Genomic DNA, 56,968 nt, shown 5'->3' with positions numbered 1-56,968 from the left:
CGACCGCTACGTGATGCAGCGCCCCGCCCAGGAGCGGCTCCGCGCCGACCAGCGCATCGTCGTCGCCGAGCTGGCCCAGGAGCTGACGGCACGCGCCCCCGAGGGACTCGACCCGCAGTTCCGGGCGCTCTACGACACGGCACCCGACGACCGCGCGGCCCTGCGCGTGGTCGTCGACCAGATCGCCTCGCTCACGGACGCCGCCGCGCGGTCGCTGCACGCGCGGCTCACGGCACGGCGGACCTGAAGCGAGCGGAACGCGGCGACCGACCACGGGGCGTGACGAAAACTGGCCGGATCGGGCCGCAACCCCTTCCCCCATCACGCTCCGTGCGGGACGCTCCCCCCTGACGGCAAGGCTTTGAGGAGGCATCAAGTGGTCGACGCGGATCAGACGTTCGTCATTGTCGGAGGAGGTCTCGCGGGCGCGAAAGCGGCCGAGACACTCCGGTCCGAGGGCTTCACCGGCCGGGTGATCCTCATCGGCGACGAACGCGACCACCCGTACGAGCGCCCACCCCTGTCGAAGGGGTATCTGCTGGGCAAGGAGGAGCGCGACAGCGTCTTCGTCCACGAACCCGCCTGGTACGCACAGGCGGACGTGGAGTTGCATCTCGGCCAGACCGTCGTCGCGATCGACCGCACCGCCAAGGCCGTCCACCTCGGTGACCGCGCCGTCATCCACTACGACAAACTCCTCCTCGCCACCGGCGCCGAGCCGCGCCGCCTGGACGTCCCCGGCACCGACCTGGCGGGCGTGCACCACCTGCGCCGCCTCGCCCACGCCGACCGGCTGCGGCACGTCCTCGCGGCCCTCGGCAGGGACAACGGCCACCTGGTGATCGCGGGGGCCGGCTGGATCGGCCTGGAGATCGCCGCCGCCGCACGGGAGTACGGCGCGGAGGTCACCGTCGTCGAGCCCGAGCCCACCCCGCTGCACGCGGCCATCGGCCCCGAGGTCGGCCAGATGTTCGCCGACCTGCACGCCGAGCACGGAGTGCGCTTCCACTTCGGCGCCCGGCTCACCGAGATCACCGGCCAGGACGGCATGGTCCTCGCCGCCCGCACCGACGACGGCGAGGAGCACCCGGCGCACGACGTGCTCGCCGCGATCGGCGCCGCCCCGCGCACCGGGCTCGCCGAGGCCGCCGGGCTCACCCTCGCCGACCGCGCGCACGGCGGAGGGATCGCGGTCGACGCCTCTCTGCGCACGTCCGACCCGGACATCTTCGCGGCGGGCGACGTGTCCTCCGTCCAGCACGGACTCTTCGACGCCCGGCTGCGCGTGGAGCACTGGGCGAACGCCCTCAACGGCGGCCCGGCGGCGGCTCGCGCGATGCTCGGCCGGGACGTGACCTACGACCGGGTGCCCTACTTCTTCTCCGACCAGTACGACGTGGGCCTGGAGTACTCCGGGTGGGCGCCCCCGGGGACGTACGACCAGGTGGTGATCCGAGGTGACGCGGGGAAGCGGGAGTTCATCGCCTTCTGGCTGAGCGAGGGACGGGTCCTCGCGGGGATGAACGTGAATGTGTGGGACGTCACGGATCCCATCCAGCAGCTGATCCGCACGGGCGCCCGCCCGAGCGTGGACGCCCTCGCGGACCCGGGCACGCCGCTTGCTTCGCTGGTCTCGTGACGGGAGTGTCGTAGCCGGGCCGTAGTATTCCTACGTGGCAGGCAGGATCAATGACGAGGACGTGAAGGCGGTTCGGGACGCGGTCCCGATCGACGCCGTGGTCTCCGACTACCTCCAGCTGCGGAATGCGGGCGGCGGCAACCTCAAGGGTCTGTGCCCCTTCCACGACGAGAAGTCACCGTCCTTCCAGGTCAGCCCGAGCAAGGGTCTCTTCCACTGCTTCGGCTGCCAGGAAGGCGGCGACACGATCGCCTTCGTGATGAAGATCGACCACCTCACCTTCTCGGAGACGGTCGAGCGCCTCGCCGCCCAGGCGGGCATCACGCTGCGCTACGAGGAGGGCGGGTACAACCCCTCCAACCAGCGCGGCGAGCGCATCCGCCTCGTCGAGGCGCACAAGATCGCCGCGCAGTTCTACGTCGAGCAGTTGGAGAGCCCCGAGGCGGAGATCGGCCGCAAGTTCCTGGCCGAGCGCGGCTTCGACCAGGCCGCCGCCGCGCACTTCGGCGTCGGCTACAGCCCGGCGGGCTGGGACCACCTCACGCGGTATCTGCGCGGCAAGGGCTTCACCGACAAGGAGCTGACCCTCTCCGGCATCTCCCAGGAGGGCCGCCGCGGCCCCATCGACCGCTTCCGCGGGCGCCTGATGTGGCCGATCCGCGACATCAGCGGCGAGGTCGTCGGCTTCGGCGCGCGCAAGCTCCGCGAGGACGACAACGGCCCGAAGTATCTGAACACCCCCGAGACGGCGATCTACAAGAAGTCCCAGGTCCTTTACGGGATCGACCTGGCCAAGAAGGAGATCGCCAAGACCAGCAGCGCGGTCGTGGTCGAGGGGTACACGGACGTGATGGCCTGCCACCTGGCCGGCATCACCACCGCCATCGCGACCTGCGGCACGGCCTTCGGCGGCGACCACATCAAGATCCTCCGCCGCCTCCTCATGGACAACGCGACGGCCGAGGTGATCTTCACCTTCGACGGCGACGCGGCCGGCCAGAAGGCCGCCCTGCGCGCCTTCGAGGACGACCAGAAGTTCGCCGCCGAGACGTCCATCGCGATCACTCCGGGCGGCATGGACCCCTGCGAGCTGCGCCTCGCGGAGGGCGACGTCGCCGTGAAGAGCCTGGTCGAATCCCGCACCCCGCTCTTCGAGTTCGCGATCCGGCAGATGGTCGTGCGGCACAATCTGGACACCCCGGCCGGGCGCGCGGCGGCCCTGGACGAGGCCGCGCCGATCGTCGCCGGCATCAAGAACATCTCCATCCAGCACGAATCGGCCGTCCAGCTCGCCGGGATTCTCGGCATCATGGACACCCAGTTCGTGGTCAAGCGCGTGGCCCAGCTGGCGCGTTGGGCCCGCGACCGGGGCGGCAGAGGCCCGGCCCCGCAGCAGCGCACGTACCAGAACCAGCAGTACGCGGCCTCGGCGCCGAGCGCGCACTCCGGGCCCGCGCTCACCCTGCGCAGCCCCGCCCACCGCACCGAGCGCGAGCTGCTCAAACTGGCTCTGCAGCGCCCGGAGCTGGTCTCCCCGGCCTTCGACGCGTACGGGGCGGACGAGTTCACCGCCCCGCCGTACGCCGCGGTGCGCCAGTGTGTCGAGGAGGCGGGCGGCGCCGAGGCGGGCATCCCGGAGTCGCAGAGCTATCTCGCCCGCGTCCTGGACGCGGCCCCGGACGACACGGTCCGCGCCATGGTCACCGAGCTGGCAGTCGAGGCGATCCTGCGCAAGCAGGTGGACGAGATCTACGCGGGCATGCAGCTCGTCCAGGTCAGGCTGCGCGCGGTCGACCGCCGCATCCGTGACGTCCAGGGCAGCCTGACCCGTCTCAGCGCCCAGGGCGACCCCGCGCAACTGGCGGCCGTGCAGAACGAGTTGTGGGTCCTCCAGCAGTACGCGCGAGCGCTGCGCGAGCGGGGCGCGGACGCCCTCTGAGGCGGCGCGCGGCCGGGGGCGCACTCAGGTCGGCCACGGCCCGGTATGCACCCGCGGGTTCGGGGTACCCGGGCGAGGTGTTCCCGGCGGTTCGCGGTCAGCGGATCCGCCGGTGCCGGGCTTGCCCCGGCGGCTCAGGGCGCACCTGAATCATGAACCGGGCACGGCCCCAGGGAAGTTGGGCCGACCGCGCTGACGGCGAACGGCCGGGCGCGGTGTAACCACGCGGTCACGGACCGGACTCAAAAAGTCCCCGCACGCCCCTCGTGGCGGCCGTGTGTCGTACCCCACACTGGGTTGCGGTGCCTGAGTCCTCGGAGCGCGGCCGGCCCGCGGACAGCGGATCCGACACACCCGCGATTCCACACATCGTGTTCGGGACGGACAGCGGCGAGGCCGTCGAAGCCGATCCCGCTGTACCGCTGCCGCACGCCTCAGCAGCGATCATCATGGAGGTCGCCCCCGTGCAGACCCAGACCCTCACCCAGACCGAGACCGCCGTGGCCGCGGAAGCGGAAGCAGCGGCGGTGAAGACGGAGACGGATGCGGACGTCATAGCGGCCGTACCGCCGCAGAGTCGCGCCGCACGGCACCCCGAGACGGTCCCAGAGGCAGTCCCCGAGAGCCCCGAAGCGGTCCCGGAGGCCACCGAGGCCCCGGAAGCGCTCGCACCCGACAGCGGCGAGCTGCTGCCCCTGCCCCCCGCGCCCCGCAGCCGCGCCGACACCGGCGGCCCCTCGTCCGACCTGTTCCGGCAGTATCTGCGCGAGATCGGCCGGATCCCCCTGCTCACGGCGGCGGAGGAGGTGGAGCTGGCGCGCGGGGTCGAGGCCGGGCTCTTCGCCGAGGAGAAGCTGCGCCTCGCCAGCGACCTGGACTCCCAACTCGCCCTTGACCTGGACAAGTTGGTCGTCGTGGGCCGGATGGCCAAGCGCCGTCTGATCGAGGCCAACCTGCGTCTGGTCGTCTCCGTCGCCAAGCGGTACGTGGGGCGGGGCCTGACCATGCTCGACCTCGTCCAGGAGGGAAACCTGGGCCTGATCAGGGCAGTCGAGAAGTTCGACTACGCACGCGGCTACAAGTTCTCCACGTACGCCACCTGGTGGATCCGCCAGGCCATGTCGCGGGCCCTCGCCGACCAGGCCCGCACCATCCGCGTACCCGTGCACGTCGTGGAGCTGATCAACCGCGTCGTCCGCGTCCAGCGCCGCATGCTCCAGGAGCGGGGCTACGAACCGACCCCCGAAGAGGTCGCCGCCCAGCTGGACCTGGCGCCCGAGCGGGTCAGCGAAGTCCTGCGCCTGGCCCAGGAACCGGTGTCGCTGCACGCCCCCGTGGGCGAGGAGGACGACGTCGCGCTCGGCGACCTCATCGAGGACGGCGACGCGACGAGCCCCGTCGAATCGGCGGCGTTCCTGCTGCTGCGCGAGCACCTGGAGGCGGTGCTCTCCACGCTCGGCGAGCGCGAACGCAAGGTCGTCCAGCTGCGCTACGGCCTGGCGGACGGCAGGCCCCGCACCCTGGAGGAGATAGGCCGGATCTTCGGCGTGACACGCGAACGCATCCGCCAGATCGAGTCCAAGACCCTCAACAAGCTGCGGGACCACGCCTTCGCGGACCAGCTGCGCGGCTACCTGGATTAGTCGACCTCGGCCACCGCCTGCGCGAACTGGGCGGCGTACAACCGGGCGTAAGCCCCCTGCGCCGCCAACAGGGCGTCATGCGTGCCCTGTTCGACGATGGACCCGTCCTCCATCACCAGGATGGTGTCCGCGTCCCGGATCGTGGAGAGCCGGTGCGCGATGACGAACGACGTCCGCCCGTGGGCGAGGCGCGCCATCGCCTTCTGGATGAGCACCTCGGTGCGGGTGTCCACGGAGCTCGTCGCCTCGTCGAGGACGAGGATCACCGGGTCGGACAGGAACGCCCGCGCGATCGTGATCAGCTGCTTCTCGCCCGCGCTGACCCCCGTGCCCTCGTCGTCGATCACCGTGTCGTAGCCGTCGGGCAGCGTGCGGCAGAAGCGGTCGGCGTGGGCCGCCCGCGCCGCCTCCTCGATCTCCTCACGGGTGACGTCCTTGGTCGCTCCGTACGCGATGTTCTCCGCGATGGTCCCGCCGAACAGCCAGGTGTCCTGGAGCACCATGCCGATGCCGGAGCGCAGTTCGTCGCGCGACATCCTCGCTATGTCGACCCCGTCGAGCGTGATGTGGCCGCCGGTGACTTCATAGAACCGCATAAGCAGGTTGACCAGCGTGGTCTTGCCCGCGCCGGTCGGCCCGACGATCGCCACCGTGTGACCGGGCTCCACCTTCAGGGACAAGTCCTCGATGAGCGGCTTGTCCTTCTCGTAGCGGAAGGACACGTGCTCCATCTCGACCCGGCCGCGCAGCTGCTCGGGGCGCTCGCCCGGCACCGGGTCGGCCTCCTGCTCGTCCGCGTCGAGCAGTTCGAAGACCCGCTCGGCGGACGCGACACCGGACTGCACCAGGTTGGCCATCGAGGCGACCTGCGTGAGCGGCATCGAGAACTGCCGCGAGTACTGGATGAAGGCCTGCACGTCACCGATCGACAGCGAACCCGACGCGACCCGCAGACCACCGACGACGGCCACGAGCACGTAGTTGAGGTTGGAGATGAAGAACATCAGCGGCTGCATGGCCCCGCTGTTGAACTGCGCCTTGAACCCGGCCTCGTACAGCGCGTCGTTCTGCTCGGCGAAGGCCTTCGCCGACTCCTCCTGACGCCCGAAGACCTTCACCAGGTTGTGCCCGGTGTACATCTCCTCGATGTGCGCGTTCAGCTTGCCGGTGGTCTTCCACTGCTGCACGAACTGCGGCTGCGAGCGCTTGCCGACCTTCGTCGCCACGAAGAACGACAGCGGCACGGTGACAAGCGCCACCAGGGCGAGCAGCGGCGAGACGTAGAACATCATCACCAGTACGCCGACGATGGTGAGCAGCGAGTTCACCAGCTGGCCCATGGTCTGCTGCAGGGTCTGGCCGATGTTGTCGAGGTCGTTCGTCGCCCGGCTGAGCACCTCGCCGCGCTGCCGCTTGTCGAAGTACGACAGGGGGAGGCGCGACAGCTTCTCCTGCACGTCGCCGCGCATCTTGAAGACGGTCTTGTTGATGGCGCGGTTCGAGAGCCGCGTCGAGACCATCATCAGCAGGCCCGCGATCAGGAACGTGCAGAGCGCGAGAAGCAGCACCTCGCCCACCGCGTCGAAGTCGATGCCCTTGCCCGGCGTGAAGTCGACCCCGGAGAGCATGTCGGCCATGCCGCCGTCGCCCTTGTCCCGCAGGCGCTCGATGGCCTGGTCCTTGGTGACCCCGGCCGGCATGTCACGGCCGACGATGCCCGCGAAGAGCAGGTCGGTCGCCTTGCCGAGGATCTTGGGGCCGAGCACGCTGAGCGCCACGCTGAGCACTCCGGCGCCGATCATCCCGTACATCGTGGTGCGTTCCGGCTTGAACTGCGCGAGGAGCCGCTTGCCGGACCCCTTGAAGTCCATGGACCGGGAGTCCGGTCCTGCCATCATCATCCGTCCGCCCGGACCGGCCATTACGCGGCCTCCGCTTCCGTCAGCTGGGAGAGCACGATCTCCCGGTAGGTCTCATTGCTCTCCATCAACTCGTGATGGCGTCCCGTCCCCACGACCCGGCCCTCGTCGAGGACGATGATGCGGTCGGCGTCCCGGATCGTCGACACGCGCTGGGCGACGATCACGACGGTCGCCTCGGCGGTCTCCTGGGACAGGGCGCGCCGCAGGGCCGCGTCCGTGGCGTAGTCGAGCGCGGAGAACGAGTCGTCGAAGAGGTAGATCTCCGGGCGCTGCACCAGCGTGCGCGCGATGGACAGGCGCTGGCGCTGACCGCCGGAGACGTTGGTGCCGCCCTGCGAGATGGGCGCGTTCAGGCCTTCCTCCAGGCCCTCGACGAAGCCCTTGGCCTGGGCGACCTCAAGGGCGTGCCAGAGCTCGTCGTCCGTCGCGTCGGGGTTGCCGTACCGCAGGTTGCTCGCGACGGTGCCGGCGAAGAGGTACGGCTTCTGGGGTACGAGGCTCACGGACCTCGTGAGCAGCGTGGGCTCGATCGTGCTCACGTCGACGCCCCCGACGAGGACTTGCCCCTCGGTGGTGTCGATCAGCCGCGGCACGAGGCTCAGGAGCGTCGACTTGCCGGCCCCGGTCGACCCGATCACGGCGGTCGTCTCACCGGGGCGCGCCTCCAGGTCGATGGACTTGAGGACGGGCTCCTCGGCGCCGGGGTAGCGGAAGCCGGCCGCCCGGATCTCCAGGTGGCCGTGGCTGCGCAGTTCGCGCACCGGGGAGGCCGGGGGCACCACGCTGCTCTCGGTGTCCAGGACCTCCTCGATGCGCTCGGCACAGACCTCGGCGCGCGGCACCATCATGAACATGAAGGTGGCCATCATCACGGACATCACGATCTGCATCAGATACGCGAGGAACGCGGTGAGCGCCCCGATCTTCATGCCGCCGCTGTCGATGCGGTGCGCGCCGAACCACACGACGGCGATCGACGAGATGTTCACGACCGTCATGACGATGGGGAACATCAGCGCGAGCAGCTTGCCGGTGCCGAGGGACACCTCGGTCAGTTCGGCGTTGGCCTGCCGGAAGCGGTCCTTCTCGTAGGTGTCGCGCACGAAGGCGCGGATGACGCGGTTGCCGGTGATCTGCTCGCGCAGCACGCGGTTCACCGTGTCCAGGCGCACCTGCATGGTGCGGAAGAGCGGCCTCAGGCGCCGCACGATCAGGCTCACGCAGATCGCGAGGACGGGCACGACCGCGATCAGGACGCCCGAGAGCGGTACGTCGAGGCCGAGCGCCATGACGATGCCGCCGACGCACATGATCGGCGCCGACACCATGAGGGTGAACGTCATCAGGACCAGCATCTGCACCTGCTGGACGTCGTTCGTGGTCCGGGTGATCAGGGAGGGGGCGCCGAACTGCCCCAACTCCCGTGCGGAGAAGGACTGCACGCGGTCGAAGACGGCCGCGCGTACGTCACGTCCGAGAGCGGAGGCGGTACGGGCGCCGTAGAAGACGGCGCCCACGTTGCAGATCACCTGGGCGACGGTGACGGCGATCATGATGCCGCCGAACGACAGGATGTAGCCCGTGTCCCCCTTCACGACACCCTCGTCGATGATGTCGGCGTTGAGCGTCGGCAGATAGAGCGAGGCGCAGGTCTGCAGGAACTGCAGCAGGACCAGCAACGCGATGGGCTTTTTGTACGGGCCGAGGTGGGCCCGCAGGAGTCGTATGAGCACGGGGTCTCTCGAGAGGCGTGGGCGGGGTTTCTGGCGGAGTCGCCCCCATACTCCGATACCGCCCCCGCCCATGTGCAACCGATTAAGCCATGACCCGGTAAAAAAATTGTCTGGGTCAAGAACTGGCCACAGTGAAAACTCGGCCGTCGAGTGGGCCGGGGTCAGCCGTCGAGTGCCCTGTGGTCAGTTGTCGAGCGCCCCGGGGTGCGCCTGTTCCCGCACGGTTCGGTACTGCTGGCGTACCGCCTGGCCCACCGCGAGCTCCTCGCCCGGCTCGAAGACCTGCGCCGACGCCCCCTGCCAGTGCGGCAGTTGACCGCTCAGCGCCCATGCGGCCTGCCGCGCCGCACCGATCGCCGCGTAGTCGGCGGGCTGCGGCACCACGACCTGCGTACCGAACAGCATCGGCGCCGCGGCCTGCACCGCGGGAAGCTCCGCCGCCGCGCCGAGCAGGAAGACCCGGCGCACCTCCACACCCCGCGACCGCAGCACGTCGAGCGCGTCCCCGAGCCCGCACAGCATGCCCTCGAAGGCGGCCCGCGCCAGATGCTCGGGCCGCATCGACTCACGCCGCAGCCCGGTCAGGGTGCCCGCGGCGTGCGGAAGATTCGGCGTTTTCTCGCCCTCCAGATACGGCAGCAGCACGAGTCCGTGCGCGCCGGGCGTCGACTTCATGGCCAGCTCCGAGAGCGCCTCCAGATCGGCCACCCCCAGCATCTCGGCGGCGCCCCGCAGCACCCGCACGGCGTTCAGCGTGTGCACCACCGGCAGATGCATCCCGGTGGCGTCCGCGAGCGAGGTGATCGTCCCGCTCGCGTCGACCAGCGCCTCGTGGTGCACGGCCATCACGGATCCCGAGGCCCCCAGCGAGACGACCGCGTCGCCCTGCTGCACCCCGAGCCCGAACGCCGCCGCCATCGTCTCGCCGGTACCCGCCGAGATCAGCAGCCCCTCGGGCGTCGTCCCCGCGGCCTCGGCGGGCCCGATCACCTCGGGCAGCATCGCCTGGTGCCCGAGCGCGAGTTCGACCAGATCGGGGCGGTACGAACCCGTCGCCGCCGACCAGTAACCGGTCCCGGAGGCGCCGCCGCGGTCGGTCGTGCGCCGCGATGGCCGGCCAAGGAGCTGCCACACCAGCCAGTCATGAGCCTGCAGAAGAGCGGCGACATGCTGTGCCGCCTCGGGCTCGGCCCTCGCGAGCCAGCGCAGCTTCGTCACGGGCTGCCCGGCCTGCGGCACGCACCCCACGGCCTGCGCCCAGGCCTCACGGCTGCCGAGCCCGTCGATCAGATCGGCGGCGGCGACCTGCGCCCGCCGGTCGTTGCCGACGAGCGCGGGCCGCACGGTGTTGCCGTGCCGGTCCAGGGGGACGAGCGCGTTCTGCTGCGCGGAGACGCCGATGGCCTGCACGCCTTCGAGCAGCCCGCCACCCGCCGCCTCACCGAGCGAGAGCAGCCAGGCCTGCGGATCCACGTCGGACGGCCGGCCGCCATCGGGGCTCTCCGTCGGATGCGGGGCGTACCCCTGCTTGAGTACGGCGCCCGTGTCCGTGTCACAGACCACGATGCGCGTGAAATCGGGCGAACTGTCCAACCCTGCGACTATCCCCATGCCTGGAATTCTGCCGCACCGCGTGACGTATCCCGTACCTCAGCTCCCAGGAACCGCTCCAGCTACGTATACGTGGGGCCTCAGCTACGTATTGGTGGTGCCCCAGTCGTCCGCACCACTGCCCTGCCCGCGCTCACGCAGCGACCGCACCCGGTCGGCCACCGAGTCGGGAACCCGGTCCCCGACCTTCTCGGACACCGAGTGGTAGGCCTTGCCCGCCACGTCGCGGCCCTGCTGGGTCGCGGACTCGACGGTGTTGCGCACGGCCGGGTTCTGCGAGAACTCGCGGGCGGACTTCTTCAGCTGCTCGTAGCGCTCGCGTCCGGCCCGGGTACCGAGCACGTACCCGAGAGCCAGTCCCACCATGAATGTGAGCCGGTAGCGCATGGCTGCCACCCTTCCCTTGCGTCGGAGTCGCACGTCTGTCGCCTGTCTGCTGCTCTGTGCCGGCGGTGAGGGATACCGATTGGCGGAGCACCCCCCTGCTTGCGCTAATGTATGTGTCGCAGCGACCGCCCGCCGCCTGGAGAGTTCCCAGGTAGGTGCGTTCGATGCAACGAGACGATCCCCTGTAGCTCAATTGGCAGAGCAGCCGGCTGTTAACCGGCAGGTTACTGGTTCGAGTCCAGTCGGGGGAGCTCGGTCTCCTGTAGCTCAATTGGCAGAGCAGCCGGCTGTTAACCGGCAGGTTACTGGTTCGAGTCCAGTCGGGAGAGCAGTGAGAAGGACCCTTGAGATTTCCTCAGGGGTCCCTTTTCATGCCTGGTGGAACCATGTGGGCAGCCGTGCGGTCCTCATGGTTGAGCGATGCCGACCATCCGAAGCAGGAGATCGTATGAGCGGCTATGCTGCGGCAGACGGCGCGCACAAATGTGCGCGACGCGCCGTTAGGGGCGGTAGCTCAGCCGGTTAGAGCAGCGGACTCATAATCCGTCGGCCGTGGGTTCGAGTCCCACCCGCCCCACGTAGCAGGAACGTTCTGACCTGCAGAAACGTAATTTCCGCCCGATTTGGTACCCCGAATCGGTGCAGCGAACGGGCGTCATCGTGCGTCTCCGCGAACCTTCAGAGGGCTGTGACCTGGGGTTTCGGGCAGTCCCTCGGTGGGATGGGTGGTTCGCGGTCCCACGGCCGTTGAGAAGAGGCCGCATTCCGCCCAGCCTCACCGCACCGACGGATATCGCCCCTCCGTGCGTGATCTGCCTCGTGCGCGATGAGCTGCCCCCGCGAATGTTGGTGACGTATTCTAGTTATGGACATCATGGACTGTCGACGGTGAGGGGTCGCTGGTATGTCTGTTACGCAGGTTGATCTCGATGACGAGGCGCTGGCCGAGGCGATGCGGCTCATGGGTGTCTCGACCAAGAAAGAGACGGTCAACGGGGCTCTGCGGGACTACGTGGCGCGCATCAAGCGGCTGGAGGCCGCCGAGAAGCTGGCCGCGCGGGGTGAGCGGGGCGAGTTCGAGACTGCGGCTGCGGCGCATGCGGCTGCGAAGCGCGCCCGGCGGGGCGCCTTCGAGTGATCACGTACCTCCTCGACGCTTCCGCTCTGTGGCATCTCTTCCGTACGCCGGGGGCGTTGCGGCCCTGGGAAGGGCACATCGCCGCCGGCGTGTTCCATATCTGCGAGCCCACGAGGGCGGAGTTCCTCTACTCGGCCACCAGCCCGGCCCACCGCGACGAGTTGGCCGAGGAGCTGGATGACCTCTGCCATTTCTCACCGGTTCCCAAGAACGCGTGGCGCTGGGTGGAGACCGCGCAGTACAAGCTCACTCAGCAAGGACAGCACCGTGCCGCCGGTGCCATCGATCTCTTGGTGTGTGCGACGGCGGTTCATCACGGTCACACGGTGCTGCACGTGGACAACGACTTCGCCACGGTGGCGGCGCTCCTCAAGGAAGTGCAGCAGCGGGACGTACGCGCCTGACTGCTGGCGGACGCATTCGGGGCCATCCCCGTACCCGCGGGGATCCTCCGCCTCTCTCTGGTGACCCCGGTGCCCCAACGGTCGACCCCGCGCCTGCGGGGATTGCCCGAAGCGGCATACGCACCGACCTGTTCCCGGTGGTGGGTGAGAAGACGCTGCGTGAGCTGGTGGCTGAGGCGAAGGTGAACGAGAAGGTGTTCAAAGCCAAGGTCCGCACCACTCTGCGCTCCTCCTGCAGCTCGTGCTACCGGCAGATGCTGTCGCCGCTGCTGAACACATTGGGCTTCAGGTGTGACAACACTGCCTACCGGCCGGTGATGGACGCGATGAAACTGCTGAAGCAGTACGCCGACGTCGACGGCAAGACCCGCCTCTACGACGCCACGGACGTCGTGCCGATGGACGGCGTGGTCCGCAAGGACTGGCGTGAGGCGGTCGTCGAACGACCAGATGGTCAAGTACGCCACCGCGCTCCGGCTCGGCACCGCCGAGGCGGAACAGTGCTGCGGCGCTTTACCCGCGGCGGGCCCAAGCACCCCACCTACCAGGCCCTCGAAGAACTCGGCCGCGGGGTACGCACGACCTTCGCCTGCGGCTACCTCGCCAGCCCCGGCCTGCGTCGGGAGATCCACGGGGGGCAGGTCGTGGAGAACTGGAACAGCGCGAGCACCGTGCTCCACTACGGCAGGGACGGTGCTCTGACCGGCCAGGACAAGGAGCACGCCGAGACGTCGATGTTCGCCCTGCACCTGCTCCAGTCCGCGCTCGTGCACGTCAACACCCTGCTGCTCCAGCAGATCCTGGCCGAGCCGAAATGGGCGAAGAAGCTGACCGCCGAGGACCGGCGCGGCCTGACCGCGCTGTTCTGGTCCAACATCAACCCGTACGGCACCTTCCGACTGGACATGGCCAAGCGCCTCGACCTGGGGCATGTCGCTGCCGTACCACGGCCACGCACACCGGCGGACGCCGCTCACCGATCCGGCGTGCGCCTGGCCTGACGCGGTCCTGCGCAGCGCGGGATCGTTTCGTCGGCGGCGCGGTCTGCTGAAGCGACAGACTGGTCGGGCTGTGCCGACCGTACGTCGTGGCTACCTGTGACCGGCTGTCGTCGCACATGTCCATGGTTGCCGTGGTTGCCGTGGTTGCCGTGGTTGCCAGGGCGGGCGATGACGAAGACGAACAGAATTCATCAACGCTGGGCGGCACCCAGATGCGACGGACCAGTCCTCAGGCTGGGTTCGACGTACTTGTGACGACGTCCACCGCGTGGCGGCGGTGGGCGGCGAAGAGGGGGAGGGCGGCCTGGGGGTCGCGGGCGCGCAGGGCGGCGGCCAGTGCATGGTGCTCTTGGGGGATGCAGCCGAGGTAGCCCTCGGTGCTGAGGCCGATGCGGGTCAGCAGGAACAGGTGGACCTGGCAGCGGATGGACTCCCAGGCCGCGGCGAGACGCTGGTGGCCGGTGGCGGCGAAGACGGCGTCGTGGAAGGCGATGTCCAGGCGGACCATGTCGTGCGGGTCCGTCGTGTGCTCCATTACGCCGGCCGCCTTCTCGATGGCGGCGAGGTCCTCCTCGGAGGCCTGCGTGATGACCTGCTGGACAGCCAGGTCCTCCAGCGCGCCCCGCAGACTGTCGAGCTCGGCGACATCCTCGGCGGACAGTGCGGTGACGACGCTGCCGCGGTGCCAGGCGCAGTGCACGAGTCCCTCGCGCTCCAGTACGCGCAGAGCCTCACGCACCGGACCCCTGCTGACCTGCAGGACGCCGGAGAGTTCGACCTCACGCAGCGGTGCCCCGGGGGCGTATGCGCCGCTGAAGATCGCCTCCCGGATCCGGTCGGCGACTTCGTCGGCCAGTCCGCGACGGCGGGCGGGGGCCACCGCGTCTATGACTTGCATCTTCTCCATGTCGTGATGTTAACATTCCCGTGTTGTCGCAATGTCAACATTAGGACAAGTGGAGTGGCCGGTCATCCGGCCAGGAAAGAGGTGATTTCCATGAAGGTGTTCCAGATCGGTGCCGCCGGAAGTGTCGGCAGGAGGCTCGCCGGCCTGCTGTCCGAGCGCGGTGACGAGGTGACCGGCATGCACCGCAGCCCGGCCCAGGCCGACACGATTCGCGCGACCGGTGCGACGCCGGTGACCGGCGACCTGATCGCCGACTCTGTGGAGGAGCTCGCGGGAAAACTCGCCGGGCACGACGCAGTGGTGTTCTCGGCCGGTGCCCACGGAACCGGCATGGACAAGACCACGCTGATCGACGGCAAGGGCCTGGAGAAGGCAGCCGACGCGGCTGCCGCTGCCGGGGTGACACGGTTCGTCCTGGTCTCGGTCTTCCCCGATGCGCTGCGCGGCGGCGAGGGCGGTGAGGGCTTCGAGCACTACATCAAGGTCAAGAAGAGCGCCGACGTGTACCTGACGCGCACCGATCTCGACTGGCTGATCGTCCGTCCCGGAACTCTCCTGGACACCCCCGGCAGCGGCCGGGTCACCGTCGGGCCTGCCGTCGAGTACGGCGACGTGCACCGCGACGATGTCGCCGCGTTCATCGACGCGGCTCTGCACGAGCCCGCCCTCAGTCGCGTCGTCGTCGAGCTGACCTCCGGCGACACCCCCGTCGCGGACGCGGTCGCCCGCCTGGCCGCCTGAGCCCCACGCATCCCCCGCATTCCCCACCAGAGAAGGACCACCACCATGACTGCGATCGATTCCTACAGCCACGGCGTCTCGGGCGAGCGCGAGTTCGGCTTCGCCCAGGCCATCAAGGTCGAGCACACGATCTATGTCTCGGGCCAGCTCTCCCACGACGACGAGGGCAACTTCCTCTACGCGGACGACTTCGAGGCCCAGACCGAGCAGGTCTTCGCCAACTTTGAGAAGGTCCTCGCCCACTACGGCGCCACCCGCAACCAGGTCGTCTCCGAGACCCAGTACATCGTGGACCTGCCGAAGTACAACAACGCGATGGCGGCCGCCAACCTGGCCTACTTCGGCGACCACCGCCCCACCAGCAGCACCATCGGCGTGGCCCACCTGTTCTTCCCCGGCCAGCTCATCGAGACCAACTTCGTCCTCGACACCCGTCTGCCCGCCTGATGGCACAGGCGTACTGGAGCTCCGTCTTCACCAGCTCCGCAGACGAGACATGGGCGGTCGTCCGGCAGTTCAACGGCCTGCCCGACTGGCACCCGGCCATCCGGGCGAGCGAGATCATCGGGGGCGGCAACGGGCTCACCCCCGGTGCGGTCCGCCTTCTCACCGGGGTGGACGGCAGCGTCTACCGGGAACGGCTCGTGGGCCTGGACGAGGTCGACCGGAAGCTGAGTTACGAGATCGTCGAGGCACCGCTGCCAGTCCGCGGCTACCGCTCGACGCTGCACGTCCAGCCCGTCGCCGACACCGGCGGCGCCTTCCTCAGCTGGCACGCCACCTTCGACCCGGCCGGCGGCACCACCGCCCAGGAAGCCGCCACGGTCCTCGAAGCGGCCTACGCCCCCGCCCTCGCAGGCCTCCACACGCTCCTCGCCTGACACCGGCCGGCAGCTGCCCCGTCCGACGACACCGATCACCGATCACCGATCACGAAAGAAGCGCCCCCGCATGAGCTCCATGTTCGCCCCTCTCACCCTGCGATCCCTTCAGATACCCAACCGGGTCTGGATGTCCCCGATGTGCATGTACTCCGCCGCCCCCGAGGGCCCGGAAACCGGTGCGCCCACCGACTTCCACCTCACCCACCTGGCCTCCCGCGCCGCAGGCGGCGCGGGCCTGGTCATGGCCGAGGCCACCGGCGTCCGGCCCGACGGGCGCATCAGCCCCTGGGACCTGGGCCTGTGGAACGACCGCCAGCAGGAGGCGTTCACCCGCATCACCGAGGCCATCAAGGCCCACGGTGCCGTCCCGGCCATCCAGCTCGCGCACGCTGGCCGCAAGGCATCGGTGGACAAGCCCTGGCTGTCCGACCGCTACCTGAGCGAGTCCGAGGGCGGCTGGCAGCCCATCGCCCCCAGCGCGGTCGCCTACGACGGCCTTGCTGTCCCGCACGAGCTGACCGTGGAGGAGATCCAGCAGCTCGTACGCGACTTCGCCGACTCCGCGCGGCGCGCGCTGGCCGCCGGGTTCCAGGTGGTCGAGGTGCACGGCGCCCACGGCTACCTGATCAACTCCTTCCTCTCCCCGGCCTCCAACCACCGCACCGACGCCTACGGCGGCAGCTTCGAGAACCGGATCCGCTTCGCCCTGGAGGTCGTCGACGCCGTCCGCGCGGTGTGGCCCGAGGACCTGCCGGTGTTCTTCCGTACCTCGGCCACCGACTGGCTGACCGAGAACCCCGAGGACACCCGCGAGGGCTGGACCGGGGACGACACCGTGCGCCTGGCCAAGGAACTCCACGCCCGCGGCGTCGACCTGCTCGACGTGTCCACCGGCGGCATGGTCCGCGACGCCAAGATCGTCGCCGGGCCCAGCTACCAGGTGCCCTTCGCCACCCAGGCCCGCCAGGCCACCGGCATCCCCACCGCAGCCGTCGGCATCATCACCGAGCCGCGGCAGGCGGAGGAGATCCTCACCAGCGGGCAGGCCGACGCCGTCTTCCTCGGCCGCGAACTGCTCCGCAACCCTTACTGGGCCCAGCACGCCGCGCTCGCACTGGACGCCGAGCCGACCTGGCCGGACCAGTACGCCTACGCCGTCAAGCGCCGCAAGCACTGACCCCCCACCCCTTACAGCCTCCGCCGCGCCGCCCTCACCAGGGGAGGCGCGCTGAACCACCGCACTGGGAGACCCCCATGAACCACCTTCAGGACAAGGTCGTCGTCATCACCGGCGCCTCCTCCGGCATCGGCGCCGTCAGCGCCAGGGCTCTCGCCGCCCGCGGCGCCAAGATCGTCGCCGCCGCCCGCGGCCAGGAAGACCTCGACCAGCTGGTCGCCGACATCAAGAAGGCCGGCGGCACCGCTACCGCCCGGCTCACCGACGTCACCGACGCCGCGGACATGCAGGCGCTGGCCGACTTCGCCATCGACACCTACGGACGCATCGACGTCCTCGTCAACAACGCCGGCCTGATGCTCTTCTCGTACTGGAAGGACCTCGCGCTCGACGACTGGAACCGGATGCTGGACGTGAACATCCGCGGCTACCTCAACGGTGTCCACGCCGTCCTGCCCGTGATGCTCCGCCAGAAGTCCGGCCACATCCTGAACATGGACTCGGTGGCCGGGCACCAGGTCGGCGACGGCGCCGGTGTCTACAGCGCGACGAAGTTCTTCGTGCAGGCCATGACCGAGTCCATGCGCAAGGAACTCGGCGTCCACGAGGGCATCAAGGCGTCCACGATCAGCCCCGGCGTCATCGACACCGGCTGGGCCGACAAGGTCACCGACCCCGCCGGACGCAGAGCCGCCCAAGAACTCAACACCATCGCCATCAGCCCCGAGTCCATCGCCGACGCCGTCGTCTACGCCCTCGACCAGCCCGCCGACGTCACCGTCAACGACCTCGTCATCTCCCCCACCCGCCAGAACTGGTAAGCGCCAGGCATTCCACGCCGCACGGAAGGAACCCCACCCATGTCCGGTTTTGCCTCCCCCATTCCCCGCTTCCACCTCGCTATCCCGGTCGACGACCTGGATGCTGCCCGCCGCTTCTACGGCGGGACCCTCGGCCTGGAGCAGGGCCGCAGCGCCAACACCTGGGTGGACTGGAACCTGCACGGCCACCAGTTCGTCACCCACCTCGCCCCCGTCCGCGCCGAACGGATACACAACCCGGTTGACGGCCACAACGTCCCGGTACCGCACTTCGGGCTGATCCTGACCGTCGACGCCTTCCACCGGCTCGCCGACCGTCTGCGCGCCGCGGATACCGACTTCGTCATCGAGCCCCACGTGCGCTTCGCGGGCGAGGCCGGCGAGCAGTGGACGATGTTCCTCCTCGACCCGGCCGGCAACGCCCTGGAGTTCAAGGCGTTCGCCGATGACTCCCAAGTGTTCGCCGCCTGACATCCTCTGTGGACGGTGGAGGGATTTCAGAGGGGCTGCCCATCTGTCGATCCCGCGCCTGCGGGGATTGCCCGAAGCGGCATACGCACCGACACCGTGCTGGTATCCCGCTCAGGGGCTCGGCATCTTGGTCGGCGCCGCTGGTGGCAGAGTGTGACTGTGGTTGCTGAGGCTTCCCGCCGTGCCCGCCCGCCTTTCGGCGGCGCCGTCCTGAGCGAGCTACTGCTGCTTCGGCGAGGTCAGGCCGGGGGAGTGCTCGGAGACGTGAACCCTGGGGGCGCTGGAAAGGTGGTGCAGCGTTCGCTGCACCCTCCCCGATCGAGCGGGACCGAGTAGGACGCAACCGGATCGAAGTCGGGGTATGAAACGGGCTCTTTGGTAAAGCTGCAGGTGAGAGGCGTCACCGTTTTGGTTCGAGTCCCACCCGCCCCACCAAGGCGCTGGGGCGCAGGAACGATTCCACCTGCGTCAACAGCCCAAACCTTCTGGGTCGCCCCTTTGCGGCGACACGCGGCGGGCACTGTCCGCCCCGTGCGCTTCCCCCGCTGCGTGGGGCCCTCACATGGCACCGTCACCTCGTCACCCCGACGGCTCCTCCGGTGTCGGCTTCTCCTCGAGTTGTTCCGGGGGGCCGGCGGTCTCGCCGTTCTCGTTCTCCTCCAGGTCCCAGCGGTCCTCCTCGCCGTTCGCCTGCTGGTCCGGCAGGTCCCTGGGTACGGGTGTGCTGCCGTCCTCGCCGGGGGAGGCCGGTATCTGATCACTCACGGTGGGTCCTCCTTGAGCGCTCTTCGGATGCGGGCGCAAGTACCCCCGAAGGGCGGGGCGACACCTCCCGTGCTGTGGCACAGCACGTGTTTCCGCTGTTCAGCAGCGGGCACCTGACGGTTGACAGGCCGTGCGGAAACGTACGGCGACCGCCTGCGGCCAGGCGGAGCAGCACACGTCCTGCCGCATGTTCAGGAGGTTCGTCATGCTGAAGGCCATCGCAGATGTACTCCGCGCGATCGGCGGAGCCATCGCCACCGTGGTCACCCTGCCCTTCCGGGCCGTCGCCCGGCTGTTCGGCGGAGCGTCGGACACCGCGCACGGCCGCCACTGAGCCCCGGGCCGCCGACAGATTTACGGTGGGGAAGCGGGGCACCCGGCCACCGCGGGGACGTATGAGTGAGCCCCCGAGATCCTTGGACCACCGGACAGGAAGCGAGTGCCCTATGGCGATCGCGACGTACAGCCTTGTTGCCCTGGACTGCCGGGAGCCGGAGTCCCTGGCCCGGTTCTACGCGGATGTCCTGGGAGGCGAGGTCAAGCAGTACAACGAGGACTGGTACGACCTGTACGCCCCCGGCGGGCACCGCATCTCCTTCCAGCGCGCCGAAGGGCACCAGCCGCCCAAGTGGCCGCAGGCGTCGGCCGATTCGCAGCAGCTGCACCTCGACTTCACCGTCCCCGACATGGACCGCGCCCAGGAAGAGGTCCTCGCGCTCGGCGCGACCGCGCTCGACCTCGACGACCAGGGCGGTGAGCGCGGCTTCCGGGTCTTCGCCGACCCGGCAGGGCATCCCTTCTGCCTCTGCCGGGAGTGAGCGCCCGGTAAGTGCCCGCTCAGAGCGGCGCCTGCCAGGTGGCCGTCGTGCCCGCTCCGACGCCGTCCGTCGTTCCGTCGTCGTACACCGTCAGGCGCACCCCCTCCCGGCCGTCCGGCAGCACCGCCCTGGCGTCCACCGCGACCTCGATGCGGGTGACGTCGGGGCGGCGCGACGTGGTCGCGAGGGCGCGGCGCAGGGCGGCGAGCAGGTGGCCCGCCGTCGGGTCCGGTACGCGGGCGTCCACCGCGCCGGTGAAGTGCACCGACGGCTGTACGCCCACCACCGCCGCCGCGCCCGCCGTCTCGCGCAGGACCTTGCCGCGGAACGTGGTGGGGGCGTCGGCGGGCGGCTGCTGGAGCGCGAAGATCGCCGTGCGGACCTCCTGGATGGTGGACTCCAGTTCGTCCACGGCCTGGTCGAGCGTCGACTCGACCTGGGGCGAGCTGTCCCTGCGCCGCGTCGACTCCAGCATCATTCCGGTGGCGAAGAGCCGCTGGACGACGAGGTCGTGCAGGTCGCGCGCGATGCGGTCGCGGTCCTCGAACACCGCGAGGCGTTCCCTGCTCTGCTGGGCGTCCGCCAGGACGAGGGCGAGCGCCGCCTGTGAGGCGAACTGGGTCGCGAGCAGCCGCTCCACGGAGGTATAGGCGCGCTCGCCGCGGCGGCGGGGCAGGGCGAGCGTCCCGATGAGCCGTCCACCCGCCTGCAGCGGCAGCATCAGGCTGGGGCCGAAATTGGTCCGTACGTGGGTGGTCATCCGGGGGTCCGTGGCGGAGTCCTCGATGAACACCGGCTCGCCGCCGAGGAGTTGTTCAAGGACCGCGCTGCCGGGCTCGATGGTGGTGCCGATGAGGGTGTTCTGGAGGTCGTGGGGGGCGGGGGCCGGGACAGGGGTGCCGTCCGGTCGCGCGCCGTCGTCCTCGTGTGACGCGCCGTCGCCCTCCTGCGACGTAGCCGCCGCGACGATGCGCATGCCGCCCTGGTCCGTGGGCTGCAGGATCACCCCCGCGGAGGCGTTCGCCAGGATGCGGGCCTGCTCGGCGACCGTCATCAGCGCGTCGGCCGCCGGTTCGCCGGTGAGCAGCGCCGTGGTGACCGCGGCCGCGCCGTCGATCCACCGCTCACGCTGCCTGGCCGCCTCGTACAGGCGGGCGTTGCCGATCGCGATGCCCGCCTGGCTGGCGAGGACGCGGAGCAGCTGGAGGTCCTCCTCCGTGAAGGGGCCGCCGCGCTTCTCGGTGAGGTAGAGGTTGCCGAACGCCTCCTCGTGGACGTGTACCGGCACCCCCAGGAAGCTGTGCATCTCCGGGTGCCCCGGCGGTACGCCGCAGGAGCGGGGGTCGGCCGTCAGGTCGTCCAGGAGGAGCGGCTTCGGCTCGCGGATCAGGGTGCCGAGGAGGCCCGCGTGGCCGTCGGGGAGGCGCCCGATGCGGTCCCGCTCGGCCTCGGTCAGGCCCGCGGTGAACAGGTCGGTCAGCTTGCCGTGCCCCGGGTCGATGACGCCGAGCGCGCCGTAGCGGGCGCCGGTCAGCTCGGCCGCGCTCTCCACGATGTGCTGGAGCGTGGCGTTCAGTTCGAGGTCCGTGCCGACGCCGAGCACCGCGTCCAGGAGCGGCACGAGGGGGAGGGGCAGCTCGTCTCGGGTCATCGGACGCCGCCGCCTGTGTCCGCGGCGGCGCCGATGCCTGAGCCTGGCCTTGGCCTGCCCTCCCGCGCCTTCCTGACCAGGCTCAGCAACGAGACCACCATCCGCGCCCCTCCAGAAGCAGGAACCCCCACTGCCGTGCGTGGAGAGCATCGGCCGCCGTGAGCCCCGACCCGACGAAGTTCAGCCGGACACCGAGTTGAGCGCCAGCGGCTGGATCTTGCCCTCCAGCATCGCCCCGAGTCCCAGCACGGCACACACGTCGGGCCGTTCGGCGATCTGCACCGGCATCCCCGTCGCGTCCCGCAGCATCTGGTCGAGGCCGGGAAGCAGCGCGCTGCCGCCCACCATCATGATCCCGCGATCGGCGAGGTCGGCCACCAGGTCCGGCGGGCAGTCCCGAAGGACCTTGCCGATGCCGTCGAGTACGGCGGTCAGCGGGGTGTGGATCGCGTCGCGGACGGCGGCGGTGTCGACGTGCACCGAGCGGGCGAGCCCGGTGGCGACGTCGCGGCCGTGGATCTCGGTGGACTCGGGCCCGTTCGGGGTGAGGCCGTTGCCGCGCAGGGCGAGCTGAAGGGGACGTACCGACTGGCTGGGCAGCACCAGCTCGTGGTGCTGGCGCAGGTGCTGGACGATCGCGCGGTCGATGGCCTCACCGCCGACCGGGATCCGCTGGGCGGTGACGATCGCCCCCAGCGACAACACCGCGACCTGCGTGGTCGCGGCGCCGCACACCAGGATCATCGTCGCTTCCGGCCGCTCGACGGGCAGCCCGCAGCCGACCGCGGCGGCGATCAGCGTGTCGACCAGCTCGACCTTGCGTGCCCCGAGCCCGACCATCGTCTCGATGGCGGCGCGCTGGGCCAGCGGGTCCGCGTCGTGCGGGGTGCAGGCGGCTGCGCGGAGGCGCGGCTTGCGGCGCAGGTTGCGGCGGAGCTTCTCGCCGATCAGGTGCCGCAGCATGCGCTGGGCCATCTCGATGTCGACGACGGTGCCGCCGGAGACCGGTCGGACCACCCGGATGTATCCGGGCGTGCGGCCCGTCATCTGTTCGGCGAGGTGGCCGACCGCGATGAGCGCGCCCGTCCGGGTGTTCACGGCGGCGGCGCTCGGTTCGTCGACGACGAGACCCGCGCCCTTCACGAATACCCGGGTCCTCGCGGCCCCAAGGTCGACGGCGATGTGGCAGCGGCGCAACTGCTCCAGACTGACGGTCATGGCAGATCCTCCCGAGAGCGCGGACCGTTCGGGCCGTCGGACGACGGTCCTGTCTCGCATCGTGCGATGGGCGGGGGTGGCGCGCGCGCTGGGATGAGCCGGGCGGGGTGCGGCCGTACGGGTGGTCTTGATCGCTTCGTGGGCGGCGGGGGCGCGGTTAGCATCCCGTGTGACGCATACGCCCCCAGAAGAAGACGAGGCCGACGGCCCCCGGATAGCCGACGACCCCCCGATATCCGCGCTCCCGGTGGAGCCCCAGGGACCCCAGGGGGCCCAGGAGCCCCGGGGGTCGGTCACGAAAAGGCGGATACTCGCCGATCTGACGCCTTTGCGCACGTCGGTCGACTACCGCCGCCTCTGGGTCGGCAACACGATCTCCTGGGTGGGCCAGGCGATGACCTCGCTGGCGGTCTCGCTCCAGGTCTACGACCTCACGCACTCCAGCTTCTCGGTCGGTCTGGTGGGGCTCTGCTCGCTGCTGCCGCTTGTCGTCTTCGGCCTGTACGGGGGCGCGATCGCGGACACGGTGGACCGGCGGAAGCTGGGCCTCTTCTCGTCGCTTGGTTCCTGCGGCCTCTCGCTCGCTCTCGCCTCGGCGGCGTATCTGGGCTTCCACCACGTGTGGTTCCTGTACTCCGTGGTCGCGCTGCAGGCGGTCTGCGGGGCGCTGAACTCGCCGGCGCGCTCGTCGATGATCCCGCGGCTCCTGCCGCCGGAGCAGTTGCCGGCCGCCAACGCGCTGTCGTCGATCACGACGACGTCGGGGATGATGCTCGGCCCCATGCTGGGCGGCCTCATCGTCGGACTGTGGGGCTACCAGGCGGCGTACACGGTGGACGCGGTGGCCTTCAGCGCGTCGCTGTACGCGATGTGGAAGCTGCCGTCGATGCGGCCCGAGGGAGCGGGCGCGGGCGCGAAGCGGGCGTCCGTCTTCGACGGGCTGCGGTTCCTCGCCACGCGCCCGAACCTGCGGATGACGTTCTTCACGGACCTGTGCGCGATGGTTCTGGCGCATCCGCGGGCGCTGTTCCCCGCGGTGGCGGTGGTGTGGTTCGGGGGCGACGCGAAGACGGTGGGCCTGCTGGTGGCGGCGCCCGCGGTGGGGGCGCTGCTGGGGAGCGTCTTCTCCGGGTGGCTGGGACGGATCCGGCGGCACGGGCTCGCGATTCTGCTGTCCGTGGCGGGATGGGGAACGGCCGTCGCCGTCTTCGGCCTGACGCGCAATCTCTGGCTCGGTCTGTTCTTCCTCGCGGTGGCGGGATGCGCGGACACCATTTCGATGGTCTTCCGCAGCACGATGCTCCAGGCGGCGGTGCCGGACGAGATGCGGGGGCGCTTGCAGGGGGTCTTCATCGTGGTGGTGGCGGGCGGCCCCCGGCTCGGAGACTTCCTCGCGGGGTCGGTGGGGGACGCGGCGTCGCCGACGGTTGCGGTCACCGGGGGCGGGGCGGCTTGCGTGGTGGCCGTGGCGCTGCTCGCGGCGAAGTGGCGGGCGTTCGCCCGGTACGACGCGAGGGTGCCGGAGGCGTAAGGGGCGGTTCAGCGGGTGTGGAGGGGGCCGGGCGGGTGCGCCGGGGTTCGGCCGCTAAGGGGGTGAGGGTGCCTGAGACGTAGGGGCGTGGGGCCTCGAAGGTGTGGATCGCCCGGGCGGGGCCGTCGCCGTGGGAGATGAGGTGGGAGCCGTGCAGGTCCTCCACGTCGGCCATGACGACCCGCGCGCCGTCATCCGTCGTGAACTCCACCAGGTCGTCCATCGATGCCCCCGTCGATCCCTCCGTGCGCCTGCCAACCGCATTGTTACGGAAGGCGCTGGTGGCTGTCATCCATGCCACGGACAGCGAACCCGCACGGGTGGTCCTGGCGGGAAGGTGCCCTGGCGGCTTCCCGCCAGCACCCGTCAACATCCCCGCAACACAAGCCACCCGAGACTCTTCGCAGCACCCGGGAACCACCCCCGCCCGGGTCCGACGAAGAGAGGGCACCCATGACCCGATCACCCGCGTGGCGAAGAGCGAGGCTGCTGCCGGCCGTCGGCCTCGCCTTCGCCCTGCTCCCGGCAGGGCAGTCCGCGACCGCGGCCCCTTCCGGCGCGCCCGGGGGGCGGGACACCCCCGCTGCCCGCGCCGCCCACACCGTCACCCTGATAACCGGCGACAAGGTCACCGTCACCGAGCTCGGCGGCGGCAAGAAGACTGTCACCGTCGACCGGCCCGCCGGGGCCACCGGCGCCGTCCGGAGCGAGATGACGGGCGACCGCATCACCGTCGTACCGGACGAGGCGAGGCCCTATCTGAGCGCGGGCTCCCTCGACAAGCGGCTGTTCGACGTGACGGAGCTGATACGTCAGGGGCTCGCGGAGGAGAAGGGCGGCGCGCTGCCGCTCATCGTCACGTACGAGAAGAGCGCGCGCCGCGACGCGGGCCTCGCGACGCCCCGTGGCGCCGACAAGGTGCGTTCCCTGCCGAGCGTGGGCGGCGTGGCGGTGACGGCGGAGAAGCCCGGTACCTTCTGGCGGGATGTCGCGCCGGACCACACCACCAAGTCGGCCCGCAGGACGGGTGGTTCGGGCGGCGTCCTCGCCGACGGCATCGACAAGATCTGGCTCGACGGCCGCGTCGAGGCCGACATGGCGCAGAGCAACGAGCAGATCGGCACCCCCAAGGCCTGGGAGGCCGGGCTGACCGGCAAGGGTGTGAAGGTCGCCGTCCTCGACACGGGTGTCGACGTCGGCCATCCAGGGCTCAAGGGCCGCGTGGACGCCACCAAGAGCTTCATCCCGGGCGAGGAAGTCGCCGACCGCAACGGTCACGGCACCCACGTCACATCGACCGTCGGCGGCAGCGGCGCCGGGTCCGATGGCGACAAGGAGAAGGGCGTGGCGCCCGGCGCCGCCCTCTCCGTCGGCAAGGTGCTCAGCGACGAGGGCTCGGGCAGCGAGTCGCAGATCATCGCCGGGATGGAGTGGGCGGCCAAGGACGTCGGCGCCAAGGTGGTGTCGATGAGCCTCGGTTCGCAGGAGGCGAGCGACGGCACCGACCCGATGGCCGCCGCCGTCAACACCCTCTCCAAGGACACCGGCGCCCTCTTCGTCATAGCCGCGGGCAACACCGGCGCCCCCTCGTCGATCGGCTCGCCCGGCGCCGCCGACTCCGCGCTGACCATCGGCGCCGTCGACTCCGCCGACCGGGCCGCGTACTTCACGAGCCAGGGCCCGCGTTACGGCGACAACGCCCTCAAGCCCGACCTGTCGGCCCCGGGCGTGGACATCCTCGCCGCCCGCTCCCAACTCACCGAAGGTGAGGGCTATTACACCGAGATGAGCGGTACGTCGATGGCGACCCCGCACATCGCGGGCGCCGCCGCCCTGCTCGCCGAGAAGCACCCGGACTGGAGTGGCGCACAGCTCAAGGACGCGCTGATGTCGACGTCCACGAAGCTCGACGCGTCGGCCTACGAGCTGGGCGCGGGGCGTGTCAGCGTGCCCGACGCCATCGACGCCCGGATCACCGCGAGCGGCAGCGCCGACCTCGGCTTCTACTCCTGGCCGTACGAGGAGAACAAGCCCGTCACGAAGACGCTGACGTATGCCAACTCCTCAGACGCCGCTATCGAGTTGACTCTTGCCGCCGAGGGTGCGGCGGACGGCGTCGCCACCCTCGCCGACAAGTCGCTCACCGTCCCCGCGCACGGCACCGCGTCGACCACGGTGACCGGTGACGGCGCGAAGGCGCCCGTCGGCAACACCAGTGGCCGCATCGTCGCGAGCGCCGCGGGCAAGCCGGTCGCGCACACCGCGTTCGGCCTGGTCAAGGAGGAGGAGCGGTACACGCTCACCGTCCATGTGAAGGACCGTGACGGCGCGGCCACCGGAGCCGGTCTGGTGCTCCAGCGGCTGGCCGACGAGGTCGATCCGTTCCAGGCTGAGGTCGGTGACTCCGGCACCCTTCAGCTGCGCCTGAAGCCAGGAACGTACGCGCTCTCCTCCTTCCTCGACGTACGCGGCAGCAAGGGCAAGGACTCCCTCGGCATCGGCTTCCTCGCCGCTCCCGAGATCTCCCTCGACCGGGATCGCGAAGTCACCCTGGACGGGCGGAAGTTGCGCGAGATCGGTGTGGACGTCGGCCGCCGGACCCAGACCCGTCAGCTCCTGATGGAGTACGACCGGCGTGCGAACGGCGCCACACTCCAGGGCGCGGTACAGGTGCCGATCAAGTACGACAGCATCTTCGCGGCGCCCACGGCCAAGGTGTCCGACGGCAGCTTCGAGTACCGCACGGTGTGGCGCCTGGGCAAGCCGGCCCTTGACGTGAAGGGCCTCGGCGAGGTGGTCGCGCAGCCCGGCGGCACGGTGAACGACGGCCGCAGCAAGCTGCGGCTCGTGGATGTGGGCGGCGGTACGGCCGCCGAGTACGCGGGCAAGGACGTGAAGGGCAAGGCTGTCGTCGTGCGGCGGTCCGCGGGAAGCGAGTTGACGCCCGAGCAGATCGGGCAGGCGGCTCAAGAAGCGGGTGTGAAAGCCCTGTTCGTGACGGATGACGTGCCTGGGCGGCTCAACGCGTGGTTCGGTACGGACGACAACGGCGACCGGCCGCTGCAGATCGGCACGGTCGACGCGGCGGACGGCGCACGGCTGCTCGCGGCGGCGAAGGCGGGGCGGTCCGTGGAGACGCGGGCGACCTCGCGCACGCCCTTCGTCTACGACGTGTCGGAGGGCCACAAGGGGGCGGTGCCCCGCGACCTGACATACGAGCCGTCGAAGCGTGAACTGGCCGTCCTGGACACGAAGTTCCACGCGGCGGCGAAGCCGGTGGCGGGCGGCGAGTTCCGCTACTCCCTGACGGACACCTTCGACATCGGAATCGGCTTCCAGGAGAAGATCGACTACCCCGTCGAGCGGACGGACTACGCCTCCACCGGGGCCGGACAGCTGTGGCACGAGTCCGTGTCGGCCGGGCCCGGGAACCTGGAGGAACGCAGCGGCCTCGTCAGCTACCGGGGTGGCAGCCACGGAGAGCTGAACTGGTTCAAGCCCGTCTGGCATCCGTGGCTGGGGACCGGCCTCGGCTGGGGGCAGCAGCGCATCGGCAACACCCTGGAGTTCAACGTGCCCGGCTGGGGCGACTCAGGGCCCGATCACACGGGGTTCGGCGACGTGTGGAACGACGACACGATGACGCAGTTCACCGAGGTGTACGCGGACGGCGAGCTGGTCGACCGGCGCCAGAGTTCGGGCGCGTACGTCTGGGACGCGAACCCGGCGTCGACGACGTACAAGGTCGTCACCGACACGACGCTGGACGCCGGACAGTGGCGCCTTGCCACGAAGGGCCACTCGGAGTGGACCTTCAAGTCGAAGGAGACGGCGAGCGACCGCAAGAGCTTCCTGCCCCTGCTGAACCTCGGATTCGACGTGGACACGGACCTCGCGGGCAACATCAGGGGCGGGCGTTCCGTGGAGGTCGGGATCTTCTCCGAGTACGTCAAGGGCGCGGTGGACACCGGGGCCATCGGGGGCGGCAAGCTGGAGGTGTCGTACGACGACGGCGCGCACTGGAGCGGCGTCCAGCTGAAGCGTGACGGCGAAAAAGCCGCCTGGGACGGCAAGTTGAAGGTGCCAAGCTCCGCCGAGTCCATCTCGCTGCGGGCATCCGCGAGCGACGACCGGGGCGGCTCGGTCACGCAGGAGATCATCCGGGCGGTGGGGGTGAGGTAGCAGGGGGAGGCTTTCTCTCGACTCGTACGCCGGACGGCCTTGAGGTGTCCAGTCCGTCCGGCGTTCGAGAGGACGTAATGAGGGCGTTACGTCGCTGAAGGTGTGGTGTCACAGTGATCGTTGAGGCTGGTGAGGCCGATTTGCCTGTGTTCAGGGCAAGTTGGCGGTTCAACGAAAACCAAGCGGTCCTCCCCCCACAATCCGAATTGGATGGGACCACATAGATGTCCATCTCACCGCCCACAGGGCGCACTCGCGTGCGCCCGAAAACTTCTTCCCCCTTGCCCGCCCGTACTCCCGGCGGCCACATCCTGGCCGTCGGCCCACCGGGCCCCAGCCGTGAACTGCTCACCCGGACACTGAAACTCACCGGGTACGAAGTGACCCACGCCGTCCCCGGCGACGTACACCGCCAGGTCAGGCAGGCACCCCCGGACGCGATCGTCGCCCTGGACGACGGCCCGGACGGGCGCCGACAGGGCATCGACGTCATACGCGAGGTCCGCGCCGACCCCGCGGGGCAGGCGCTCCCGCTGGTCATGGTCACGGCGGGGCGCGCCCCCGCACCCGGCACCGTCGTCGACCTGCTGCGGCACGGCGCCGACGACTGCGTGCCGGAAGCCGCCGACCCGCGCGAGCTTTCGGCCCGGATAGCGGCCAAACTGCACCGCGTCCCGGTCCCGCTGGAGAACCTGCTGCGCGATCCGCGCACCGGCCTCTACTCGGGCACGCACTTCATGGACGAACTCGACCGTGAACTCGGCCGCCCGCCCGCCGCCCGGCGCGGCGGCGTCCTCGCCGTGGTCGGCGTCGCCGAGATGGCGGCCCTGGAGACGCGGCTCGGCCCGCGCGTGCGGCGCGAGGTCGCCGAGCGGCTCGCGGGGGTAGCGGGGGTCGCCGAACGGCTCGGCGGTGTCGGCGGCAGGCTCGGCTGGGACGAGGCGGGGCAGCTCCTCGTGCTCATGCCCGGCGTCGACGAGGAGACCGCCGCCCGGAGCCTGCGGGAGTTCGCCGCGTCCGTGGCCGGCACCCGCTTCGTCGTCGCCGACGAGAACGTGCGGCTCACCCCGGCCGTCGGCTGGACCCCGCTCGGCGAGTACACCGATCACAGCCGGGCGGCCGAGGACGCGCGGGACGCCGCCTCCGAAGCCGTACGCCACCGGGACCTGCGCCCCGTCCGCTACGAGCCGTGGATGCGGACGAGCGCCCCGCACCGCCACCGCCGTGCGCGCGCGGGCCTGCGCGCCCTGCTCGGCTGGGCCACCCGGCTGCTGTCCCCGGTGCTTCCGCTGGTGCTCGGCGTCGGGGTGCCCTTCGCGCTCTACCAGCAGGCGTACGAACTGGGCTGGGACGCGGCCGGGTTCGCGTACTGGGTGGTGGTGGCGGGGCTGATCCTCTCCGCCCTCCTCATCATGCTGGAGTGCCTGTTCTCGCTGGACGCGACCCCGCGGCCCGAACGGCCCGGACAGCCCTGTCCGCCCGCCAGCGCCGTCATCGCCGCGTATCTGCCGAACGAGGCCGCGACCATCGTCGACACCGTCGAGTCCTTCCTGCGGCTCGACTACCCGAGCGACCTGGAGATCGTCCTCGCGTACAACTCCCCGCACCCGCTGCCCGTCGAGGACACCCTGCGCGACATGGCGGCCCGTGACCCGCGCCTCGTGCTCCTTCCGGTGGCCGGGAGCACGTCCAAGGCGCAGAACATCAACGCGGCCGTGACGCGGGTGCGCGGTGAGTTCGTCGGCATCTTCGACGCTGACCACCACCCCGCCCCGAACGCCTTCCGGCACGCCTGGGACTGGCTGTCCAACGGTTACGACGTCGTGCAGGGCCACTGCGTGATCCGCAACGGCGACAGCTCGTGGGTCGCGAGGACGGTCGGTGTCGAGTTCGAGACGATCTACGCGGTGAGCCATCCGGGCCGGACCCGGATGTACGGCTTCGGGGTCTTCGGCGGCTCCAACGGCTTCTGGCGCACGGACCTCCTGGCCAGGACCCGCATGCACGGCTCGATGCTGACCGAGGACATCGACTCCACGATGCGCGCGCTGAACGAGGGCGCGCGCATCGCCATGGACCGGACGCTGATCTCGCGTGAGCTGGCGCCCACGCTGCTGCGCCCGCTGTGGAACCAGCGCTCGCGCTGGGCGCAGGGCTGGCTCCAGGTGTCGCTGCGGCACCTGTGGGGCGCGCTGCGTTCGCCGGTGTTCTCGCGGCGCCAGAAGACGGGCCTGTTCGTGCTGCTCGGCTGGCGTGAGGTCCAGCCGTGGCTGACGCTGCAGATCCTGCCGATCCTGCTGCACGCGGCCTGGCGCGCGGGCGGCGCCGACCGGCTCGACTGGGCGGTGCCCGTCTGCCTGATGGCGGCGGCGCTCACCATGTCTGCGGGTGTGGTGCAGGCGGCCTTCGCGTGGCGGCTGGCGGTTCCCGAACTGCGGCGCCGCAAGGCGTGGTTCTGGCGCTATCTGTTCGTGTCGACGTTCTTCTACACGCACTTCAAGAACATGGTGGCGCGGCAGGCACATCTGAAGGAGGCGCTGGGCGACCGGCAGTGGCGGGTGACGCCGCGGGCCGCCGCCGTGCCCGAGACGGAGGAACCGGCGGTGCGGGCATGAGCGCGGTGACGGCCGCGCGGCCCACAGAACCGTCGGCACCCGATCCACCCGCCTCCCGCGGGCGCGCGCTCGAACTCCAGGGCTACCGCGGCCTCGCCGCGCTGAGCACGGTCCTCTTCCACGTGTGGCAGGAGTACTACACGTACGACGCGGCAGGATCGCACCCGCCGGTCGACAGCCCCTGGCTCGGCGCGCTGCTCTCGCTGGAGGTGATCGACCTCTTCTTCGTGATGTCCGCGTACCTGCTCACGCTGTCGTACGCCCGTGCGGCCATCGACGGGGGCCCCATCCGTACGGGGAGAACGTTCCTCTTCCGGCGGGCGATCCGCATTCTGCCCCTGTACTTCCTGGCGGTGCTCGTCGTCTGGGCGAGCCGCAATCCGACGCTGCCGGGCGACTGGCGCGACCTGGTCGAGCACCTGACGTTCACGCACGTCTTCGACCAGGAGCGGATCTTCTACACCCTCGGTCCCACCTGGTCGCTCTCTCTTGAGGTCGCCTTCTATCTGGTGCTCGTCGCGCTCGGGCCGCTCGCGGTGCGGGTGTGCCGGGGGCTCGCGACGCGGCGGGCGCGGGTCGCTGTGTGTGCCTCGGGGTGCGTGGTGCTCTTCGTGCTGCCGCTGGTGTGGATCTCCGTCGCGCGGTACGTCCTCGGGGTGCCGCACACCGACTGGCCGGTGTACTTCGGTCCGCAGGCCCGCTTCGGGGGCTTCGCCGCGGGCATGGCGCTCGCGGTGCTGCTCGTGGCGCTGCGGGGGCGGGGCGGGCTGGGCGCGCGGGGGACGGTGCCGCTCTCGGTGGGGGCGGCGGCGGGGCTGTACGCCCTGTCGTACTTCTCGGGTGCTTCGGGCGCTTCCGCTGCTTCGGGGGCTTCCGGCGCGGAGAGCTTCGCGCACACCTTCTACCACCCGATCGCGTCCCTGCTGTGGTTCACGCTTCTCTACGCCACGCTGCACGTGAGGCCGCGTGAACAGGTGCGGTGGCACGGCCTGTTGAGGGCGCGCTGGGTGACGGCGGTCGGACTCATCAGCTACAGCGTGTACATCTGGCACGAACCGGTCATGCTCCGGCTCATCACGTCCGGCCTGGTGCCGACCGGTCAGGCGGGCTTCCCGCTCGCCGCGCTGATCGTGCTCGCGGTCGCGGTGGCGGCAGGGGCGGCGAGCTACTGGCTCGTGGAGTATCCGGCGAGCCTGCTCGGCAGGGCGAAGGACGCCAAGGGGGCGGCGCGGAACTTCTATCCGGAGCCGACGCGCTGACGTACTGACGCGCTGGCGTACTGACGCGCTGACGTACTGCGTACTGACGCTGTGGCCCGCTCGCACACGCGGCGACGCCGCCTCCCCTGGGACGGGGGAGGCGGCGTCGCTGTGCGGACTTCTGGGTGACGTCAGACCAGCCAGCCGAGGAAGTGGGCGATACCGGCGACGACGTCAGTGATGAGGTTCATGGTGGTGCTTCTCCTTGTGGGACTTGCTCAGGATTTCCAACTCCCGGCCCTCGTATGGGACATGGACCGGGTGCGCGGCAACTACGGTCTGCAGCCCGTCGCTTGCGCACCGTAATCATCGTCAACCACAGGCGTCACATGCAATCCCTGACGGAACGATCACCTGTTCCGGGGAACACCTGCTCCCGTGTTCGCATTTTCGAGGTTCGCGTTTTCGAGATGCGGGGGGCCTGGCGGGGCGCGACGATGGACCCATGAAGGCCGCCGAGACGTTCCCCGTGCGCCGCGTGTACGACCCGCCCGGCGAGGACGACGGCGTACGCGTCCTGGTCGACCGGCTCTGGCCGCGCGGTGTCTCCAAGGATCGGGCCGCCGTCGACGAATGGCTCAAGGACGTCACGCCTTCCGGCGAACTGCGGTCCTGGTTCCACCAACACCGCGACCAGGCCGAGGAGTTCGGCCGCCGCTACCGCGCGGAGCTCGCGGGCCCGGAGCAGCAGGACGGCATCCGGCATCTGCGCGAACTGGCGGCGGACGGAACGGTCACCCTGGTCACGTCGGTGAAGGACGTGGAGCACAGCCATCTGCCCACGCTGCGGGCCGAGTTGCTGAGGAAATAGGCCCGAGGGGGGCGTCAGCCGGTGCGTACGAAGGACTTGTGCGCCTCGACGAAGTGCCGCTCGCCCGCCGCCGCCCGCCCGGCGGGTGCCGAGACCCACAGGTCGTACATCTTGCCGCCCTCGTCCCAGCTCAGGTCATAGGTGCGGCGCGGCCCGCCGTCCCCGGAGCCGCCGTCCCAGGTGAACTCCCAGACGGCGGCGGGGTGGCCGTTGTGCGTGGTCCGGCGGACCGAGCCGTCGCGGTAGCCGGGGTAGTCGGCCGGGCCGTCCTGGTGGGCGCCGCGCATCACCGCCAGGGGGCCGTCCGGGTCCAGTGGCTGGGGATGGACGCCGATGCGGAAGGCGTTGTCCGGCGAGTTGTAGAAGACGCGGGGCGGCTCGGAGGAGCGTACGAAGGCGGTGGGAGCGGCCATCTTGAAGCCGGTCGGGTCGGAGACCGTCCGGTAACCCGCGGGGGCCGGGTCGCCGGCAGGCTCGTCCGGCTTCGCGGGGGAGCCCGTCCCGGCGGGGGCGGGCTTGCCGCTGCTCTCGGCGGACGGCTCGGGGGCGGCGGGGCTCTTCTTGCCGGGGTTCTTCGGCTTGTCCGCGCTCTTGGAGGGCTTGGCGGTCTTCCGGTCCGGCTCCTTGGTCCGCGGCTTCTCGCGCACCTCGTCAGCGGCGCCGCTTCCCGTCACGTCCGTCCGCGTACCGGGGTCGTCCCGCGTCATGAGCCACGCGCCGGTGCCGCCCGCCCCGAGGGCGAGGACCAGGGCGCCGGCCAGGAGCGCCGTACGCACGCGGGGGCGCGAGGGTGGTGCCGGGGCGGAGCCCAGCACGATGGGGCCGCCGTCCGAGGGGGGAGGCGGCGCGGGTTTCCGGGTCTCCGGGGAGTGGGTCACGGGAGTGCGGGGCACGGTGGGCATCCGCTCCTCGACCAGGAAGCCGCGCAGCGCCCGCTCGGCCTCGTCCGCGCCGAGCCGCTGCTCCGGATCCCGCTCCAACAGCCCCCGTACGACCGGCAGCAGCGGCCCTGCCGACTCCGGGACCCTGATCTCGTCCATGACGACGGCGTGCAGCACCCCCGCAACGGAGTCGCGGTGGAACGGCGACTCGCCCTCGACGGCGGCGCAGAGCAGCACCCCGAGCGACCACAGGTCGGACTCCGGGCCCGTGCGCTTGCCCGACATGCGCTCCGGGGCGGTGTACTCGGGGGAGCCGACGAACGCGCCCGTCTCCGTGATCGTCGTCTGCCCGTCGACCTGGGCGATCCCGAAGTCGGAGAGCACGACGCGCTCCGTACCCGCCTCCAGGAGTACGTTCGCGGGCTTGAGGTCACGGTGCAGGACACCCGCGGTGTGCGCGGCGTGCAGGGCGGCGAGCAGGGCCAGGCCGATGCGGGCCGCCTCGGCGGGCGGGACCGGGCCGTCCAGGGAGATCCGGTCGGCGAGCGAGCGGCCGTCGATCAGCTCCATCACGATCCAGGGCTGTCCGGCGTGCTGGACGACGTCGTGCAAGACGAGGATGCCGGGGTGCTTCACCTGGGCGACGGAGCGGGCCTCGCGCAGGGTGCGTTCGCGCCGGCTCGCGGCATCGGCGGCGGACTGCCCCGCGTCGACGTGCAACTCCTTCACCGCGACGGCGCGGCCGAGGAGTTCGTCCTCCGCCCGCCAGACCGTGCCCATGCCGCCGCGCCCGAGCGGTGTCGTGATGCGGTAGCGCCCCGCTATGAGATCCCCGTGACTTGCCATGGGCGCATCATACGAACTCCCGTTGTGGAAGGCGTAGTTGAGGCGATTGGTGATGGTGGTGCGAGTGTGGCGTGACCGAGCGGTGAAGGGAGGTGGCCGCCCGACCCACGGCTCTTCGGCCACGCGTGCGCGGAACTGGGCGTGGCCCCCGCGGACACCCTGATGGTCGGCGACCACCCCGCCAAGGACGGCGGGGCGGCGCCGGGGCTCGGTGCGGTGCTGCGGCTTGTCGACGGGCCTCACTGATCGCGGCGTTGCACCGCAGTCACCGCGATCGCCGCTGCCGCCAGGGCCCAAACCCCGTAGACCGTCCAGGCCCCCGCGGCCGTCCACGGGTGGAGGTCCGGGGCGCCGCCCGGCTGGGCCAGGCGGTCCCAGGCCCTCAGCGGCAGAGTGTGGGAGAGGGCCGCCGACCACGGGCGGCGGTCGGTGACGACGGTGGGGAGCAGGAGAAGCACCGCGAAGACCGTGACCATCGTGGTCGCGCTGTGCCGGATGAGCGCGCCGAGCGCCATGCCAGCGAGCGCGCAGACCGGGGCGAGGAGCGCGGACGCCACGACCGCGCGCGCCGCGCCGGGGTGGGAGAGGGGAATGCCCGCGTCGTGCACGGAAAGGATCGCCTGGGTGAAGAGGAAGGAGGACGAGGCGACCGCCGCGCCGAACACCGTGGTCACCGCGGTGATCACCGACACCTTGGCGGCCATCACCGCGCGGCGGTCGGGGACCACGGTGAACGTCGTACGGATGAGGCCGGTGCCGTACTCGCCGACGATCGGGAGCGCGCCGATGGCGCCCACGGCGAGCATGTAGACCAGGACGCCGTTCGTCGTGAAGGCCTCCTGGAGCGGAATGCCGGCGCGGATGAACTCGGCCCGGCCCGCGTCGTTCCGCTCCGACCAGTAGCGGTGGGTGTCGTACGCGGTGCCCACGTTGAACGCGAGCACCGCCAGGGCGCCGAGCACGAAGGCCCAGGCGGTCGAGCGGAGCGACCAGAGCTTGGCCCACTCGGCGGCGACGAGGTCGCGGAAACGGGCGCGGGGCTCCTGCTCCGCGACACGGGGGTCGGCGGTCGTCGTCATGTCGGCTCTCCTGCCAGGTATTCGACGCTGTCCGCGGTGAGTTCCATGAACGCCTCCTCCAGAGAGGCCGCGCGGGGCGTCAGCTCGTGCAGCAACACCCGCTGCCGCAGCGCGAGTTCACCGATACGGGGTGCCGCGAGGCCGGTGACCGTGAGCAGGTCGTTCTCCGTCTCCACCGACGCGCCCTCGGCCCTCAGCGCGTCCGCCAGCTCCAGGGCCTTCGGCGTACGCACCGTCACGCTCATCCGCTTGCCCCGCGCGGCGAAGTCCGTGAGGCTCTCCGCCGCGATCAACTCGCCCCGGCCGATGACGACGAGCCGGTCGACCGTGTTCTCCATCTCGGACATGAGATGGCTCGACACGAAGACCGTGCGCCCCTCGGCTGCCAGGCGCCGGAACAGGCCGCGCACCCACTTCACGCCCTCGGGGTCCAGGCCGTTGAGCGGTTCGTCGAACAGCAGCACCGGCGGATCGCCGAGCAGCGCCGCCGCGATCCCGAGCCGCTGCCTCATGCCGAGCGAGAAGCCGCCGACGCGGCGCCGCGCCACATCCGCGAGGCCCACCTCGCGCAGCACCTCGGCCACCCGAGCCCGCGGGACGCGGTTGCCGCGGGCCAGGGTGTACAGGTGCGCCTCGGCCCTGCGTCCGCCGTGCACGTCACCCGCGTCGAGCAGCGCGCCGACGTGGCGCAGGCCGCGCGGGCGGTCCCGGAAGGGGCGGCCGTCGATGGCGACCGATCCGGCGGTGGGATCGTTCAGGCCGAGCAGCAGCCGCAGCGTGGTGCTCTTGCCCGCGCCGTTCGGGCCGAGAAACCCCGTGACGTGTCCGGGGTACACGGTGAAACTCAGGTCCTTGACGGCGGTCTTGCCGCCGTACCTCTTGGTCAGTTCGTTGACTTCGATCACCCGGCTCACGATGCCGGGGCGCGCACCCGCGTGTCGTCGGACCGTCGCCGACAATCCCGCCGGTGGATGTCGACCGTGGGTGTACACCCACGGTCCGACGACCTGCCGGGCCCGCGTCGTTACGATCGGCGCATGTCCGCCACCCCGCGCCTTCCCCTGCTCAAGCGCATACCCCTGGGCGCCTGGACGGCGGTGACGTGGTGTGCGGTGACGGCCTACCCCCTCGTCGAGTACGTCATGATGCCGGCCCGGCAGGCTGTTTCGTACTCCTATCCGCGAGGTGGCATGGACGGACACGGTGCCCAGCTCCTGCTGCTCCTGGCCACCGCCCTGGCCTTCGCCGGCTGCGCCGTCCTGAACCGCGGACCGCTGACCGCGATGGCCCTGCTCGTCGCGGGCACGGGTGCCTCCATGGCGGCGTGGCACCAGACGGAGACGGTGCCGACGGTGTACCTGCCGGTGACGGTCGCTCTCGGCTTCATCGCCGCCCGGAACTCCCGGCGGACCTCGCTGATCGCGGGTGCCCTCGCCTTCGGGGCGCTGTTCGCCCTCTGGGCGCCGCGGGAGCTGATCGGCTTCGGGCGGGACGACGGCACCGCTTCGGAGCCGTTCATCGCGCTGATCGCCGTCGTGGCCTGGCTCATCGGGAACTCCGTGCATCAGGCCCGTGTGTACGCGGAGAACCTGAGCTCCCGCGCCGCCACCCAGGCCGTCACTGCCGAACGGCTGCGCATCGCAAGGGAGTTGCACGACATGGTGGCGCACAGCATCGGCGTCATCGCCCTCCAGGCGGGCGCCGCACGCCGCGTCATCGACACCCAGCCCGCCGGTGCGCGCGAGGCGTTGACCGCCATCGAGACCACCGGCCGGGAGACCCTGTCCGGGCTGCGCCGGGTCCTCGGCGCGCTGCGTGACGCCGAGCCGGGAGCCGCGGACGCGCCCCTCGGCCCCGAGCCCGGCCTCGCCGCCGTCGACCGCCTCGCCGAGACGACGACCGCCGCCGGTGTCCGCGTCGACGTGCGGTGGCTCGGCGAACCCCGGCCGCTGCCACCGGAGATCGACATGTCCGCGTACCGCATCATCCAGGAGGCGCTCACCAATGTCGTACGTCATGCGAGCACCGCATCGTGCCGGGTGTCCGTCGACTGCCGGGACGAGGAGCTGACCATCGAGGTCATCGACGGCGGGCGCGGCCACGGCAGCACCACGGACAGCGGTTACGGCCTTGTCGGCATGCGCGAAAGGGTCGGCCTGCTGCACGGCGAGTTCTCCGCCGCGCCACGCCCCGAAGGCGGCTTCCGGGTCGCGGCACGGCTGCCGGTACCGGCGGGTGTGCGATGAGCGCGGAGACGCCCGGCCACGGCTCAGGCTCCGGCGCCGCGCCCTTCCGCGTCGTACTCGTCGACGACCAGCCCCTCGTCCGCGCGGCCCTGCGCATGGTCATCACCGAGGCCCCCGACATCGAGGTCGCCGCCGAGGCGGGCACCGGCGCCGAAGCCGTCAGGATCGTCGACGAACTCCGTCCGGACGTCGTGGTGATGGACATCCGCATGCCCGGCATGGACGGCATCGAGGCCACCCGTCTGATCACCGGGGGCCGGAGCAGGAACACCCACGTCATCGTCCTGACGACCTTCGACGACGACGATTACGTCTATGGTGCGCTGCGCGCGGGCGCCGCGGGATTCCTGGTCAAGGACATGGCGCTGGACGACATCCTCGCCGCGATCCGCGTGGTCGCCGCCGGGGACGGACTGATCGCCCCTAGCGTCACCCGCCGTCTGATCAAGGAGTTCGCGGGCCGCCCGAAGCCCAACTCCCGGCCTCAGGGCGCGATCACCGGCATCACCGACCGCGAACGCGAGGTCCTGACCCTCGTCGGCAGCGGCCTCTCCAACACGGAGATCGCCGCCGAACTCTCCATCAGTGTCGCCACCGCCAAGACCTATCTGACCCGCCTGCTCGCCAAACTTGACGCGCGCGACCGTGTGCAGCTGGTGATCATCGCGTACGAGACCGGCCTCGTGGGGACGTCCCGCTGAGCTGCGCCGGCCTCTGCTGACCTGGGCGAGGGCCTTGTCGGGTGCACGTCGAACAAGTTGTTAGCCTGCGGGGCGGATCATCGAACCCAGGAGGACCACGTGTCACCCGACCGCCCCACGATCGCCCTGGTCACCAGCCGGCCTCAGCTGGAGACCGGTCTCGACCGTGACCTCCCCGAGCTTGCGCGCTCGCTCGGCGTGGCGGGTGCCGACGTCGCCGTCCTCCCCTGGGACGACCCCGAGGCCGACTGGGAGCGGTTCGACCTCGTCGTCATCCGGTCCGCCTGGGACTACAGCGAACGCGTCACCGACTTCGTCGCCTGGGCGGGGCGGGTCGCACGGCTCACCGTCCTTGCCAACCCGGCCTCCGTGGTGCGCTGGAACACCGACAAGCGCTACCTTGCCGACCTCGCGGAGGCGGGGGTGCCTGTCGTGCCGACCCGCTACCTGGAGCCGGGAGTCGCCGTCGAGCTCCCGGACGGCGGTGAGTTCGTCGTCAAGCCCACATCGGGGGCGGGTTCGCGCTACGCCGCGCGGTACGCGCAGGACGACCACAAGGCCGCGGTGCTGCACGTCGAGCGGATGCACAGGGAGGGTCTCACCGCGATGGTGCAGCCCTACATGCCGCGCATGGACGAGACCGGCGAACGCGCCCTCGTCTTCGTCGGCGGGCGGTTCCTGCACGCCGTACAGAAGGGTGCGGTGCTCGCGCCGGGCCTGGCGTACGACGACGAGAAGACGCCGCATCCCGACCTGCGCCCCTGGCAGCCCACCCCCGCCGAACTCGACGTCGCCGAACGGGCGTTGGCCGCCGTCCCGGGCAGCCCCGAACTGCTCTACGCACGCGTGGACCTCGTGGACGAGACCGGCAGCGGCGAACCCTGCGTCATGGAGCTCGAACTCGTCGAGCCGAACCTCTTCCTCGACCTGAACCCGGGCGCGCTGCCCGCCGCGACGGAGGAGATCCTCACCGCGGCCCAGTAGCCCCGGAAATCGGGTGGACGCGGTGGCTGGGGGCTGACTAGCCTGCCGCCATGCTCAGTCCCGAGTCCGACAGACTCCAGCCACCGGCCGGCATGACCGGTGGCTTCTCTCACGTCACCGGATGATTCATCGCCGTAGCGCGGACTGACATTCCCCTTTTTCTTCTTGGCGCGGCAGCCGTGACCCCGCGGCCGGCCGCCGCCTCGTCGACCCCTGACGTGGGTGCGGAGTACCTTCATGCCATTTGCCCTCTACATGCTCGGCCTCGCGGTCTTCGCGCAAGGCACCTCCGAGTTCATGCTCTCCGGTCTCGGCCCCGACATCGCCGCCGACCTCGACGTATCCCTCTCGACAGCGTCCACCCTGACCTCGGCGTTCGCCGTGGGGATGGTCATCGGCGCGCCGGTGATGGCCGTCCTCAGCCGCCGGTGGCCGCGCAGGACCGCGCTGCTCGCCTTCCTGGTCGCCTTCCTGCTCGTCCATGTCGTCGGCGCGCTGACCACCAGCTTCGCCGTGCTGCTCGCGACCCGCGTCGTCGGCGCGCTCGCCAACGCCGGGTTCCTCGCGGTGGCCCTGGTCACCGCCGTCGCCATGGTCGAGCCCCACGCCAAGGGGCGCGCCACCTCGGCGCTGCTCGGGGGAGTCACCATCGCCTGTGTCGCGGGCGTACCCGGGGGCGCCCTGCTCGGGCAGTTCTGGGGGTGGCGCTCGGCCTTCTGGGCGGTGGCGCTGGTCTCGCTGCCCGCCGTCCTCGCGATCCTGCGGTCCGTGCCCGCCGGTGCGCCCGACGCCGCGGTGACCGGTGTGCGCGGGGAGCTGCGTTCCCTGCGTGAGCCGCGGCTCGGGGTGACCCTCCTCCTGGGAGCGCTGGTGAACGGCGCGACCTTCTGTACGTTCACCTACCTCGCCCCGTTGATCACCGACGTCGCCGGTTTCCGCGAGGCCTGGGTGCCCGCGCTGCTCGCGCTCTTCGGCGTCGGGTCGTTCCTCGGGGTCACGCTCGCGGGACGGTTCGCGGACCGGCGGCCCGTTCCGTTCCTCTTGGGCGGGGCGGCGTTGCTGCTGGCGGGCTGGGTGCTCTTCGCGGTGACCGCCGCGAACCCGGTGGCCGCCGTCGCCCTCGTCCTCGTACAGGGAGCGCTGTCCTTCGGCGTCGGCTCCGCGCTGATCACCCAGGTGCTTTACGCGGCCACCCGCGCCCCCACCCTGGCGGGCGGCTTCGCCACCGCCGCGCTGAACGTGGGCGCCGCGATCGGTCCCGTGGGCGGCGGCATCGCCCTCTCGGCGGGGCTCGGCCACCGTTCGCCGCTGTGGGTCAGCGCGCTGCTGGTGGCGCTCGCCCTGCTGGTCGGGGCGGTGGCGCTCCTGAGCAGGCGTCAGGCGCCGTCGGGGAACGAGAGCCGCTGGAGCAGCCCCCAGGTGAACTCGGCGACGCAGCGCCGAGGCTGACCTGCCCCGTCCGGCGCGGTGAAGGCGAGGCGCCAGCGCGTGGGTGCCGTGCCCTCCATGGGGCGGGCCGGGGCGAACGCGCGGGCGGCCTCGTCGACCGTGCACGACCAGGGCGTGAGGTCGTCAAGGGTGTGGAGCGCGGGCCCGGGGGCGCCGGGCGCGCGGACCAGCCACTCGTTCCACACCGCTCCGTTCGGGGCGCGCAGCACCTCGAAGCGCAGGTCGGGCCAGAGCGGCACCGGCCACAGCAGGGCCTCGCACTCCAGGTCGCCGATGCGGCGCGTCACGGTGGCGTCGGGGGCGCCGAGCACCGAGCGGTAGCGGGAGGCCGCGCCCCGCGAACGGGGGGAGCGGCTCATCGCCTGCCAGCGCCTGTTGGCCTCGCGCATGTCCGCGAGGGAGACGCCGAGGTCGTGGCGGGCGGACTCCACGAGGTCCGGGTTGTGGTCGGCCATGCGGCGCAGCAGGACAAGCTGGAAGTCGAGCGGAGTGAACGGGCCTGAGGACTTGGGAGTACGGCCTGGGCTAGCGGACATGCGCTCCATGGTCGCGCACCACGGCGGCACCCGGGCGGCGGTCGCCCGGCAGGAAGAGCACCGAGTTGACGTACCGGGGGCGGCGCGGCGTGAGCACTCTGCGCAGCAGCCCCTGCGACACGACGTACGACGTGTCGTTCTGGTGCGCCTCCAGGTCGAAGCCGTCGAGCGGCAGCCAGGTGTCGTGGGGCAGGACCCAGCCCCGGTAGCCGTGGTGCCGGGTGAGCAGCTCGATGATCGGCGCGATCGGCTGGATGCGGGACTCCAGCTCGATGAAGAGCGCGGGCCGGTCCCGGGTGAGGAGGTCATGGGCGCCGCGGAGCACCGGGAGTTCGTTGCCGTCCACGTCGATCTTGATGAAGTCGACGTCGCGCAGGCCGAGCCCGTCCAGGGTGAGGCAGGGCACCTCGACCGCCTTGGCGTGGATGTCCCTGCGGATGAGGGAGGAGACCCCGCGGTCCCCGCGGTCGCCCTGCGGCAGCCAGAGCCGGGCCGTTCCGGGGCGGTCGGTGGCGGCGGCCTGGACCACCCGGACGTTGCCGGGCGTGGAGGTCTCCAGGAGCCTGGCCAGATGCGGCACGGGCTCCACGGTCACCACCCGGCGCGCACGTGAGGCGAGGCGGCGCGACCACGGCCCGTACCAGCCGCCGACGTCCACCGCCGTTCCGCAGCCACGCGGGCAGAGGTCGGAGAGCCGGGCCAGCTCCGGTTCGAAGCGGGGGTAGACCAGCCGGGCCAGCGAGGCGATCAGGCGAGCGGGCAGGTGCGGGGCCAGACGCGCGGCCACGGTCTTGTGGGGGCGGGTCACGGTCTTGTGAGGGCCGCCGCTCACGGGGAGATCCGCTTCAGGAGCTGCTCGTGCTCGTCCTCCGATATCTGCTCCCCTGAGGACGGCAGGAGCTGCGGTATCCCGTCGATGATCGGATAGCGGCGCCGCAGGCGTGGGTTGTAGAGGACTTCCTCCGGTACGAGGGGTTCGGCGGGCTCCAGGAGATGCAGCGGCCCCTTGTCGAGCGGGCAGGCAAGGATCTTCAGGAGAGGATCTTCGGGGTTCATCAGCTCGTCAACTCCTTGGTGGGGGGCGTGGGTTGAGCCGGCGGGGGAGCGTCGTGCTTGGGCATGGCGAGGAGTACGGAGACCGCGAGGGCCGTGCCCGCGATCCGCAGGGCGAGCCGCAGCGGTTCCTCGGGCAGCGGCTCGCCGAACGCCAGCGTGCCGAGTACCGCGGTGAACAGCGCGGTAACCGTCGTACAGACCGGGACGATGAGCGAGGCCCGGCAGCGCTGCAGCGCCGCCTGCGACATGACGAGACCGAACGCCCCGGTGAACAGCAGGAGATACGGATACGGGGAGCGCAGCAGGTCGAGCAGCGCCGAGCCGAGGCCTTGCGTGGTCAGATAGCTGGATACGCCCTTGATGGCCAGCGAGCTGACTCCGTAGAGGAGCCCGACGGCGACCCCGTACTCGACGCCCGTCGTCGGAAGGCGGTGGCGGTGCTTCGAGCGCCGCTCGGCGGACCCGTACAGCCAGACCCCCGCGGCGAGCGAGGGCAGACAGACCGTGAGGACCAGCGGCACGGGCGCGCTGTGGCTGACGGTGTCGGCGTCCTCGCTCAAGGAGAGGACGACCATGAGGAGCGCCAAGAGGATGGCCCCCACCGCGTACCGCTCGCGCCCCGACGTCCGCTCCCCGAGCAGCACGGAGGAGAGCAGCAGCAGAAGCACGAGCCCGGACACGAAGATTCCCTGCGCGGCGGCGATCGGCAGCGTCCGGTAGACGGCGAGCTGCGCGCCGAACCCGGCGGCGAGCGCGAGCGATCCGCCGATCCACAGGGGGCTGGACACGACCTGCCGCAGCAGCCGCGCCGGATTGCGCACGCTGACGGAGGGCATCGCGGTCAGGGCCCGTTTCTCCAGGACGAACCCGGTGCTGTAGAGGAGGTTCGCCAGCAGCGCGGCGGCCACACCCCACCACATCGCTACGTCCTCCGGGCGTGGAGCAGCAGGATCGACGCGGCGCTCGGCACGGCGCAGGCGAGCCGGTCCAGGGCCCGCAGCGGACGCGGTACGCCGTGGAAGGGCGCGCCCGCGACGCGCACCACCTCGAAACCGGTGGCGGCGACGAACTCCCGCAGCGCGCGGGCGGTGTAGAGCCGCAGATGCCCCACGACCTCGCTCCCCGGACGCCCGTGGATGCCGCGCAGACTGACCTCGGAGAAGACGGGCTGCACCCCCGCGAGCAGCAGCCCGCGGTTGTACCAGGCGGCGAGATTGGGCGTGGACAGCATCAGATGCCCTCCTGGCCTGAGCACTCTTCTCAGCTCGTCCAGGGCGCTGTCGGGATCGACGAGATGCTCGATGACCTCGCTGAAGAGAACGGCGTCGGCGGATCCATCGGCGAACGGGAGCCCACCGTCGGTGAGTTCACCGCGTACGACGTACGGAAGATGTGAGTGGGCCCGCTTGAGGGCGTCCTGGGACCAGTCGACGCCGATGACGCGATGCCCCGCGAGGAGCGGGGCGGCCGCCGCTGCGGCGGTGCCGTCGCCGCAGCCGATGTCGAGGACGACGGCGGTGCGGGCGGTCGCCGGGCCGAGGGCGTCGGCGAGCATCCGGGCCTGGCGCAGGCTGCGGGCGTCGCCGGACGCGACGGGGACGGAGGGATCTTCGTAGAAGTCCCGCAGATCACGGGGCGCGGTGCTGGTGCTGGTCATGGCGTGCTCCCCTCCTTCGTGTGCTCCGCGTGCTCCGTGGCGTGGAGGTAGTGCTCGAAGAGGTCGCGAAGATGGGCCCCGTCGCCGCTGCTGAGCAGGGACTTCGACCAGCGCAGGGCGAGGTGCAGGCGCCCCGCGGTGGACGCCGTGGTCACGGTCAGGCCGCGGGGCAGCCGGGCGGGGGCGGAGAACCAGACGGCGTGCGCGCGTCCGGCGTCGCCGAAGTCGAGGGAGTACGGGACGCGGCCGATGTTGCTGAGCAGCGTGGTGGAGGTCCAGGGCGCGGCGGCTCTGCGCAGGCCGCGCGTGACGGCGGCTCTGAGGGAGACGGGCAGCACGGGCGCGGTCAACAGCGATGCTCCATGCCCGAGTTGGGGCCGGGAAAGCGCCTTGAGGGTGCGAGTGCGGTCGGCGGTGCGGCGCAGCAGTACGCCGATGTCGTACGGACTCCACTCCTCGGACGTCAACTCGGCGGCGCTGAACGGCACTTCGACGAGCCGGGTCCCGTTCCCGATGGGCATGCCCATGTCGCGGGGCCGGTCGTCGACAGGCATGGTGATCCGGAACGGCCGCGGGCGCGCCCCGTGCTCCCGGTTCCAGTGCGCGATCATCAGCGCGGTGGCCACCATGAGCTGGTCGTTCACGGTGAACGGCGCCCCCTTGGGCCGCCTAGGCACGGCCATCTCGGCGACGAGCATGCCGTTGCCGGGGGAGGGCTCGGGGGTGCCGCGAGACACGCGAGCGGGCGGAGCCCACCCGGAGGGAGCGTCGGCGGGCGCCGCGGCAGCCTCGGCAACGGGCGCCGACGCCGGTCGCTGCGGGGGCGCCGCGGGGGAGTTGTCCTGCCCGCCGTACAGCTCGGCGGCGGTGGCGAGGATGCGGAGGCAGGCGGGGCCGTCGAGGGCGGTGTGGTTGATGGTGAGGAAGAGGACGCTGCTGCTGGCGGGGCGCCTTGAGCTGGGGCTGCCGGGGGCGCTTGACTCGCCCCCGGCGGCGGCTGCGCTGCCCGGGGCGGGGTCGCCACCCGTGCCGGCGCCTCCGCTGGGGACGGCGCCCGCCGGGCCGCTTGCCGGGCCGGGTGCGGCGCTCGGCATGGCCGCGCTACCCGCGCCGGTGCCTTGGCCGCGGGTCGTGTCCGCGGGGCTGCTGCTCAGGGCTGCCGCGTCGCCCGCGCTGGTGCCTTCGCCGCGGGGCCTGTCCGCTGGGCTGTTGCCCGGGGTGGCTGCATTGCCAGGGGCGATATCGCCGGGGGAGGTCGCCGCGCTGCCCGCGCTGGTGCCCCCGCCGGGGGTCGTGTCCGCCCGCCCGTCGCCCGGGGCGGGTGCGCCGCTCGGTACCGCCGCGCTGCCCGCCCCCGCGTCGGAGGTCGTGCCCCCGGCGTTGATGGCTGCGCCCTCTGAAGCGGGTGCGCCGGGCGAGGTCGCCGCGCCGCCCGTTCCAGCAGCCCCGCCGAGGGCCGTGGCCGCCCCGCCGTTGCCCGAGGTGGAGCCCGCGGTGTCCGCTCCTCCCGAGGGGGCGACCGGGGTGATCACCTCCAGGCGTATCGGAGGTGAGGCCGACAGGGGTGGGGCCTGGGTGAGGGAGCGGGTGCGGGCCTTTTTCAAGGCGTCCCGTTCCGGCGCCGGGAACGTCACCACCTCCACGTCAGGCTCCGCCGTCAGCTCCCACTCGTAGCGACGGCGGTACCAGGGCCCCCGCGCCTCCCGCATCAGGATCCGCGGGTGGCGGCGCAGGGCCTCGTCGAACGCGGCCTTCAGGCGGGCCGGGTCCGGGGTGCCGGGCAGGTGGATCTCGATGTGTACGGTCTCCGGCTCCTCCTCCTGGAGACAGTGCCGTGAGACCTCGTCGACGACCGGGAACGGCACGCGCTCCGGAGGCCGTTCGGGTCCGTCCGCGTGACGTGCGGGGTGATCGAGTGCGGTCATCGTTCCGTGTCCTCCCCGGGAGCGGACGGCGCCGCGGCGCCCGCGAGCCCCTCCGTCGTCCTTGACCTGCGCCGCCTGAAACGCGTGGTCCGCGCGCCCGGCGGTGTCGGTTCCGGCTGGGCGGCGGCAGGGCCGCGGGCGGAGATGGTCGAGCTGGTGGCCTGCGGGGCGCCGCCCGCGTCCAGGCTCCCGTCAGCCGCACCCGGCCCGCTCTCCCCCCGCTTCCGCCTGGGCAGCGGAGTCGTCCCCAGGTCCCTGTCAGGGCCCGGCGGGGAAGGCGCCACGGGAGGCATCACCGGCGGGGCCGCCGGCGGGGGCTGCTGCGAAGGCGGCCCCCAGGGGGCGTTCGCACCGCCGTCACCCGTGTCCCGGTGCCTCGCCGGTGCTGCGGCGGGCTCATCCCGCACACTCGCCAACGCCGCGAACAGCGCGATCAGGGCCAGGAGTTGGGCCACGGGACCGAACGCTCCCTCGTCCGAAGCGAGTGGCTCGCCCGCACCCATGGCCGCCGCGATCCCCGCCCCCGCCATCGCCACGAAGGCGAGCGGCACGAGCAGCGCGTGACGGCGCCAGGCCAGCAGGGCAAGGGCCGGCACGAGCAGCGCGAACCAGCCCGCGATGACTATGGCCACCAGCGTCAGCGCCACCGTGCCCAGGATCGGGCCCGGCGCGGGCGGTGCCACGTCCGGCCCGTCCGCGTTCGGGTCGCGGCGCCGGATCAGCACCAGGGCGATCAGGGCGAGGACGCCGACACCGCCGCCGATCAGGCCGATCTCGTAGATCCGCGAGGGCTCGTAACTCAGCTTGACCTTGCCGCCCTCGCCCTTGGGGACCAGGAAGCCCTGCTGCCAGCCGTCGAGGCGTACGGACGACAGTTCCTTGCCGTTCAGCGTCGCCTTCCAGCCGTCGTTGATGTTCTCGTACGTCGAGAGGTAGGAGGCCGCTCCCGCGCCCACCGCCACCTCGCGCCGGTCGCCCAGCCAGTCCTTGACGTTCAGGGAGCGCGATTCCCGGTCGATCGCGCCCGGTGTCCCCTGGGTCAGTGAGACGTCCATGACGGCGAGCGGGCCCCCGTCACCGGCCTCGACGGTGTGCGCGCCGGAGCCGAGCGACACGGTCGTGTCCTTCGAGCCCCGCTCGCAGGCCGTCACCTCGATGGGGCGCCGCTCGACGAGGTCCCGCACCGAACCCTTCGCGCTCGTCGCGTGCAGCTTGCCGTCGATGGCGAGCACCGGGCCGTCGCCACAGGCGAGTTCGAAGGTCGCGGAAGCCTCCGGCTGAGGCGTCCGGTACTTGTCGAGGGCCGGGATGTAGACCTCGGTGAGGCCCACGGGCAGCTGCAACTCGTCGTCCGCCACCGGGTTGTGGACCGTCAGCGGAGCCGTCTGCGTGACCGTGATGGTCAGCTCGTCCGTGGTGATCGGCGGGAACCGCGTGTTGCCGTTCTCGTCGACACCGGCGATCGCCGCGCCGTCCGGCGAGCTGATCTCGACCTTCTCGGGACGCGTGGAGAGCCCGCCCGCAGCCGGGAGCACGATCTCGTCGATCGCCTGCTTGTCCGGCCACTTCAGATGGATCACCGGAGTGTCACCGGCGATCCAGCCCGTGGTCAGATCGCCGTCCGTCAGATTGCGCGGCGAGAGGCTGCCGCCCAGCTTCGACGTCGACTCGGCGCTCGCGACGATCTGGTCCTTCTGCTCAGGGGCCACCTTGTAGAGCAGCTTGTCGAGCTCGGCGCCAGGCATGGCCACCGCGCTCGCCGCCACCTCGTACTCACCGTCGGCCGGCGTCGTGAAGCGGCGGTGCAGCCCCGACTCGGCGTTCACCGGCGAGAGCGCGCTCGGGTCGGATGACCGGTGCATCGAGTACGTCGTCGCGTCGGCGCCCGTGTCGCCCTCGCGGTTCCCCATGGTGTCCTTGGGGAGGTCGAGCAGCTTGGTGACCCGTACGCCAGGAACGGTGATCTCGGAGAACCCCGCGCCCGTCAGGCCTGCCCGGCCGATCTCCGCGTCGACGATCGTGATCTTCAGCCAACTCGACTCACCGGCAGGGGCCTTGATGCTCTGCCGCATGCCGTTGGGCTGGAGGGAGCTGGTGCGGCTGCCCTGTTCCGTCTCCACCTTGACCCGCGTCGGCGCGGCCCGCACGCCCTCCGCCGGCAGCGGGATCACCCGGATCGAGGAGGGGATGGACTCCTTGGACCTGAACTCCGCCTTGATCCATGCGCCCTTGGGCTTTCCGGGGCTGCCCTCGGCCCATGAAGTGGCCGGATTGCCGTCGAAGGCGTTCACGGGGTCGTACTGCGGCAGATGGAAGAGCCAGTTGCCGTAGCTCGACGCCGTCACGGACTTCGCGCCGCGCAGCTTGGCCGTCGTCTGGTGCTCGATCCCCTCGGTGGGCAGGATCTGGTGCGGCTTCTTGCCCGCGTCCTGCGTGGCACCGCTCGCGTTGTACTCGCCCGGTGTGTACGTATAGGAGGTGTTGGAGTTGATCAGGCCGAAGCGTGTGTCCGCGCGGCGCAGACCGTCACCGACCGCCTGCAGCCCGGGAGTTCCGACCCCCGGATGGTTGTCGCCCGTCAGGACCGATGGACGGTCGCGCATCGCCGGGTCGGCGGAGAGCTGGAGCAGCGACTCGGGGCCGCCGCTCACCACGGCCGTGTTCGACACCGGCTTGATCCCGGCCTGGCCGGGACGCTCCGCGCCCGATCCCGGGGCGTAGATCTCCACCGCGCGCTGGCGCGGATACAGGCCCTCGACCTGGAGGGGCGTGTCCTTCTGGATCGTCCCGCCGGTCATCTTCGGGCCGAATCCTGTGACCCGCTCGAAGCCCGACTCCTCCAGGGTCCGCTTCACGGTCGCCGACGGTACGTTCCCGATCTGGTCGGGGTCGAGGTCGTTGCGCACGACGACGTAGTACATCCCGGCCCGCGTCAAGTAGTCGCGCAGACCAGGGACTTCACCGCCGGTGGTGAGCGCCTGCTCCACCGCGTCCATCGCCCGCCGGTTGCCGGGCGTGCCGAACGGCACGTAGTCCCGCTGGGCCCAGCGGGACTCGGCGAGCACGTCGAGGGGCTGGTCGATGGGCGAGCCCCACGTGTAGATGCCGTGCGCGGTGGCGGGCACGACGAGCGCGCGGGAGTCGGGGGAGTACTTCTGAAGCCAGTCCGCCGTCGTGTCCCAGTAGGTGGGCAGCTTCTGGAACGAACCGGGCTGAAGGATCGAGCCGTTCAGGTAGGGCAGGGCAAGGCCGGGCAGCACGAGCACGGCCGCGATCAGCGGGGCGAACTTGCGCCCCCGCACCGGCCGCGCCCCGCGCGCCTGGGCCGCCACGCCCACGAGATGCATCAGGCCGAAGACAAGGGCGAGCGCGAGGCCCGGCTGGAACTTGTAGATGTTGCGGAAGGGGACGAGCCCGCCGTTCAGCCACGACTGCACGGTCTCGTGGAAGGGCGCGCCGAACGCGCCGCCGTACCCGGCGAGCGTGACGAGCGCGACCGAGAGCACGGTCAGGACGAGCCAGCGCCGCTCGGGCAGATCGCGCCGCGCGAGGCCCGCGAGGCCGAGGGCGGCGGCGAGCGCCGAGCAGACCACGACGAGCACGGACGTCGCGACCGACCACCCCGCGGGCAGCCATGCCTCGCCGAAGTGCAGATACGCGACCCAGTTCCCGGCGCCGCGCAGCGTCTCGGTGGCCGACATGGTGCCGGTGGTGGTGGCCGCGTTCTCCACGTACGGAAGGAAGTTCTCGCCGTAGATGCCGAGCATCAGCAGCGGCACCACCCACCAGGCGGTGGCCAGGATGACCCCGGGCACCCACCAGGTGATCAGCTTCCGTTTGCGCGGTCCGTTCGGTCTCGACAGCAGATACAGGCCCACCGGCAGCAGGGACGCCAGCGTCGCCGCCGCGTTCACGCCGCCCATGAAGGGAATGACGAGCGCGGACCGCAGGGCCGCCGACCGCGCGCTGATCTTGTCGTTCGTCAGCGGGAGCAGCACCCACGGAAGGAGCGCGCCCGGCAGCGCCGCGGCCGACGTCGACCCGACGACGACCGTGAACGTCGGCCACAGCGCGAACGCCACCGCGCCGAGCAGCCGGCTCGCGCCGCTGCCGATCCGCAGCCGCTCGGCGAGCCGCAGCGCACCCCAGAACGCGGTCGCCACGATCAGCGACAGCCAGAGCCGCTCCGCCAGCCACACCGGGAGCTGGACGAGCTTGGCCAGGCCGTAGAACGGCAGCATCGGGAACGTATAGCCGACGTACTGGTCCTGGATCCCGCCGAAGCCGCCCCTGTCGTGCCAGAGCTGCCCCAGGTCGGAGAGGAACTGCCAGGGGTCGACGGCGACCCCCAGCTTGGTGTCGAACGTCATCCGCCCCGGTTTCACCGCCAGGAAGAGGACGAGGACCACGGCCCAGAACCCGAGCAGCCAGCGCCGCGAACGCGGCCCCCGACCGGGTTCGGGGGCGTCAGCCGTGGGCCGGACTGGCGCCGGGGGTGGGGCCTGGACCGTGGTCATGGACACCGCCTGAGGATGAGGAGGAGATTCCAGGTGGCGAACTCGCGTACACCCGGCACCTTGGTGATGCCACCGGCCAGGAACGGCCAGTAGCGGGACCGTGCGGACACGACGGACACGTCGTCCCTGGCCCGCACCTGGCGCAGGGTCGGGCCGATGTGATGCGCGAAGAGGTTCTCGCCGAGCGTGTGTTTGGCTGCCTTGCCCGTACGCCGTTCATAGCGGGCCCGCGCACGGGCGCCACCGAGATAGTGCCAGGGCGCCCACTCGTGGCCGCCCCACGGCGAGTACCAGTTGGTGAAGGAGACGTAGATCAGGCCGCCGGGCCTGGTCACCCGCACCATCTCGCTGAGGAAGGTCTGCGGATCGTCCACGTGCTCAAGGACGTTGGAGGAGAAGGTGACGTCGGCGACGCCGTCGCCGAGGGGCAGTAAATACCCGTCGGCGACGACCGAGCCCTCCGGCGGCTTGGCGCCCAGCTCCGCCGGATCCGGCTCGAAGAGGAAACTCTGCGCGCCGCGCCGCCGGAACTCCTCGGTGAAGTACCCGCCGCCGCCCCCGATGTCGACGACGACGCGGTCCCTGACCGGTCCATACGCCTCGACCTGGTCGGCGGCGTCCCTGGCGAGCAGGGTGTAACACCGCTCGGGCTCCTGCTGCTCGCGCAGGAAGGCCCGGAAGAGGGTGAGCGAGCGCCGCAGCGACGGGTCCTTCACACGGACCCCTGGGATGTCTGGTGGGATGCCTGGTGGGAGGCGACGGCCTCGGAGGCCACGGCCTGGAACTCGCGTACGGAATTGGCCCACCGGTAGCTGGTGGCCCGCTCGCCCGCCGCCTTGCCGAGGGCCCTGCGGCGCTCGGCACTCAGCGCCAACGTGCACCAGGCGGCGGCGAAGGAACTCTCACCCCGGGCCAGCAGACCGGTCACGCCGTCCTCGATGGAGTCCCGTACACCCGGTACGTCGAAGCCGATCGCCGGCGTCGAGCGGGTCGCCGCCTCGGTGATGACCAGCCCCCAGCCCTCCACGGCGGAGGGATGGAGCAGCATCCACGCCTCGCAGAGCAGCCGGTGCTTCTCCGCCTCCGAGACGTGGCCCTTGAACTCCACGCCGGGCCCCGCGAGTTGTTCGAGGCGCGCCAGCTCGGGTCCGTCGCCCACGATCACCAGGCGTCCGCCGGTGACGGGTCTGACACGTTCCCAGAGCCGGAGCAGCAGATCGATGCGCTTGTACTCGACGAGCCGGCCCATCGCAAGGAACATCGGCTCGTCCGAGCGGGGGTGGAGCGGCCCCGGCTCCTCGACTCCGTTGTGGACTATGCGTATGCGCTCACGCTCGACGCCTATCGCGCGCAGGGCGGTGGCCGTGGACGGCGAGACGGCCACAAGGAGATTGCCGCGCTGGGCCCCGGAGAGCGACCAGTGTTCGAGCCTTCGGCCGAGCCGGGCCGCGGGGGCGAGCGCGCCTTGGAAGCGCATCCCCCACAGATCGGTATGGACGTGGTTGACCAGGCACAGGGTGGGCCCGCGGTGCCACAGCGGCGCCAGGTACGGCATGCCGTTGCAGACCTCCACAAGCAGGTCGCAGTCACCGACCTGCCGGGTGAAGGCGGAGCGCGAGCGCAGATAGTGGCCGAGATCGCCGCCCGCCGACACGACACGGTAGTCGCGGAAGGCGGCAGGGCCTCCGCAGAGCAGGGTGACCTGGTGGCCGAGTTTGCTCAGTCCGTCGGCCAGCCGGTCGACGAGCAGTTCGGAACCGCCCGCGGCCGGATTGTCGAGATCTCTGCGGGCGAGAAAGACAATCCGGCGCGGTTGTGGGGGAAGCGCCGGAAGCCGATGCGCGACCCGGGGGGTAGCGGCGCGCAGCGGGGACGGCACGTGCTGGGGCATGCGTGCTCCAACTCGTCTCAGGGTGCGGAACCTTGAGGGCAATGGGGGGTTGCACCGTTCGGGATCGCTCAGGAATCGCTCAGGGGTCACTTACGGACGTGCTGTGCTCGGTCTGTGCGGGGGCGGTGCGGGGACTGTGCGCGGGTGGGGGTGGTTAGTTTTCGCCGCACTGTCCGGCGCGGCTACTCACCGAAGTGACAAGTTCGGGGGATTCAAGAGCTGACGTCTCATCACATCGTGGTGGGTTGCAGGGCGGTTGGGGACGTATCGGTATTCGGACCGCTCGGCTCCGCCGCCGAGCCGGGCCCACCTGACCCATGCGTCCCACGGTCGAAGCGCCGTCCCCGTACGACCAGGACGCCACCCGCGATCGCGAGCACCGCACCGAGCACGCCCGCCCCCACCGGCAGCGTCTCGCCCACCAGCTTCAGCCGGCTGCTGTCGTCGTCTGCGAGCCCGACCTGCGTCTTCTGCGTCTCGGGCGTAAACGCGATGCGCTCGCTGTCGAGCAGCACCGTCGCGTCCTTGTCCGAGCCGGGGGCGCGCAGCGTCTTGCGGGGGCCGATGGCGGCGTAGATGATCCGGCCCGTGCGCTTGTCGGCGACCAGCTCGACGCCGTGGTTGGAGTACCACTCCTCGGCCAGGACATTGCTGCGCTTGGGCTGCCCCACCAGGCGGCCGGGCACCATGCGCGTGCCGGTCTTGGCGGGCTTCACCTTCGCGGTGAAGCGGTAGCCCTCGTAGCCCTGGATCTTCTTCGTGCCGCGGAAGGTCAGCGGGACGGTCGCGCCCAGGGTGTTGTCCCACCAGACGTAACCGCGTTTCTCCACGTCGAAGGGGAACTTGAGGTACGCCTCGCCCTCGAAGTACGGCTTCTCGCCGCAGCAGTGCACCGGCCTGTTCGTCTCCCGGTCGGTGACCCAGCGCTCCGTCGTGAACTGGAGCGAATCGTGCGGGTCCGATGCCGGCAGGGACTTGTCCGGATCGACGGACGTGACCACGTCCCAGACCGCGTGCTCGTCGTTGCTGTCCCCCACGTCACCGCGTACCTGGCGGGTGATCGTCAGGTTCTTGTCGTGCACGGTCTTGATCTTCTCGGTGTCGAAATAGCTGCCTTTGCCCTTGAAAACCGTGATGGTGTCGATGTCGACGGGCGTGCGTTTCGCGTGGGGTGCGACGTACCACGCGAGCATCGGAGCCAGGACGAGCAGAAAGGCGCCGAGTCCGAGGAGGATCAGCGAGAGGGGCGAGGCTGTGCGGCGCATCCGGCACTCCTGAGGGCGGTGGAGAAGTGTTACCGAGCCGTATGGGGCGGGAACGCTAGGCGCACCCTTGACGGAGTGTCAATGCATTGATGAGACTGGGCACTTGCCGGACGGGGCCGGTAAGTGACTGTGCGATCGACATCCGCGCGACCAGGGTGGGGACGACCTCCAGCAGAGAGGCTGACCCTGACATGCACCGATTGCTCGCCGCAGGTCTGACCGTCGCAGCCGCCGCGGCCCTCGCCGTGGCCGCCGCGTTCGGCGTCGTCGCGCTCCTGAACGCGACCCCTGACCAGCCCAACACCCCCCTCGTCCACTACGAGACTGCCCCACGGGGGCAGTGAGTGACCGCGCCCGTGACCGAGAGCCAGGGGCCGCTGCCCGTGCGCTCCGCCTGGCGGGACGTACCCCCCTTGCAGGTACGGCGGTTCGCCGCGCTCGCCCTGGACGAAGTGCCCGCCCTCGCCCAGGACATCCTGCGGGAGATCCGCGCCGAGTACCCCGGCCTGCCCGTCGTCCTGGACGACTCCGGCGAGCCGATGGCGCTCATCGGCATACGCCGTGCCCTGGAGGGGTTCGTCCAGCAGATCGCCGCGGCGGAAGGCGGCCGGCCGTGCTACCCCCTGGAGGTCTTCCAGGAGTTCGGCCGCGGCGAGGGCCTGCACGGCCGCAGCCTCGACTCGCTCCAGGCTATCTACCGCCTGGGGGTGCGCCTGGCCTGGCGGCGCCTCGCCGAGATCGGCCAGCAGATCGACATCCCGCCACCCGCCATGTACGAACTCGCCGAGTCGGGCTTCGAGTACCTGGACGGCCTGGTCGACCAGTCCGTCCGCGGATACGCCGAAGCGGCGGCCCGGCAGGCGGGTGAACGGCTGCGCCTGCAACGCAAGTTGATGGAGCTGCTGCTCTCCGAGCGGCGCGGCGACCCCGGGGCCCTGGCACCGGCAGGACCCGGCCTCGGCTCGTACACGGCGTCCGGAAAGGCCAACGCCGGGAGCACCCTCGACGAACGGGCCGCCCGCGTCGGCTGGCAGCTGCCCGAGCGGGTCGCCGTCGGCGTGCTGCTGCGTCCGGCGCGCGAGGCCGTGGCGCCCGCCGTCGGGCAGGGCGTCCTGCTCGACATGGAGACCGAACAGCCCCGCATGGTCATCCCCGACCCGGAAGCCGCGGGACGCCCCGAGCTGCTGCGGCGCGCCATGGCGGGCTGGTCAGGTGCGATCGGCCCGCCCGTACCGCTCGCCGACGCCGCCAAGTCCCTGCGCTGGGCGGAGGCCGCGGTCCGCCTGATGGAGCGCGGCCTGCTGCCCTCCGGAGAGGTCCTGCACTGCACCGAGCACACCGAAGCTCTGGTCCTGCTCCAGCCCGAGGAGCTCATCGAGGATCTGGCCCGCCGCTGCCTCGCCCCGCTCGCGCACTGCGGGCCCGCGCACGGCCGCCGCCTCGCCGAGACGCTGCTCGCCTGGCTGGAGACGCGGGGCGGAGCGCCGGAGGTCGCGGCCCGCCTCGGGGTGCATCCGCAGACGGTGCGCTACCGCCTGCGGCAGATCAGGGAGCTGTGGGGCGACGAGGTCGACGACCCGGACCGCCGCTTCGAGCTGGAACTGGTGCTCAGGGCACGGCGGTTGCGGGGGGAGCTCGGGCGGGTGAGCTGAGGGGGTGAGCCGAGCCGGGGCGTGCGGGTAGCCTGCCGCAATGGACATAGCGGTACGCGCGCAAGCAGCACTCGGCGAGGGCCCCACCTGGGACCCCGTGGCCAGGCGGCTCATCTGGGTCGACATCCTGAGCTCACGCGTCCACACCTACGATCCGTCGACCGGGCGCCGCACCGTCCTGGCCACCGAGCAGCACGTCGGCGCCGCGAAGCCCCGCGTCGGCGGCGGCCTGGTGGTCAACCTCCGGGACGGCGTGGGCCTCTACGACGCCGTGGCAGACGGTGCTTCGGGCGGCGGCGCCTTCCGCTGGCTGCACCACGAGGTCGTACCCGGCCGCCGTGGCAACGACGCGGCGGTCGCCCCTGACGGCGCGCTCTGGGCCGGGACGATGGCCTATGACGAGACCCCGGGGGCCGCCAACCTGCTGCGCGTCACCGCGGACGGCACCGCCACCGAGGTGTTCGGCGACGTCTCCGTCAGCAACGGCATCGGCTGGAGCCCCGACGGCAGGCTCATGTACTACATCGACACCCTGACGCGCCGCATCGACGTACTGGAACTGGGCGATGACCAACGCCCGGTCTCCCGGCGCCCCTTGGTGGCCATCGAGCCCGAAGCCGGATACCCCGACGGGCTCACCGTCGACGCCGACGGCTGTATCTGGGTCGCCCTGTGGGACGGCGCCGCCGTCCGCCGCTACACCCCCTCCGGAGCCCTTGACCGGGTCATCGCGCTCCCGGTGGCCCGACCGACCGCGTGCGCGTTCGGCGGCGCGGAGCTGCGTGACCTCTACATCACTACCGCCCGTACGGGACTTGAGGCGCCGCACCCCATGTCCGGGTCCGTGCTCGTGGTGCAGGACGCCGGGCAGGGCGTGGCGCAGGCGGCGTTCGCCGGATAGCGGGTAGGGCGCCGATCAGGCGGTATGCCGTAGATCGGACTCCGGCGCCGCTGGAACATTCGATTCCGCACACAACCTTCACGGCAGCGGCTTCCTCTGTTCCCCGTGGCTCAC

At 71.1% G+C, this 56,968-nt stretch carries 47 protein-coding genes, 3 tRNA genes and 2 pseudogenes (1 of these 52 cut by a window edge); 31 read left to right on the top strand and 21 right to left on the bottom strand.

What is annotated here, in order from left to right; translation table 11 throughout:
• The 4 genes from ACGFX9_RS03790 to ACGFX9_RS03775 form a co-directional block, all read left to right on the top strand.
• A protein-coding gene (locus ACGFX9_RS03790; protein ID WP_393464046.1) for a deoxyguanosinetriphosphate triphosphohydrolase crosses the window boundary here: on the top strand, positions 1-247 show its 3' end. Its footprint begins 1,079 nt before the window's first position; only the last 247 of its 1,326 coding nucleotides appear in the window; the start codon falls outside the window, past its left edge; the stop codon is at positions 245-247.
• Positions 248-376: 129 nt separating this feature from the next.
• Complete coding sequence (locus ACGFX9_RS03785) at positions 377-1,639, top strand: NAD(P)/FAD-dependent oxidoreductase (RefSeq protein ID WP_393464043.1); 1,263 nt, start codon at positions 377-379, stop codon at positions 1,637-1,639.
• A 34-nt stretch (positions 1,640-1,673) separates the two neighbouring features.
• Positions 1,674-3,578, top strand: coding sequence for a DNA primase (gene dnaG, locus ACGFX9_RS03780; RefSeq protein WP_393464041.1), 1,905 nt, complete (start codon positions 1,674-1,676; stop codon positions 3,576-3,578).
• A 302-nt stretch (positions 3,579-3,880) separates the two neighbouring features.
• The gene (locus tag ACGFX9_RS03775) at positions 3,881-5,221 is read left to right on the top strand and encodes an RNA polymerase sigma factor (RefSeq protein WP_393464038.1); all 1,341 of its coding nucleotides are present in this window, start codon (positions 3,881-3,883) and stop codon (positions 5,219-5,221) included.
• On the opposite strand, the gene ACGFX9_RS03770 is transcribed toward ACGFX9_RS03775, so the two are convergent.
• The 4 genes from ACGFX9_RS03770 to ACGFX9_RS03755 form a co-directional block, all read right to left on the bottom strand.
• Positions 5,218-7,143 (bottom strand): ABC transporter ATP-binding protein, encoded by a 1,926-nt coding sequence (locus ACGFX9_RS03770; protein WP_393464035.1) that lies wholly within the window; start codon positions 7,141-7,143, stop codon positions 5,218-5,220. The two genes, ACGFX9_RS03775 and ACGFX9_RS03770, sit on opposite strands and share 4 nt — an antisense overlap.
• A complete protein-coding gene (locus ACGFX9_RS03765) occupies positions 7,143-8,876 on the bottom strand; it encodes an ABC transporter ATP-binding protein (protein ID WP_393464032.1) in 1,734 nt (577 codons plus the stop codon). Before ACGFX9_RS03765 ends, ACGFX9_RS03770 begins: the two co-directional genes overlap by 1 nt.
• Before the next feature lie 183 nt (positions 8,877-9,059).
• Positions 9,060-10,487, bottom strand: coding sequence for an FGGY-family carbohydrate kinase (locus ACGFX9_RS03760; protein WP_393464029.1), 1,428 nt, complete (start codon positions 10,485-10,487; stop codon positions 9,060-9,062).
• A gap of 84 nt (positions 10,488-10,571) precedes the next feature.
• On the bottom strand, positions 10,572-10,874 hold the full coding sequence (locus tag ACGFX9_RS03755) for a YtxH domain-containing protein (protein WP_393464027.1): 303 nt from the start codon (positions 10,872-10,874) through the stop codon (positions 10,572-10,574).
• A 178-nt stretch (positions 10,875-11,052) separates the two neighbouring features.
• Here ACGFX9_RS03755 and ACGFX9_RS03750 point away from each other — a divergent pair.
• From ACGFX9_RS03750 to ACGFX9_RS03725, 6 genes are all read left to right on the top strand, one after another.
• Positions 11,053-11,125 (top strand) — tRNA-Asn (locus ACGFX9_RS03750).
• A gap of 5 nt (positions 11,126-11,130) precedes the next feature.
• A tRNA-Asn gene (locus tag ACGFX9_RS03745) sits at positions 11,131-11,203 on the top strand.
• A gap of 174 nt (positions 11,204-11,377) precedes the next feature.
• Positions 11,378-11,451, top strand: a tRNA-Ile gene (locus ACGFX9_RS03740).
• Positions 11,452-11,778: 327 nt separating this feature from the next.
• Positions 11,779-12,012 (top strand): type II toxin-antitoxin system VapB family antitoxin, encoded by a 234-nt coding sequence (locus tag ACGFX9_RS03735; protein WP_393464024.1) that lies wholly within the window; start codon positions 11,779-11,781, stop codon positions 12,010-12,012.
• Positions 12,009-12,416, top strand: a complete 408-nt coding sequence (locus ACGFX9_RS03730) for a PIN domain nuclease (RefSeq protein ID WP_393464021.1) — start codon at positions 12,009-12,011, stop codon at positions 12,414-12,416. Before ACGFX9_RS03735 ends, ACGFX9_RS03730 begins: the two co-directional genes overlap by 4 nt.
• 140 nt (positions 12,417-12,556) lie before the next feature.
• The gene (locus ACGFX9_RS03725; protein WP_393464018.1) at positions 12,557-13,417 is read left to right on the top strand and encodes a Tn3 family transposase; all 861 of its coding nucleotides are present in this window, start codon (positions 12,557-12,559) and stop codon (positions 13,415-13,417) included.
• Positions 13,418-13,646: 229 nt separating this feature from the next.
• Here ACGFX9_RS03725 and ACGFX9_RS03720 read toward each other — a convergent pair whose 3' ends face one another.
• Positions 13,647-14,297, bottom strand: coding sequence for a GntR family transcriptional regulator (locus tag ACGFX9_RS03720; protein WP_393465604.1), 651 nt, complete (start codon positions 14,295-14,297; stop codon positions 13,647-13,649).
• A gap of 117 nt (positions 14,298-14,414) precedes the next feature.
• Between ACGFX9_RS03720 and ACGFX9_RS03715 the strand changes: the two genes are divergently transcribed.
• The 6 genes from ACGFX9_RS03715 (at position 14,415) to ACGFX9_RS03690 (ending at position 18,418) form a co-directional block, all read left to right on the top strand.
• Positions 14,415-15,065 carry an NAD(P)H-binding protein gene (locus tag ACGFX9_RS03715; protein WP_393464016.1) on the top strand — a complete coding sequence of 217 codons (651 nt, stop codon included), beginning with the start codon at positions 14,415-14,417 and terminating at the stop codon, positions 15,063-15,065.
• 45 nt (positions 15,066-15,110) lie between these two features.
• Entirely contained in the window at positions 15,111-15,512 is a 402-nt protein-coding gene (locus ACGFX9_RS03710; protein ID WP_393464013.1) for a RidA family protein, read from the top strand.
• Positions 15,512-15,946 (top strand): SRPBCC family protein, encoded by a 435-nt coding sequence (locus tag ACGFX9_RS03705; RefSeq protein ID WP_393464009.1) that lies wholly within the window; start codon positions 15,512-15,514, stop codon positions 15,944-15,946. The genes ACGFX9_RS03710 and ACGFX9_RS03705 overlap by 1 nt, the downstream gene beginning before the upstream one ends.
• 70 nt (positions 15,947-16,016) lie before the next feature.
• Positions 16,017-17,126: an NADH:flavin oxidoreductase/NADH oxidase gene (locus ACGFX9_RS03700; protein ID WP_393464006.1), complete on the top strand. Its 1,110-nt coding sequence runs from the start codon at positions 16,017-16,019 to the stop codon at positions 17,124-17,126.
• 77 nt (positions 17,127-17,203) lie between these two features.
• Positions 17,204-17,947: an SDR family oxidoreductase gene (locus ACGFX9_RS03695; RefSeq protein WP_393464003.1), complete on the top strand. Its 744-nt coding sequence runs from the start codon at positions 17,204-17,206 to the stop codon at positions 17,945-17,947.
• A gap of 39 nt (positions 17,948-17,986) precedes the next feature.
• Positions 17,987-18,418: a VOC family protein gene (locus ACGFX9_RS03690; protein WP_393464000.1), complete on the top strand. Its 432-nt coding sequence runs from the start codon at positions 17,987-17,989 to the stop codon at positions 18,416-18,418.
• Between the two features lie 579 nt (positions 18,419-18,997).
• Here the strand turns inward: ACGFX9_RS03690 and ACGFX9_RS03685 are convergent.
• Positions 18,998-19,183, bottom strand: coding sequence for a hypothetical protein (locus ACGFX9_RS03685; RefSeq protein ID WP_393463997.1), 186 nt, complete (start codon positions 19,181-19,183; stop codon positions 18,998-19,000).
• Positions 19,184-19,388: 205 nt separating this feature from the next.
• Between ACGFX9_RS03685 and ACGFX9_RS03680 the strand changes: the two genes are divergently transcribed.
• Positions 19,389-19,517, top strand: coding sequence for an LPFR motif small protein (locus ACGFX9_RS03680; RefSeq protein WP_262928305.1), 129 nt, complete (start codon positions 19,389-19,391; stop codon positions 19,515-19,517).
• A gap of 112 nt (positions 19,518-19,629) precedes the next feature.
• On the top strand, positions 19,630-20,001 hold the full coding sequence (locus ACGFX9_RS03675; RefSeq protein ID WP_393463994.1) for a VOC family protein: 372 nt from the start codon (positions 19,630-19,632) through the stop codon (positions 19,999-20,001).
• Between the two features lie 19 nt (positions 20,002-20,020).
• Here ACGFX9_RS03675 and ACGFX9_RS03670 read toward each other — a convergent pair whose 3' ends face one another.
• A complete protein-coding gene (locus ACGFX9_RS03670) occupies positions 20,021-21,652 on the bottom strand; it encodes a GAF domain-containing protein (RefSeq protein ID WP_393463991.1) in 1,632 nt (543 codons plus the stop codon).
• A gap of 180 nt (positions 21,653-21,832) precedes the next feature.
• On the bottom strand, positions 21,833-22,870 hold the full coding sequence (locus ACGFX9_RS03665; protein ID WP_393463988.1) for a rod shape-determining protein: 1,038 nt from the start codon (positions 22,868-22,870) through the stop codon (positions 21,833-21,835).
• Between the two features lie 247 nt (positions 22,871-23,117).
• Between ACGFX9_RS03665 and ACGFX9_RS03660 the strand changes: the two genes are divergently transcribed.
• The 5 genes from ACGFX9_RS03660 to ACGFX9_RS03640 all read left to right on the top strand — a co-directional run bounded on the left by ACGFX9_RS03660 (position 23,118) and on the right by ACGFX9_RS03640 (position 33,268).
• The gene (locus ACGFX9_RS03660; protein WP_393465601.1) at positions 23,118-24,401 is read left to right on the top strand and encodes an MFS transporter; all 1,284 of its coding nucleotides are present in this window, start codon (positions 23,118-23,120) and stop codon (positions 24,399-24,401) included.
• A gap of 453 nt (positions 24,402-24,854) precedes the next feature.
• The gene (locus ACGFX9_RS03655) at positions 24,855-28,583 is read left to right on the top strand and encodes a S8 family serine peptidase (RefSeq protein WP_393463985.1); all 3,729 of its coding nucleotides are present in this window, start codon (positions 24,855-24,857) and stop codon (positions 28,581-28,583) included.
• Between the two features lie 281 nt (positions 28,584-28,864).
• On the top strand, positions 28,865-31,198 hold the full coding sequence (locus ACGFX9_RS03650) for a glycosyltransferase (protein WP_393463983.1): 2,334 nt from the start codon (positions 28,865-28,867) through the stop codon (positions 31,196-31,198).
• Positions 31,195-32,457 carry an acyltransferase family protein gene (locus tag ACGFX9_RS03645; protein ID WP_393463980.1) on the top strand — a complete coding sequence of 421 codons (1,263 nt, stop codon included), beginning with the start codon at positions 31,195-31,197 and terminating at the stop codon, positions 32,455-32,457. The genes ACGFX9_RS03650 and ACGFX9_RS03645 overlap by 4 nt, the downstream gene beginning before the upstream one ends.
• Positions 32,458-32,902: 445 nt before the next feature.
• Entirely contained in the window at positions 32,903-33,268 is a 366-nt protein-coding gene (locus tag ACGFX9_RS03640; RefSeq protein ID WP_393463977.1) for a DUF488 domain-containing protein, read from the top strand.
• 14 nt (positions 33,269-33,282) lie between these two features.
• Here ACGFX9_RS03640 and ACGFX9_RS03635 read toward each other — a convergent pair whose 3' ends face one another.
• Positions 33,283-34,995, bottom strand: a complete 1,713-nt coding sequence (locus ACGFX9_RS03635; protein ID WP_393463974.1) for a protein kinase — start codon at positions 34,993-34,995, stop codon at positions 33,283-33,285.
• Positions 34,996-35,097: 102 nt separating this feature from the next.
• On the opposite strand from ACGFX9_RS03635, the pseudogene ACGFX9_RS03630 reads away from it, so the two are divergent.
• Positions 35,098-35,241: pseudogene (locus ACGFX9_RS03630) on the top strand (HAD hydrolase-like protein); the annotation flags it as partial.
• Here the strand turns inward: ACGFX9_RS03630 and ACGFX9_RS03625 are convergent.
• Both ACGFX9_RS03625 and ACGFX9_RS03620 read right to left on the bottom strand, forming a co-directional pair.
• On the bottom strand, positions 35,235-36,074 hold the full coding sequence (locus ACGFX9_RS03625) for an ABC transporter permease (protein ID WP_393463971.1): 840 nt from the start codon (positions 36,072-36,074) through the stop codon (positions 35,235-35,237). The pseudogene ACGFX9_RS03630 and the gene ACGFX9_RS03625 sit on opposite strands and share 7 nt — an antisense overlap.
• Positions 36,071-36,979, bottom strand: a complete 909-nt coding sequence (locus ACGFX9_RS03620) for an ATP-binding cassette domain-containing protein (RefSeq protein ID WP_393463968.1) — start codon at positions 36,977-36,979, stop codon at positions 36,071-36,073. The genes ACGFX9_RS03625 and ACGFX9_RS03620 overlap by 4 nt, the downstream gene beginning before the upstream one ends.
• A 132-nt stretch (positions 36,980-37,111) precedes the next feature.
• On the opposite strand from ACGFX9_RS03620, the gene ACGFX9_RS03615 reads away from it, so the two are divergent.
• From ACGFX9_RS03615 to ACGFX9_RS03600, 4 genes are all read left to right on the top strand, one after another.
• Positions 37,112-38,320, top strand: a complete 1,209-nt coding sequence (locus tag ACGFX9_RS03615) for a sensor histidine kinase (RefSeq protein WP_393463965.1) — start codon at positions 37,112-37,114, stop codon at positions 38,318-38,320.
• Positions 38,317-39,021 carry a response regulator gene (locus ACGFX9_RS03610; protein WP_393463962.1) on the top strand — a complete coding sequence of 235 codons (705 nt, stop codon included), beginning with the start codon at positions 38,317-38,319 and terminating at the stop codon, positions 39,019-39,021. The genes ACGFX9_RS03615 and ACGFX9_RS03610 overlap by 4 nt, the downstream gene beginning before the upstream one ends.
• A 99-nt stretch (positions 39,022-39,120) precedes the next feature.
• Positions 39,121-40,005: a RimK family alpha-L-glutamate ligase gene (locus ACGFX9_RS03605; protein WP_393463959.1), complete on the top strand. Its 885-nt coding sequence runs from the start codon at positions 39,121-39,123 to the stop codon at positions 40,003-40,005.
• A 237-nt stretch (positions 40,006-40,242) separates the two neighbouring features.
• Positions 40,243-41,454 carry a Cmx/CmrA family chloramphenicol efflux MFS transporter gene (locus tag ACGFX9_RS03600; RefSeq protein WP_393463957.1) on the top strand — a complete coding sequence of 404 codons (1,212 nt, stop codon included), beginning with the start codon at positions 40,243-40,245 and terminating at the stop codon, positions 41,452-41,454.
• Here ACGFX9_RS03600 and ACGFX9_RS03595 read toward each other — a convergent pair.
• The 10 genes and pseudogenes from ACGFX9_RS03595 to ACGFX9_RS03550 form a co-directional block, all read right to left on the bottom strand.
• The gene (locus ACGFX9_RS03595) at positions 41,382-41,999 is read right to left on the bottom strand and encodes a hypothetical protein (protein ID WP_393463954.1); all 618 of its coding nucleotides are present in this window, start codon (positions 41,997-41,999) and stop codon (positions 41,382-41,384) included. The genes ACGFX9_RS03600 and ACGFX9_RS03595 overlap by 73 nt on opposite strands.
• The gene (locus ACGFX9_RS03590; protein ID WP_393463951.1) at positions 41,980-42,822 is read right to left on the bottom strand and encodes an FkbM family methyltransferase; all 843 of its coding nucleotides are present in this window, start codon (positions 42,820-42,822) and stop codon (positions 41,980-41,982) included. Before ACGFX9_RS03590 ends, ACGFX9_RS03595 begins: the two co-directional genes overlap by 20 nt.
• Positions 42,819-43,046, bottom strand: coding sequence for a Trm112 family protein (locus ACGFX9_RS03585; RefSeq protein ID WP_160504877.1), 228 nt, complete (start codon positions 43,044-43,046; stop codon positions 42,819-42,821). The genes ACGFX9_RS03590 and ACGFX9_RS03585 overlap by 4 nt, the downstream gene beginning before the upstream one ends.
• Positions 43,046-43,954: a hypothetical protein gene (locus ACGFX9_RS03580; protein WP_393465599.1), complete on the bottom strand. Its 909-nt coding sequence runs from the start codon at positions 43,952-43,954 to the stop codon at positions 43,046-43,048. Before ACGFX9_RS03580 ends, ACGFX9_RS03585 begins: the two co-directional genes overlap by 1 nt.
• A gap of 14 nt (positions 43,955-43,968) precedes the next feature.
• Positions 43,969-44,703, bottom strand: coding sequence for a class I SAM-dependent methyltransferase (locus ACGFX9_RS03575; protein ID WP_393463948.1), 735 nt, complete (start codon positions 44,701-44,703; stop codon positions 43,969-43,971).
• Positions 44,700-45,638: pseudogene (locus ACGFX9_RS03570) on the bottom strand (condensation protein); the annotation flags it as partial. The pseudogene ACGFX9_RS03570 and the gene ACGFX9_RS03575, both read right to left, overlap by 4 nt.
• A 986-nt stretch (positions 45,639-46,624) precedes the next feature.
• On the bottom strand, positions 46,625-51,145 hold the full coding sequence (locus ACGFX9_RS03565) for an alpha-(1->3)-arabinofuranosyltransferase family protein (protein WP_393463945.1): 4,521 nt from the start codon (positions 51,143-51,145) through the stop codon (positions 46,625-46,627).
• Positions 51,142-51,861, bottom strand: a complete 720-nt coding sequence (locus tag ACGFX9_RS03560) for a class I SAM-dependent methyltransferase (RefSeq protein ID WP_393463942.1) — start codon at positions 51,859-51,861, stop codon at positions 51,142-51,144. The genes ACGFX9_RS03565 and ACGFX9_RS03560 overlap by 4 nt, the downstream gene beginning before the upstream one ends.
• Positions 51,858-53,036, bottom strand: a complete 1,179-nt coding sequence (locus ACGFX9_RS03555) for a glycosyltransferase family 4 protein (RefSeq protein WP_393463939.1) — start codon at positions 53,034-53,036, stop codon at positions 51,858-51,860. The genes ACGFX9_RS03560 and ACGFX9_RS03555 overlap by 4 nt, the downstream gene beginning before the upstream one ends.
• Positions 53,037-53,266: 230 nt before the next feature.
• Positions 53,267-54,301 (bottom strand): DUF3068 domain-containing protein, encoded by a 1,035-nt coding sequence (locus ACGFX9_RS03550; protein ID WP_393463937.1) that lies wholly within the window; start codon positions 54,299-54,301, stop codon positions 53,267-53,269.
• A gap of 191 nt (positions 54,302-54,492) precedes the next feature.
• Here ACGFX9_RS03550 and ACGFX9_RS03545 point away from each other — a divergent pair, with 191 nt between their 5' ends.
• Genes ACGFX9_RS03545 through ACGFX9_RS03535 form a run of 3 tightly spaced genes read left to right on the top strand, consistent with a single transcriptional unit; the run spans position 54,493 to position 56,854 of the window.
• A complete protein-coding gene (locus tag ACGFX9_RS03545) occupies positions 54,493-54,645 on the top strand; it encodes a hypothetical protein (protein WP_393463934.1) in 153 nt (50 codons plus the stop codon).
• A 12-nt stretch (positions 54,646-54,657) separates the two neighbouring features.
• Complete coding sequence (locus ACGFX9_RS03540; protein ID WP_393463931.1) at positions 54,658-55,953, top strand: helix-turn-helix domain-containing protein; 1,296 nt, start codon at positions 54,658-54,660, stop codon at positions 55,951-55,953.
• A gap of 40 nt (positions 55,954-55,993) precedes the next feature.
• Positions 55,994-56,854, top strand: coding sequence for an SMP-30/gluconolactonase/LRE family protein (locus tag ACGFX9_RS03535; protein WP_393463929.1), 861 nt, complete (start codon positions 55,994-55,996; stop codon positions 56,852-56,854).
• Positions 56,855-56,968: the final 114 nt, after the last annotated feature.

Source organism: Streptomyces sp. NPDC048436, from assembly GCF_043200355.1.
Classification (GTDB): Bacteria; Actinomycetota; Actinomycetes; order Streptomycetales; family Streptomycetaceae; genus Streptomyces.
This window is presented reverse-complemented; position numbering and strand designations above follow the sequence as displayed.

Excerpts from the sequence above, each read along its gene's own strand:
- ACGFX9_RS03690 (WP_393464000.1), top strand. The coding sequence starts at position 17,987 with ATGTCCGGTTTTGCCTCCCCCATTCCCCGCTTCCACCTCGCTATCCCG.
- ACGFX9_RS03645 (WP_393463980.1), top strand. The coding sequence starts at position 31,195 with ATGAGCGCGGTGACGGCCGCGCGGCCCACAGAACCGTCGGCACCCGAT.
- ACGFX9_RS03545 (WP_393463934.1), top strand. The coding sequence starts at position 54,493 with ATGCACCGATTGCTCGCCGCAGGTCTGACCGTCGCAGCCGCCGCGGCC.
- ACGFX9_RS03760 (WP_393464029.1), bottom strand. The coding sequence starts at position 10,487 with ATGGGGATAGTCGCAGGGTTGGACAGTTCGCCCGATTTCACGCGCATC.
- ACGFX9_RS03635 (WP_393463974.1), bottom strand. The coding sequence starts at position 34,995 with ATGGCAAGTCACGGGGATCTCATAGCGGGGCGCTACCGCATCACGACA.
- ACGFX9_RS03625 (WP_393463971.1), bottom strand. The coding sequence starts at position 36,074 with ATGACGACGACCGCCGACCCCCGTGTCGCGGAGCAGGAGCCCCGCGCC.
- ACGFX9_RS03665 (WP_393463988.1), bottom strand. The coding sequence starts at position 22,870 with ATGACCGTCAGTCTGGAGCAGTTGCGCCGCTGCCACATCGCCGTCGAC.
- ACGFX9_RS03615 (WP_393463965.1), top strand. The coding sequence starts at position 37,112 with ATGTCCGCCACCCCGCGCCTTCCCCTGCTCAAGCGCATACCCCTGGGC.
- ACGFX9_RS03675 (WP_393463994.1), top strand. The coding sequence starts at position 19,630 with ATGGCGATCGCGACGTACAGCCTTGTTGCCCTGGACTGCCGGGAGCCG.
- ACGFX9_RS03710 (WP_393464013.1), top strand. The coding sequence starts at position 15,111 with ATGACTGCGATCGATTCCTACAGCCACGGCGTCTCGGGCGAGCGCGAG.
- ACGFX9_RS03705 (WP_393464009.1), top strand. The coding sequence starts at position 15,512 with ATGGCACAGGCGTACTGGAGCTCCGTCTTCACCAGCTCCGCAGACGAG.
- ACGFX9_RS03670 (WP_393463991.1), bottom strand. The coding sequence starts at position 21,652 with ATGACCCGAGACGAGCTGCCCCTCCCCCTCGTGCCGCTCCTGGACGCG.
- ACGFX9_RS03555 (WP_393463939.1), bottom strand. The coding sequence starts at position 53,036 with ATGCCCCAGCACGTGCCGTCCCCGCTGCGCGCCGCTACCCCCCGGGTC.
- ACGFX9_RS03680 (WP_262928305.1), top strand. The coding sequence starts at position 19,389 with ATGCTGAAGGCCATCGCAGATGTACTCCGCGCGATCGGCGGAGCCATC.
- ACGFX9_RS03595 (WP_393463954.1), bottom strand. The coding sequence starts at position 41,999 with ATGGAGCGCATGTCCGCTAGCCCAGGCCGTACTCCCAAGTCCTCAGGC.
- ACGFX9_RS03755 (WP_393464027.1), bottom strand. The coding sequence starts at position 10,874 with ATGCGCTACCGGCTCACATTCATGGTGGGACTGGCTCTCGGGTACGTG.
- ACGFX9_RS03655 (WP_393463985.1), top strand. The coding sequence starts at position 24,855 with ATGACCCGATCACCCGCGTGGCGAAGAGCGAGGCTGCTGCCGGCCGTC.
- ACGFX9_RS03585 (WP_160504877.1), bottom strand. The coding sequence starts at position 43,046 with ATGAACCCCGAAGATCCTCTCCTGAAGATCCTTGCCTGCCCGCTCGAC.
- ACGFX9_RS03535 (WP_393463929.1), top strand. The coding sequence starts at position 55,994 with ATGGACATAGCGGTACGCGCGCAAGCAGCACTCGGCGAGGGCCCCACC.
- ACGFX9_RS03550 (WP_393463937.1), bottom strand. The coding sequence starts at position 54,301 with ATGCGCCGCACAGCCTCGCCCCTCTCGCTGATCCTCCTCGGACTCGGC.
- ACGFX9_RS03715 (WP_393464016.1), top strand. The coding sequence starts at position 14,415 with ATGAAGGTGTTCCAGATCGGTGCCGCCGGAAGTGTCGGCAGGAGGCTC.
- ACGFX9_RS03600 (WP_393463957.1), top strand. The coding sequence starts at position 40,243 with ATGCCATTTGCCCTCTACATGCTCGGCCTCGCGGTCTTCGCGCAAGGC.
- ACGFX9_RS03735 (WP_393464024.1), top strand. The coding sequence starts at position 11,779 with ATGTCTGTTACGCAGGTTGATCTCGATGACGAGGCGCTGGCCGAGGCG.
- ACGFX9_RS03575 (WP_393463948.1), bottom strand. The coding sequence starts at position 44,703 with ATGACCAGCACCAGCACCGCGCCCCGTGATCTGCGGGACTTCTACGAA.
- ACGFX9_RS03695 (WP_393464003.1), top strand. The coding sequence starts at position 17,204 with ATGAACCACCTTCAGGACAAGGTCGTCGTCATCACCGGCGCCTCCTCC.
- ACGFX9_RS03565 (WP_393463945.1), bottom strand. The coding sequence starts at position 51,145 with ATGACCACGGTCCAGGCCCCACCCCCGGCGCCAGTCCGGCCCACGGCT.
- ACGFX9_RS03770 (WP_393464035.1), bottom strand. The coding sequence starts at position 7,143 with ATGGCCGGTCCGGGCGGACGGATGATGATGGCAGGACCGGACTCCCGG.
- ACGFX9_RS03610 (WP_393463962.1), top strand. The coding sequence starts at position 38,317 with ATGAGCGCGGAGACGCCCGGCCACGGCTCAGGCTCCGGCGCCGCGCCC.
- ACGFX9_RS03700 (WP_393464006.1), top strand. The coding sequence starts at position 16,017 with ATGAGCTCCATGTTCGCCCCTCTCACCCTGCGATCCCTTCAGATACCC.
- ACGFX9_RS03640 (WP_393463977.1), top strand. The coding sequence starts at position 32,903 with ATGAAGGCCGCCGAGACGTTCCCCGTGCGCCGCGTGTACGACCCGCCC.